Source organism: Streptomyces sp. NBC_00400, assembly GCF_036048035.1.
GTDB lineage: Bacteria > Actinomycetota > Actinomycetes > Streptomycetales > Streptomycetaceae > Streptomyces.
On sequence record NZ_CP107940.1, the window covers coordinates 4,156,681 to 4,214,351 of the forward strand.

General features: G+C 71.2%; 46 protein-coding genes (2 of these 46 only partly in view). 24 read left to right on the plus strand and 22 right to left on the minus strand.

Features of this window, described 5'->3' with window-relative positions:
• The 3 genes from OHS81_RS18070 to OHS81_RS18080 all read left to right on the plus strand — a co-directional run.
• Positions 1-904 carry the 3' portion of an NAD(P)H-quinone oxidoreductase gene (locus tag OHS81_RS18070; RefSeq protein ID WP_328385771.1) on the plus strand. It extends 74 nt beyond the left edge of the window, so the window shows 904 of its 978 coding nt (coding positions 75-978); its start codon lies off the left edge, out of view; it ends in the stop codon at positions 902-904.
• A gap of 155 nt (positions 905-1,059) precedes the next feature.
• Complete coding sequence (locus OHS81_RS18075) at positions 1,060-1,995, plus strand: hypothetical protein (RefSeq protein WP_328385772.1); 936 nt, start codon at positions 1,060-1,062, stop codon at positions 1,993-1,995.
• A gap of 196 nt (positions 1,996-2,191) precedes the next feature.
• A complete protein-coding gene (locus tag OHS81_RS18080; protein WP_328385773.1) occupies positions 2,192-2,749 on the plus strand; it encodes a bacterial proteasome activator family protein in 558 nt (185 codons plus the stop codon).
• A gap of 215 nt (positions 2,750-2,964) precedes the next feature.
• Here the strand turns inward: OHS81_RS18080 and OHS81_RS18085 are convergent, their stop codons facing one another.
• Entirely contained in the window at positions 2,965-4,665 is a 1,701-nt protein-coding gene (locus OHS81_RS18085; protein ID WP_328385774.1) for a protein kinase domain-containing protein, read from the minus strand.
• A gap of 313 nt (positions 4,666-4,978) precedes the next feature.
• Between OHS81_RS18085 and OHS81_RS18090 the strand changes: the two genes are divergently transcribed.
• Entirely contained in the window at positions 4,979-6,598 is a 1,620-nt protein-coding gene (locus OHS81_RS18090; RefSeq protein ID WP_328385775.1) for a protein kinase domain-containing protein, read from the plus strand.
• A gap of 18 nt (positions 6,599-6,616) precedes the next feature.
• On the opposite strand, the gene OHS81_RS18095 is transcribed toward OHS81_RS18090, so the two are convergent.
• From OHS81_RS18095 to OHS81_RS18105, 3 genes are all read right to left on the minus strand, one after another.
• A complete protein-coding gene (locus OHS81_RS18095; protein ID WP_328385776.1) occupies positions 6,617-7,660 on the minus strand; it encodes a phosphotransferase in 1,044 nt (347 codons plus the stop codon).
• A 52-nt stretch (positions 7,661-7,712) separates the two neighbouring features.
• Entirely contained in the window at positions 7,713-8,129 is a 417-nt protein-coding gene (locus OHS81_RS18100) for a pyridoxamine 5'-phosphate oxidase family protein (RefSeq protein ID WP_328385777.1), read from the minus strand.
• 111 nt (positions 8,130-8,240) lie between these two features.
• Entirely contained in the window at positions 8,241-8,900 is a 660-nt protein-coding gene (locus OHS81_RS18105; protein ID WP_129295375.1) for a response regulator, read from the minus strand.
• A gap of 327 nt (positions 8,901-9,227) precedes the next feature.
• On the opposite strand from OHS81_RS18105, the gene pdhA reads away from it, so the two are divergent.
• From pdhA to OHS81_RS18120, 3 genes are read left to right on the plus strand one after another with little or no spacing between them, the layout of a single operon-like run.
• Complete coding sequence (gene pdhA, locus OHS81_RS18110; RefSeq protein ID WP_328385778.1) at positions 9,228-10,445, plus strand: pyruvate dehydrogenase (acetyl-transferring) E1 component subunit alpha; 1,218 nt, start codon at positions 9,228-9,230, stop codon at positions 10,443-10,445.
• A gap of 2 nt (positions 10,446-10,447) precedes the next feature.
• Positions 10,448-11,431: an alpha-ketoacid dehydrogenase subunit beta gene (locus OHS81_RS18115; protein ID WP_328385779.1), complete on the plus strand. Its 984-nt coding sequence runs from the start codon at positions 10,448-10,450 to the stop codon at positions 11,429-11,431.
• A gap of 23 nt (positions 11,432-11,454) precedes the next feature.
• A complete protein-coding gene (locus OHS81_RS18120; RefSeq protein ID WP_328385780.1) occupies positions 11,455-12,921 on the plus strand; it encodes a dihydrolipoamide acetyltransferase family protein in 1,467 nt (488 codons plus the stop codon).
• 191 nt (positions 12,922-13,112) lie between these two features.
• Here the strand turns inward: OHS81_RS18120 and OHS81_RS18125 are convergent, their stop codons facing one another.
• Complete coding sequence (locus OHS81_RS18125) at positions 13,113-13,289, minus strand: hypothetical protein (RefSeq protein WP_164993005.1); 177 nt, start codon at positions 13,287-13,289, stop codon at positions 13,113-13,115.
• A gap of 208 nt (positions 13,290-13,497) precedes the next feature.
• Between OHS81_RS18125 and OHS81_RS18130 the strand changes: the two genes are divergently transcribed.
• From OHS81_RS18130 to OHS81_RS18140, 3 genes are all read left to right on the plus strand, one after another.
• A complete protein-coding gene (locus tag OHS81_RS18130) occupies positions 13,498-14,382 on the plus strand; it encodes a GNAT family N-acetyltransferase (RefSeq protein WP_328385781.1) in 885 nt (294 codons plus the stop codon).
• A 237-nt stretch (positions 14,383-14,619) separates the two neighbouring features.
• Positions 14,620-15,303 (plus strand): GntR family transcriptional regulator, encoded by a 684-nt coding sequence (locus tag OHS81_RS18135; protein ID WP_311623090.1) that lies wholly within the window; start codon positions 14,620-14,622, stop codon positions 15,301-15,303.
• A gap of 98 nt (positions 15,304-15,401) precedes the next feature.
• The gene (locus tag OHS81_RS18140) at positions 15,402-16,655 is read left to right on the plus strand and encodes an MFS transporter (protein ID WP_328391235.1); all 1,254 of its coding nucleotides are present in this window, start codon (positions 15,402-15,404) and stop codon (positions 16,653-16,655) included.
• A 153-nt stretch (positions 16,656-16,808) separates the two neighbouring features.
• Here the strand turns inward: OHS81_RS18140 and OHS81_RS18145 are convergent, their stop codons facing one another.
• A complete protein-coding gene (locus OHS81_RS18145; protein ID WP_328385782.1) occupies positions 16,809-17,633 on the minus strand; it encodes a maleylpyruvate isomerase family mycothiol-dependent enzyme in 825 nt (274 codons plus the stop codon).
• Positions 17,634-17,779: 146 nt separating this feature from the next.
• Positions 17,780-18,310, minus strand: coding sequence for an LURP-one-related/scramblase family protein (locus OHS81_RS18150; protein WP_328385783.1), 531 nt, complete (start codon positions 18,308-18,310; stop codon positions 17,780-17,782).
• Between the two features lie 64 nt (positions 18,311-18,374).
• Here OHS81_RS18150 and OHS81_RS18155 point away from each other — a divergent pair, with 64 nt between their 5' ends.
• Positions 18,375-20,183: an NHL domain-containing thioredoxin family protein gene (locus OHS81_RS18155; RefSeq protein ID WP_328385784.1), complete on the plus strand. Its 1,809-nt coding sequence runs from the start codon at positions 18,375-18,377 to the stop codon at positions 20,181-20,183.
• A gap of 69 nt (positions 20,184-20,252) precedes the next feature.
• Here the strand turns inward: OHS81_RS18155 and OHS81_RS18160 are convergent, their stop codons facing one another.
• From OHS81_RS18160 to OHS81_RS18180, 5 genes are all read right to left on the minus strand, one after another.
• A complete protein-coding gene (locus OHS81_RS18160) occupies positions 20,253-20,906 on the minus strand; it encodes a DUF4232 domain-containing protein (protein ID WP_328385785.1) in 654 nt (217 codons plus the stop codon).
• A 328-nt stretch (positions 20,907-21,234) separates the two neighbouring features.
• Positions 21,235-22,092 (minus strand): DUF4232 domain-containing protein, encoded by an 858-nt coding sequence (locus OHS81_RS18165; protein WP_328385786.1) that lies wholly within the window; start codon positions 22,090-22,092, stop codon positions 21,235-21,237.
• A gap of 325 nt (positions 22,093-22,417) precedes the next feature.
• The gene (locus tag OHS81_RS18170; RefSeq protein WP_328385787.1) at positions 22,418-24,514 is read right to left on the minus strand and encodes an AfsR/SARP family transcriptional regulator; all 2,097 of its coding nucleotides are present in this window, start codon (positions 24,512-24,514) and stop codon (positions 22,418-22,420) included.
• A gap of 1 nt (position 24,515) precedes the next feature.
• Complete coding sequence (locus tag OHS81_RS18175) at positions 24,516-25,811, minus strand: M18 family aminopeptidase (protein WP_328385788.1); 1,296 nt, start codon at positions 25,809-25,811, stop codon at positions 24,516-24,518.
• 338 nt (positions 25,812-26,149) lie between these two features.
• Positions 26,150-27,976 (minus strand): acyl-CoA dehydrogenase, encoded by a 1,827-nt coding sequence (locus OHS81_RS18180; protein WP_328385789.1) that lies wholly within the window; start codon positions 27,974-27,976, stop codon positions 26,150-26,152.
• 164 nt (positions 27,977-28,140) lie between these two features.
• Here OHS81_RS18180 and OHS81_RS18185 point away from each other — a divergent pair, with 164 nt between their 5' ends.
• From OHS81_RS18185 to OHS81_RS18195, 3 genes are all read left to right on the plus strand, one after another.
• Complete coding sequence (locus tag OHS81_RS18185; RefSeq protein WP_328385790.1) at positions 28,141-28,614, plus strand: SseB family protein; 474 nt, start codon at positions 28,141-28,143, stop codon at positions 28,612-28,614.
• 211 nt (positions 28,615-28,825) lie between these two features.
• Positions 28,826-29,779, plus strand: a complete 954-nt coding sequence (locus OHS81_RS18190) for a pirin family protein (RefSeq protein WP_328385791.1) — start codon at positions 28,826-28,828, stop codon at positions 29,777-29,779.
• A gap of 98 nt (positions 29,780-29,877) precedes the next feature.
• A complete protein-coding gene (locus tag OHS81_RS18195) occupies positions 29,878-31,014 on the plus strand; it encodes an AI-2E family transporter (RefSeq protein WP_328385792.1) in 1,137 nt (378 codons plus the stop codon).
• On the opposite strand, the gene OHS81_RS18200 is transcribed toward OHS81_RS18195, so the two are convergent.
• The gene (locus tag OHS81_RS18200) at positions 30,954-33,098 is read right to left on the minus strand and encodes an ATP-binding SpoIIE family protein phosphatase (protein WP_328385793.1); all 2,145 of its coding nucleotides are present in this window, start codon (positions 33,096-33,098) and stop codon (positions 30,954-30,956) included. The genes OHS81_RS18195 and OHS81_RS18200 overlap by 61 nt on opposite strands.
• A 265-nt stretch (positions 33,099-33,363) precedes the next feature.
• Here OHS81_RS18200 and aspS point away from each other — a divergent pair, with 265 nt between their 5' ends.
• Positions 33,364-35,127 carry an aspartate--tRNA ligase gene (aspS, locus tag OHS81_RS18205; protein WP_328385794.1) on the plus strand — a complete coding sequence of 588 codons (1,764 nt, stop codon included), beginning with the start codon at positions 33,364-33,366 and terminating at the stop codon, positions 35,125-35,127.
• 201 nt (positions 35,128-35,328) lie between these two features.
• Positions 35,329-37,053 carry a hypothetical protein gene (locus OHS81_RS18210; RefSeq protein WP_328385795.1) on the plus strand — a complete coding sequence of 575 codons (1,725 nt, stop codon included), beginning with the start codon at positions 35,329-35,331 and terminating at the stop codon, positions 37,051-37,053.
• 174 nt (positions 37,054-37,227) lie between these two features.
• On the opposite strand, the gene metG is transcribed toward OHS81_RS18210, so the two are convergent.
• The 4 genes from metG to OHS81_RS18230 all read right to left on the minus strand — a co-directional run bounded on the left by metG (position 37,228) and on the right by OHS81_RS18230 (position 43,902).
• Entirely contained in the window at positions 37,228-38,946 is a 1,719-nt protein-coding gene (metG, locus tag OHS81_RS18215; protein ID WP_328385796.1) for a methionine--tRNA ligase, read from the minus strand.
• A 127-nt stretch (positions 38,947-39,073) separates the two neighbouring features.
• The gene (locus OHS81_RS18220) at positions 39,074-40,549 is read right to left on the minus strand and encodes an MFS transporter (protein ID WP_443058858.1); all 1,476 of its coding nucleotides are present in this window, start codon (positions 40,547-40,549) and stop codon (positions 39,074-39,076) included.
• A 332-nt stretch (positions 40,550-40,881) separates the two neighbouring features.
• Entirely contained in the window at positions 40,882-41,538 is a 657-nt protein-coding gene (locus tag OHS81_RS18225) for a hypothetical protein (RefSeq protein ID WP_328385798.1), read from the minus strand.
• Positions 41,539-42,177: 639 nt separating this feature from the next.
• Positions 42,178-43,902, minus strand: coding sequence for a vWA domain-containing protein (locus OHS81_RS18230; RefSeq protein ID WP_328385799.1), 1,725 nt, complete (start codon positions 43,900-43,902; stop codon positions 42,178-42,180).
• A 734-nt stretch (positions 43,903-44,636) separates the two neighbouring features.
• Between OHS81_RS18230 and OHS81_RS18235 the strand changes: the two genes are divergently transcribed.
• On the plus strand, positions 44,637-45,971 hold the full coding sequence (locus OHS81_RS18235) for an alpha/beta hydrolase (protein ID WP_328385800.1): 1,335 nt from the start codon (positions 44,637-44,639) through the stop codon (positions 45,969-45,971).
• A gap of 298 nt (positions 45,972-46,269) precedes the next feature.
• Complete coding sequence (locus OHS81_RS18240) at positions 46,270-46,848, plus strand: VanZ family protein (RefSeq protein WP_328385801.1); 579 nt, start codon at positions 46,270-46,272, stop codon at positions 46,846-46,848.
• A 119-nt stretch (positions 46,849-46,967) separates the two neighbouring features.
• On the opposite strand, the gene OHS81_RS18245 is transcribed toward OHS81_RS18240, so the two are convergent.
• Entirely contained in the window at positions 46,968-47,816 is an 849-nt protein-coding gene (locus OHS81_RS18245) for a polysaccharide deacetylase family protein (RefSeq protein ID WP_328385802.1), read from the minus strand.
• 316 nt (positions 47,817-48,132) lie between these two features.
• On the opposite strand from OHS81_RS18245, the gene OHS81_RS18250 reads away from it, so the two are divergent.
• Genes OHS81_RS18250 through OHS81_RS18260 form a run of 3 tightly spaced genes read left to right on the plus strand, consistent with a single transcriptional unit; the run spans position 48,133 to position 50,509 of the window.
• Positions 48,133-48,882 (plus strand): ABC transporter permease, encoded by a 750-nt coding sequence (locus OHS81_RS18250; protein WP_328385803.1) that lies wholly within the window; start codon positions 48,133-48,135, stop codon positions 48,880-48,882.
• Positions 48,879-49,553: an ABC transporter permease gene (locus tag OHS81_RS18255; RefSeq protein WP_328385804.1), complete on the plus strand. Its 675-nt coding sequence runs from the start codon at positions 48,879-48,881 to the stop codon at positions 49,551-49,553. Before OHS81_RS18250 ends, OHS81_RS18255 begins: the two co-directional genes overlap by 4 nt.
• Positions 49,550-50,509, plus strand: a complete 960-nt coding sequence (locus tag OHS81_RS18260; RefSeq protein WP_328385805.1) for an ABC transporter substrate-binding protein — start codon at positions 49,550-49,552, stop codon at positions 50,507-50,509. Before OHS81_RS18255 ends, OHS81_RS18260 begins: the two co-directional genes overlap by 4 nt.
• 60 nt (positions 50,510-50,569) lie before the next feature.
• Here OHS81_RS18260 and OHS81_RS18265 read toward each other — a convergent pair whose 3' ends face one another.
• Positions 50,570-51,727, minus strand: a complete 1,158-nt coding sequence (locus OHS81_RS18265; protein WP_328385806.1) for an ABC transporter ATP-binding protein — start codon at positions 51,725-51,727, stop codon at positions 50,570-50,572.
• A 257-nt stretch (positions 51,728-51,984) separates the two neighbouring features.
• Here OHS81_RS18265 and OHS81_RS18270 point away from each other — a divergent pair, with 257 nt between their 5' ends.
• Complete coding sequence (locus OHS81_RS18270) at positions 51,985-52,926, plus strand: NADP-dependent oxidoreductase (protein ID WP_328385807.1); 942 nt, start codon at positions 51,985-51,987, stop codon at positions 52,924-52,926.
• 7 nt (positions 52,927-52,933) lie between these two features.
• Here the strand turns inward: OHS81_RS18270 and OHS81_RS18275 are convergent, their stop codons facing one another.
• The 3 genes from OHS81_RS18275 to OHS81_RS18285 all read right to left on the minus strand — a co-directional run bounded on the left by OHS81_RS18275 (position 52,934) and on the right by OHS81_RS18285 (position 55,920).
• Complete coding sequence (locus tag OHS81_RS18275; RefSeq protein ID WP_328385808.1) at positions 52,934-53,926, minus strand: hypothetical protein; 993 nt, start codon at positions 53,924-53,926, stop codon at positions 52,934-52,936.
• 190 nt (positions 53,927-54,116) lie between these two features.
• A complete protein-coding gene (locus OHS81_RS18280; RefSeq protein WP_328385809.1) occupies positions 54,117-54,809 on the minus strand; it encodes a hypothetical protein in 693 nt (230 codons plus the stop codon).
• Between the two features lie 91 nt (positions 54,810-54,900).
• Positions 54,901-55,920, minus strand: a complete 1,020-nt coding sequence (locus OHS81_RS18285) for a cation diffusion facilitator family transporter (RefSeq protein WP_328385810.1) — start codon at positions 55,918-55,920, stop codon at positions 54,901-54,903.
• 225 nt (positions 55,921-56,145) lie between these two features.
• Between OHS81_RS18285 and OHS81_RS18290 the strand changes: the two genes are divergently transcribed.
• Positions 56,146-56,415 (plus strand): hypothetical protein, encoded by a 270-nt coding sequence (locus OHS81_RS18290; protein WP_328385811.1) that lies wholly within the window; start codon positions 56,146-56,148, stop codon positions 56,413-56,415.
• Between the two features lie 184 nt (positions 56,416-56,599).
• On the plus strand, positions 56,600-57,671 hold the 5' portion of the coding sequence (gene cbiE / locus OHS81_RS18295; protein WP_328385812.1) for a precorrin-6y C5,15-methyltransferase (decarboxylating) subunit CbiE. The gene runs 251 nt beyond the window's last position; only the first 1,072 of its 1,323 coding nucleotides appear in the window; its start codon is at positions 56,600-56,602; its stop codon lies beyond the right edge, outside the window.

Below are 57,671 nucleotides of genomic sequence, written 5' to 3' on the forward strand. Positions count from 1 at the left end.
CGCCGAGGGCGAGGTCCTGATCGAGGTCGTGGCGAGCGCCGTGAACCGCGCCGACCTGCTCCAGCGCCAGGGCTTCTACGACCCGCCGCCGGGATCCTCCCCGTATCCGGGGCTGGAGTGCGCGGGGCGGATCATCGGGCTCGGTCCCGGTGTGCACGGCTGGGCCGTCGGCGACGAGGTGTGTGCACTGCTGGCGGGCGGTGGATATGCGGAGAAGGTCGCCGTCCCGGGCGGGCAGGTCCTGCCTGTGCCGAACGGCCTGGATCTGGTCTCGGCCGCCGCGCTGCCCGAGGTGGCCTGCACGGTCTGGTCGAACGTCTTCATGATCGCGCATCTCCGGCCCGGCGAGACGCTGCTGGTCCACGGTGGTGCCAGCGGCATCGGCACCATGGCGATCCAGCTCGCCAAGGCGGTCGGTGCGCGGGTCGCGGTCACCGCCGGCGGCCCCGAGAAGCTGGCCCGCTGCGCCGAGTTGGGCGCGGACATTCTCATCGACTACCGCGAGCAGGACTTCGTCCAGGAGATCCGCAAGGCCACCGATGGCACGGGCGCGGACGTCATCCTCGACATCATCGGTGCGAAGTATCTGCAGCGGAACATCAAGGCGCTGGCGGTCAGCGGACGGCTGGCCGTCATCGGGCTGCAGGGCGGGGTGAAGGCGGAGCTGAATCTCGCCGCCCTGATGGCGAAGCGCGCCGCGATCACCGGCGCCGGGCTGCGGGCCCGCCCGCTGAACGAGAAGGCGGCCATCGTCGCCGCCGTCCGGGAGCATGTCTGGCCGCTGATCGGCAACGGACAGGTGCGGCCGATCGTGGACCGTACGCTCCCGATGCCCGACGCCGCCGAGGCGCACCGCATCGTGGAGGACAGTGCGCACGTCGGCAAGGTCGTGCTGACGCTCTGAGCCGACCCGGCCACCCCCTCCCGTCATCCGCGCCGCCTGGGCCTGCCCCTCCCGTACCCCGACGGGTAACCCGCCTGATGTGTCCGAGATGCCGTGAATCTCATCACATGTGACTCTGAGGAAGTCACCCGACGGCTCGGCACGGGAGGGGCACTGTGGTCGCTCCAGGTTTCCGTTCGCGCATTGCCACCGGTCTGTTGGTGGCCGCCGTCGTCCTGCCCGTTCCGATAGGAGTCACCTCGGCGGCGGCTGCGGATCGGCGGGTCACACCGGTCGACCACCCCCCGCACCTCGCCCGTCAGGGCGATCAGCCCGACGACTATGCGCAGGACGAAACCGGACCCGACGACTACGGGTTCGACGAGTACGGACCCGACGACTTTGCGGCCGACCGTCGTCCGTTCGGCGGCCGCGGTGACGGAGCGGGCCGGGGCCACCATGGTCACCCCGGCCGTCCCGGGGCGCCGGCGCGCCTGCCGGAGCTGTCGCCTCGCTTCCCCGGGGTGCCGGACGTCTTCCCGCGCTTCCCGCACCGGCCGTCGCACCGCCCCTTCGGTGGTCCTCGCATGCCCGGACGGTGGCACCACCGCCCGCATCACCCGTTCAGCCCTGCCTTCATCGGGCCGGACGGTCCGTCGTACCCCTTCCCGGGGCCTGACTCCGGCGGCACGGGCTTCCCGGGGGCGGGTCATCACGGGCCGACCGCCGGGGTGAACGCTCCGGACGCCGACCGTGCGCACCGCCGCCCCGCTCCGCGCACCCCGGTGCCGAAGCACCCCAGGCCCGCGGCGTCCGCATCCCATGCGGCAAAGAGCGCACCGGCACGGTCGTCGCCCTCGCATCGCCTCGATGTCGCCGACCGGCTCACTCGGCATCCCTACGAGGCCTTGCCGCCGCTTCCGACCCCTGCCGCCCCGGAGGAGGCGCGCTCGGTACGGGAAAGCGCGGATGGCGAGGCGGCCGCAACGGCGAGTCCTTACGCCATGGAATCCCCGGACGCACCTGTCGAGCGGGTCCTTCCGCTGGGCGCCGGCCTCGCTCTCACGGGCCTGGGGCTGGCCTTCTTCGCCCTTCGGCTGCGCCGGAGCTGATGTCGGCCGTTCTGTTGGCGGGCCTGTCGGCAGTCCTGCCGGCGTCTGGTCGGTGGCTTTGCCGGCGGTTTCACGTGAAACGGTGGGAATCCGTTGTTTCACGTGAAACCGCGGCAGCCGAGTCCGCCCGGAAGGGTGGATCACCTTCTCCCAGGGGCACCACCTCTCATGACCCCTCGTACGAGAGAATGGCGGCATGGATATGCCGATGAATGAACGGTCGCAGGAGAATCCGCACGTCCTGGTGGTCGGCCCGGACGGCATGGCACTCGGCAGCTCCGGTGGCGGGGGCGAAGGCGACGAGCCACGTGAGACCCCCGTGACGGACATGGTTGAACAGCCTGCGAAGGTCATGCGCATCGGCAGCATGATCAAGCAGTTGCTGGAGGAGGTGAAGTCCGCGCCTCTGGACGAGGCGAGCCGGGTCCGGCTCAAGGAGATCCATGCCAGCTCGGTCAAGGAGCTGGAGGACGGGCTGGCGCCCGAGCTGGTCGAGGAGCTGGAGCGGCTGTCGTTGCCGTTCACCGATGAATCGGTGCCGACGGATGCGGAGCTGCGGATCGCGCAGGCTCAGCTGGTGGGCTGGCTGGAGGGCCTTTTCCACGGCATCCAGACCGCACTGTTCGCCCAGCAGATGGCCGCCCGCGCCCAGCTGGAGTCGATGCGCCGTGCGCTGCCGCCCGGAGCCGTTCCGATGGACGGCGAAGAGGGCAAGCCGGGCCAGGGCGGCGCCCGCTCGGGCCCGTACCTCTAGCCCGGCCCGTACCTCTAGCCCGGGCCGTACTTCTCACCCGGCCCGTACGTCTCCTCGCTCGGGCCCGTACCTCTCACGCTGTCCCAGTACCGCCACGCCGGAGCCGTCGCACCACGCGCGGAAGCCGGACAGAAGGGGCCGGCACGCTGTGCGCGTGCCGGCCCCTTTGCTGTCCACGGGCGGCCCTGGCGGGCCGTCGCCGTCTGCGACCGCCGTCAGCCGCTGCGGCCGGTCGAGACGGTCAGCTCGATGGGGTCGGTCCTGCTCGGGAGCCAGTAGCTGTAGGAGGCCGGGGTCTGACTCGTGACGGTGTTCTTGCCCCAGAGCGCGCTGTCCTCGTGCGCGACGATCTTGTACTTCCAGCCGGCGGCCTCGATGCACTTCTTCACCGAGCCCAGATTCTTGAAGCGGAACGAAGGGACGAGAACCTTGCCCTTCTCGCTGTAGCTCTTGCTCGGGTTGGTGCACTCGGACATCAGGATCGTCGCCGACTTGTCCTCCGGCTTGACGTTCTGGGGAGGCGACGCCGTCTCGATGTCGTTGTCGAAGTTCGCCGACGACGGGGTGACGCCACCGCCGTTGTTCTCGCTCGAGCCGGCACTCAGACCGATGCCGATCGCGATCGCGGTGACCACGATCACACCGACTATCGCCGAGACGACGACCACCGCGGTGTTGTTCTTGCGCCGGGCGGGGCCACCGGTCGGCGGCATCGAGGCCGTCACGGGCGGCGGGCTGTACGGCGGCGGCTGGAAGCCACCCGAGTTGAAGGGCGGCGGCCCCGGAACGGGCCCCGGCGCGGGCGTCGGGTAGGCACTGTTCGGCGGCGGGGGCGTCGGGTAGGTGTTGTTCGGAGGCGCGGGCGTCGACGGGCCAAAACCGACCGCCTGCGTCGGCTGATACGGCTGCTGCACGCTGGGCGGGGCCGGGGTCTGCGGGTTGCCGGAGGCGGTGGGGAACACCGCGGAGGAGACCGATGCGCCGCTGGTGCGCGCCCGCGGGCCCTCGCCGATGATCAGTGGCGTGGCACCGGACTGCCCGGAACCGACGATCCGCAGGCACTCGTCCCGCATCGCCTCGGAGGTGGGGAACCGCTCGTTGGGATTCTTCTTCAGTGCGCGGGCCACCAGCGCGTCCACGGCCGGCGGCAGCGAGCTGTTGATGCTCGACGGGACCGGGGGTTCTTCCTGGACGTGGGCGTAGGCGATGGCGAGCGGGGAGTCCGCGTCGAACGGCAGCTGACCGGTCAGCAGCTCGAAGAGCATGATGCCGACGGAGTAGAGGTCGGAGCGGGCGTCCACGGCCCGGCCGAGGGCCTGCTCGGGCGACAGGTACTGCGGAGTGCCGACGACCATGCCGGTCTGGGTCATGGACGTCACGCCGGACTGCATGGCGCGGGCGATGCCGAAGTCCATGACCTTGACCACGCCACGCTTGTTCAGCATGACGTTGCCGGGCTTGATGTCCCGGTGGACCAGGCTCATTTCATGGCTGACCTCGAGCGCGGCCAGCACATCGGCCGTGATCTTCAAGGCTTTTTCCGTCGGCATCGCGCCGTGTTGGGCGATGTCGTTGTCCAGATCGGAGCGCAGCGGCTGGCCCGCGACGTACTCCATGACGATGTACGGCACCATGCCGCCGTCGAGCTCGTCCTCGCCGGAGTCGTAGACCGAGACGATATTGGTGTGCGTGAGTTTCGCCACGGACTGGGCCTCACGCCGGAAGCGCTCACGGAAGGCCTGCTCGCGGCCGAGCTCGGTGTGCAGCGTCTTGATCGCGACCTCGCGGTCCAGCACGCTGTCGTAAGCGAGGTGCACGGAGGCCATGCCACCGGCGCCCAGAAGATCACGAAGCTGGTAACGTCCCCCGCCGACCGCACGGCCCTCGAATTGGCCCTGAGCGCCGTCCTGGCTCATCGTTCCGCTTCCCCCTAGGCGCTATACGTGTATGTATAGCGATCAAAATCTGGAATTCCGCAGCCAAGTCTGCCCCAGGCCTCGGACACGTCAAGCTGTGTGCCCGTTCCGTGACCAGATGTGCAAGATCCCGTCACGGCCAGGAGGCTGTTCCGTGCCTTGTTACCCCAGGTGAGCTTGCGGCAAGTGGCGCGCGGGAGGTTTGATGCCCGGTCCACGACGGACCGGCGAGTGCCGCGGAGCCTGTAGCGTGCTCTAGCGAAGACCGATGACCTTACCGCTCTCATGCGGATTGATTCGACGGCGAGGACCGATGGCACCGACGCAGAGCCCCCAGGGCCCGTCCGATCCTGACGCCACCGGCTCCAATATCCCCGACGCACCGGAGATGTGGGGCAACGGCGGGCTGGTCGGCGATGGCCGCTACCGGCTCACGCGACGGCTCGGCCGCGGCGGAATGGCGGAGGTGTTCGCGGCCGAGGACGTACGTCTCGGCCGGACCGTCGCCGTGAAGCTGCTGCGCGCCGACCTCGCCGAGGACCCGGTCTCCAAGGCCCGCTTCACCCGTGAGGCACAGTCCGTGGCCGGGCTGAACCACCACGCGGTGGTGGCGGTCTACGACTCCGGCGAGGACCTGGTCGGCGGCAATACCGTGCCGTACATCGTGATGGAGCTGGTCGAGGGCCACACCATCCGCGATCTGCTGCTCAACGCCGATGCCCCGCCGGCGGACCAGGCGCTGATCATCGTCTCCGGTGTGCTGGAGGCGCTGGCCTACAGCCACCAGCACGGCATCGTGCACCGTGACATCAAGCCCGCGAACGTGATCATCACGAACACCGGCGCCGTCAAGGTCATGGACTTCGGTATCGCCCGTGCCCTGCACGGCGCCGCGTCCACCATGACCCAGACCGGCATGGTCATGGGCACCCCTCAGTACCTCTCCCCGGAGCAGGCGCTCGGCAAGACCGTCGACACCCGCTCCGACCTCTACGCCACCGGCTGCCTGCTCTACGAACTCCTCACCCTGCGGCCGCCGTTCACCGGCGAGACCCCGCTGTCGGTCGTCTACCAGCACGTTCAGGACATGCCGGTGGCGCCCTCCGAGGTTGCCGAAGCGGTGCCCCCGGAGCTGGACGGCCTGGTCATGCGGTCGCTGGCGAAGGACCCAGACGACCGGTTCCAGTCCGCCGAGGAGATGCGCGGCCTGGTCCAGTACTCGCTGCAGATGCTGCACGAGCAGGGCGGTCACACCGGCACCTGGAGCACCGGCCCGGTCGCGGTGCACGAGGGCGGTCACCACTCGTCTCTGGGGACCGCGGCGACCACCGCGCTGCCGCACTCCGACGCCGGGCAGACCACGGCGCAGCCGATTCTGACACCCGGTATGCGGGCCGACGACGGCGGCTTCGACGGCGGGCCCCGGCCGGCCAAGGGCGGCCGCGGCAAGATCTGGCTGATCGCGGCGCTCGCGGTGATCGCCATCGCCATGGGTGTGGCCTTCGCCATGCAGAACACCGGTGGTCAGGGCAAGAAGCACGACACCCCCACGTCGCAGTCGCCGAAGCCGACGAAGGACGACAAGGCGAGCGAGCAGCCTTCGGAGGAGCCGAGCCTCCCGGAGACCGACCCCGGCGACACGGGTGAGGGCGACAGCACGTACAGCCAGCCGCCGCCCGAGCAGCCGAGCACGCCGGAGACCTCGGACTCGCCCACCCCGGAGCCGTCGACGCCCGAGCCGTCGACGTCCGTGCCGCCCACCGACGACACCGGCGGGACGTCCGACGGCGGTCCCACGGACGGCACCGCTGACGGGGGCGCCGCGGACGGTGGCACCGCCGATGGCGGGGCGAGCGCCGGTGCGGACGGCGGGGCCACCGCCGGCAGCGGGGCGGACGGCGGCCCCGGCACCACGCTCGGTGGGAACGGCTGAACCGGCGCCCTTCCCGGTTCAGCCGGTGAAGGCGTTCCGTACGGCCCGGTATTCGCGGGTCCACCACACGGCCAGTGCGGCCGCCGCCGGAAACTGTGGATCGGTGCGGCGGTCGCCCAGCTGGTAACGCCAGGTGAGCATCCAGAAGTCGTTCAGCCGCTCCCACCACACCCGGTGGACGGCCGCCGCGAGCTCATCGGCGCCGGCGTGGCAGGTGCTGCGATAGGCGCCCGCGTACGCCGCCACCTTCGCCAGGTCCAGCGTGCCGCACGGGCGGACGAAGAAGATCGCGGCGGCGCGCACCGCCTCCTCTGCCCGGGGGTGGACGCCCAGCCGGTCCCAGTCGACGATCGCGGTCGGCTCCGCGTCGCGGTAGAGCACATTCAGCGGATGGAAGTCCCCGTGCACCCAGCCGGCCGGCGGCTCCGCGCCGGGGGCCGGACGGTGGTGCGCCAGCTGCGCCAGCAGGGCCCGGCGCTCCAGCAGACGGTGTTCGGCGAGCTCGTCGAAGCTGGTGCGCGGCCGGGCGCCGCGGGCCAGGGCCAGCAGCTCCTCGATCGTCTCGAAGGTCCGCTCGGGGTCGGCGCCGGCGTCCGCGCAGGGGGGCCGGGGCGGGTGCGGCTCGTCGGCCATGACCTGCTCCAGCGCGGTGTGGACGAGCCCGAGCAGGGCGCCGAGCTGCCAGGACTGGCCACGGCTCAGTGCGGCGCCGCCCAGGTGCAGGCCTTCGACCCAGGGGTGCAGGGCGTAGCAGCGGCCGTCGAGAACGGTGACGGTCCGGCCGTCCTCGTCCGCGACGGGCGGGGCCACCGGCAGGCCGAGCGCGGCGAGCCGGCGGGTGGCGCGGTGCTGGCGGGTGAGGGCCGCGCGGTCGCCGTCGAGATGGTGTTTGAGGAAGTAGCGGCCGCGGGTGGTGGCGAGGAAGTAGCCGTGGTTGAGCAGGCCCTCGGCGACGGGTTCGCACGACAGCGGCGCACCGGCGCCGGCGTAGTGGCGGAGCAGGGAGCCGAGGGTGTCTCTGTCGGGCGTTGCCGCCGTCCGGACTACAGATGAGCGCAGCACGCGCCAGATGTTAGATCAACTGCGCCCGTCGGAGTGGGTGTGCGGGAAAGCCTTACGCGGAGTGCGCATAGCGGAAGACGGGCACATCGGTGAGGCAGTGCATGGTCACGAACTCCGGCTCGATGCGCAGGAAGACCGGGTCGAAGGGGACGCCGTCGGCGAGCAGCGGAGTGCGGCCGAAGAGCTCGCGCACGGCGGGGGTGGGCTCGATGACCCGGGCGGTGCCGGTGAACTGCACCGACCATGTGTCGGGCTCACCGCTGTTGACGTTGTCGGCCTCGTAGGCGACCACACTGCCGTCCAGGGCCTGGTGGTAGCCGTAGCCGCGGTGCAGCCGCAGGACCAGCCGCCCGTCGAGGACGAGGTGACGGGTGACGGCGGTGAAGGGCAGCGCCCGCCGACTGGCCGAGACGCGCCCGTAGGGCGTGCGGCTCAGCAGATCGATGGCACGGTAGTTGTCGGTGGGCATGTCACCACCTTGCCGGGTGGTTCCGGTCGGCACGTAGGGGCCGGCAGCCCCGGCGGACCGGGACGATGGTCCTGAATCGCCATGAGCCGGGCAGGGCGGCGCCCGGCTGTTTCAGTGACGCTCCGCCTGCCGCCGTGCGACGTACGCGGCGGCCTGCGAGCGGCGCTCCATGCCGAGCTTGGACAGCAGGCTGGAGACGTAATTCTTGATCGTCTTCTCGGCGAGATGGAGGCGCTCGCCGATGGCGCGGTTGGTCAGCCCCTCGCCGATCAGGTCGAGAATCCTGCGCTCCTGGTCGGTGAGGCTCGCCAGCCGGTCGTCACCCTTCGCGGTATTGCCGTCGCGCAGCCGCTCCAGCACCCGGGCGGTGGCCACGGGGTCGAGGAGGGACTTCCCGGCCGCCACCTCGCGTACCGCGGAGAGCAGTTCATTGCCCCGGATGGCCTTGAGGACATAACCGGCCGCACCGGCCAGAATCGCATCGAAAAGGGCCTCGTCGTCCGCGAACGAGGTGAGCATCAGGCATTTGATGTCCTCGTCCTGCGAACGGATCTCACGGCAGACCTCGACACCGCTCCCGTCCGGCAGCCGGACATCGAGCACCGCCACGTCCGGACGCGTCGCCGGGATCCTGACCAGGGCATCTGCGGCGGTACCCGCTTCGCCGACCACCTCGATGTCGTCCTCGACCGACAGCATTTCGTGAACGCCACGCCGGACAACTTCATGGTCATCGAGCAGGAATACCGTGATTTTTCCGTCTTCGCGCACCACACCAGTCTCACACATCAACCCTTCCCGTGCTCCAGGTCAGCGATATAACGTGCCGTTGTCCCGGCGGCCTGCAACGCTGTGACCAGGAGTTGTTCCAAGCCTCCGCGGTTTACTTGGAAATCCAAGCAAAATCGCAGGTCAGCGCCGTTTCCACTTCGGCTTTGACAATGGGTAACGTGCAATGAGCAGGCCACCTTCCGGGAGCTTTGTTCCACCCGGAGCCGGCCGCGTTCGCACACACCCCGTGCGCCGTATCGGATACCGGGTGAGCCGCAATACGGCCACCGGCGGACCCCGGGGGCCGGACAGACGGAGGAGCAGCACGTGACCGTGGAAGGCACTGCGCAGCGGAAAAACGCCCGCGGCAGCAGCAAGCGCACCACCGCCAAAAAGGCGACGTCGGCGAAGAAGGCGTCCCCGGCCAAGAACCGGAACTCCGGTCGGCCCGAGCAGGCGGAGCAGGACCAGCTCGTACAGCTGCTGACCCCCGAAGGGAAGCGGGTCGAGCACCCGGATTACTCAATCGATCTCTCCGCCGACGAGCTGCGCGGGCTCTACCGCGACATGGTGCTCACCCGGAAGTTCGACGCCGAGGCGACCACCCTCCAACGCCAGGGCGAACTGGGTCTGTGGGCCTCGCTGCTGGGTCAGGAGGCCGCCCAGATCGGCTCCGGCCGTGCGCTGCGCGACGACGACTATGTCTTCCCGACCTACCGCGAGCACGGTGTGGCGTGGTGCCGTGGCGTCGACCCGACGAACCTGCTGGGCATGTTCCGCGGTGTCAATCACGGCGGCTGGGACCCCAACAGCAACAACTTCCATCTCTACACCATTGTCATCGGTTCGCAGACGCTGCATGCGACCGGCTATGCGATGGGTGTGCAGAAGGACGGCACGGATTCCGCGGTCATCGCGTATTTCGGTGACGGTGCTTCCAGCCAGGGAGATGTCGCGGAATCCTTCACCTTCTCCGCGGTCTACAACGCCCCGGTCGTGTTCTTCTGCCAGAACAACCAATGGGCGATTTCCGAACCCACCGAGAAGCAGACCCGGGTACCGCTCTACCAGCGCGCCCGCGGTTACGGATTCCCCGGTGTACGGGTCGACGGCAATGACGTACTGGCCTGTCTTGCGGTGACCAAGGTGGCGCTGGAGCGCGCGCGTACCGGCCAGGGCCCGATGCTCGTCGAGGCCTTCACCTACCGCATGGGTGCGCACACCACCTCCGACGACCCGACGAAGTACCGGGAGGACGAGGAGCGGGCGGCCTGGGAGGCCAAGGACCCGATCCTGCGGCTGCGGACGTATCTGGAGGCCGAGGGGCTGGTCGACGAGGCGTACCTCGCCTCGATCGACGAGGAGAGCGAGGCCCTGGGCAAGCGGGTCCGCGATGCCGTGCGTGCCATGCCCGACCCGGACACCATGGCGATCTTCGAGAATGTCTATGCCGACGGGCATGCGCTCGTCGATGAGGAGCGCGCGCAGTTCGCCGCGTACCAGGCGTCGTTCGCCGATGCCGATGCCGTCGCGGAGGAGAACTGACCATGACCGTCTTCGAGAAGATCACCATTGCCAAGGCGATCAACGAATCGCTGCGTGCCTCCATGGAGGCGGACCCCAAGGTCCTCGTCATGGGCGAGGACGTCGGCAAGCTCGGCGGTGTCTTCCGGGTCACCGACGGTCTGCAGAAGGACTTCGGTGAGGAGCGGGTGATCGACACCCCGCTCGCCGAGTCCGGCATCGTCGGCACCGCGATCGGTATGGCGCTGCGCGGCTACCGCCCGGTCGTCGAGATCCAGTTCGACGGCTTCGTCTTCCCCGCCTACGACCAGATCGTCACCCAGCTCGCGAAGATGCACGCCCGCGCACTGGGCAAGGTCAAGGTGCCGGTCGTCATCCGCATTCCCTACGCGGGCGGCATCGGTGCGGTCGAGCACCACTCCGAGTCCCCCGAGGCGCTGTTCGCGCACGTCGCGGGGCTCAAGATCGTCTCTCCCTCGAACTCCTCCGACGCCTACTGGATGCTCCAGCAGGCCATCGCAGGTGACGACCCGGTCATCTACTTCGAACCCAAGCGCCGCTACCACGACAAGTCGCGGCTGGACACCGAGTCGATCCCCGACCCCCTGCACAAGGCCCGGGTCGCCCGGACCGGCTCCGACCTCACCCTGGTCGCCTACGGCCCGATGGTGAAGGTCTGCCAGGACGTCGCCAATGTCGCGGCCGAGGAGGGCAAGTCGATCGAGATCGTCGACCTGCGCTCGCTCTCCCCGATCGACTTCGACACCGTGCAGTCGTCGGTGCAGAAGACGGGACGGCTGGTCGTGGTCCACGAGGCCCCGGTCTTCTTCGGTGCGGGTGCGGAGATCGCCGCCCGGATCACCGAGCGGTGCTTCTACCACCTGGAGGCCCCCGTCCTGCGGGTCGGCGGGTTCCATTCCCCGTATCCGCCCTCCCGTCTGGAGGACGAGTACCTTCCGGGACTGGACCGGGTGCTCGACGCCGTCGACCGTGCGTTGGCGTACTGAGGGTTTGAGGAGAGTTCGTAACCATGACTGCAAGTACCGCCCATGCCCAGCGCTTCCGCGAGTTCAAGATGCCCGACGTGGGCGAGGGCCTCACCGAGGCCGAGATCCTCAAGTGGTACGTCCAGCCGGGTGACACCGTCACCGATGGCCAGGTCGTCTGTGAGGTCGAGACCGCCAAGGCCGCCGTGGAACTGCCCATTCCCTACGACGGAGTGGTGCATGAGCTGAACTTCGGCGAGGGCGTCACCGTCGACGTCGGCACCGCCATCATCTCCGTGGACACCGAGCCCGGCGCCGGGCCCGTCGCGGCACCGGCCGCGCAGCAGGCGCCGCAGGCCGCCGCGTCCACCGAGGAGGACGCCGAGCCCCAGGGCCGGCAGGCGGTGCTGGTCGGCTACGGTGCCGCGCCGTCCTCGACCAAGCGCCGGGCGCGCAAGCCCCAGCCAGGGGTTCCGGCCCAGCCGGAGCCCGCGCGTGCCGCGCTCCAGGCGGAGCTGAACGGACGGGCTGCATCCGCACCGGTGGCCGCTCCGGCCGCTCCTGTGACTCCGGCCGCCAACGGCGCGGGTGCGGGGCACGCCGGCCGGCCGCTGGCCAAGCCGCCGGTGCGCAAGCTCGCCAAGGACCTCGGTATCGACCTGGCGGCGATCGTCCCGACCGGCCCGGGCGGTGTCATCACCCGCGAGGACGTCCACGCGGCCGCCACCCCGGCAGCGGCGCCGTCCTCGGCCGAGGCTCCCGGGCCGGTTTCCGCCGCCCCGGCCGAGCCCGGCCTCGTCGATGCCGCCGCCCGCGAGCGGCGGGTGCCGGTCAAGGGCGTACGCAAGGCCACCGCGCAGGCGATGGTCGCCAGCGCCTTCACCGCGCCGCATGTCACGGAGTTCATCACCGTCGATGTGACCCGCACGATGAAGCTGGTCCAGGAGCTCAAGCAGGACCCGGACATGGCGGGGCTGCGGGTCAACCCGCTGCTGCTGGTCGCCAGGGCCTTCCTCGTCGCCATCAAGCGTCACCCGGAGGTCAATGCCGCCTGGGACGAGGCACGTCAGGAGATCGTCTACAAGGACTACGTGAACCTCGGGATCGCGGCGGCCACCCCGCGCGGTCTGATCGTCCCGAACATCAAGGACGCCGGGGTCAAGACGCTCCCCCAACTCGCCGCGGAACTGGGCGATCTGGTTGCCACCGCCCGCGAGGGCAAGACCTCCCCGGCGGCGATGACCGGCGGTACGGTCACCCTCACCAATGTCGGCGTCTTCGGCGTTGACACCGGGACGCCGATCCTCAACCCGGGGGAGTCGGCGATCCTTGCCTTCGGTGCGGTCAAGCTCCAGCCGTGGGTCCACAAGGGCAAGGTGAAGGCGCGTCAGGTCACCACCCTCGCGCTGTCCTTCGACCACCGGCTCATCGACGGCGAGCTGGGCTCCAAGCTGCTCGCGGATGTCGCGGCCGTGCTGGAACGGCCCAAGCGTCTGATCACCTGGGGATGAGCCCGGACGCGGGACCGGGCGGTTCGGAGCGGTGTTTCACGTGAAACGCCGTCTCGGGACCGCCCCGGCCCCGTGGACGAGCATCCGCTCGCCCGCCCCGCGGCCCCGCTCCGGCCGTACGTCAGCGCGTACGCCGGCTACCGGCCGGCCGGAGTCCCACCGGCCCGGTGCCGCGGGCTCCCCCATGCCGGTCAGCCGCGGATGAGTTCCACGGCGCGGCTGAAGTGAGCCACCGGCCCGACCGGGGCGGACTCGTCCGGGTGGGTGGCGCCGCGGGTCAGTGCGACGCCCGCCCACAGGCCGGCGACGATCAATGCCAGCACGACGGTGTTCCGCGTACGGCGGCCGGCGTTCGTCCTGGGCTGCATGGTCAACTCCCCTTGGATGGAGGAGCCTCCCCGGCTCCCTGCCTCTATTCACCCACGGAATCCGTGCCGGACCGTACGCGGCAGGTATGGACTCTTGTCAGACTTGAGGCGGACCCGATATCGCTCTCCGGTACCCCTTTCGGCAGACGCCGGGCCCGTTGCGAGAAAGGGTTTGCGGCCGTCGGCCGGGCTGCCTACGGTCGGCGGAATGAGCAGCGAAATGATCATCCGGCGCTACCAGGCATCCGACCAGGACGTGGTCACCGATCTGTGGTCCCGGGCCGTGCAACGGGCACATCCCTTTCTCGACGGGGAGGACCGGGGCGAACGGGCCCGGATCCTCCGTGAGGCGAACCTCGTCCGGGCGGAGAACTGGGTCGCCGAGCGTGAGGGCAGCGTCGTCGGGCTGCTCGGACTGCTGCCCGGCGGGTCCGGGGGCGGAAGCGGGGCCGGAAGCGGGGACGGTCCCGGTGCCGGGGTCGGCGGGCTCGCTGTGGCCCCGGAAGCCCAAGGGGGCGGTGTCGGGCGGGAGTTGCTGGAGCATGCGGCGTCGCTGCACGGTGCGCTGGCCCTGGAGGTCTTCGAGGGGAACGGCAGCGCCCGGCGCTTCTTCGCGCGTCAGGGCTTCACGGAACGGGGGCGGCGGACGGATGAGGAGACCGGTCATCCGCTGATCGCCCTGGAGCGTGCCGCGCCGCTGAAGTCGGTCGGCTGGCTGCATGTGCGCGACGGGCGGCTGCTGAGCGTACGGACGCGGGGGAATGACACGTTCTATCTCCCCGGTGGCAAGTACGAGCCCGGAGAGACCGCGCGGGAGGCCTTGTCGCGTGAGCTCCGCGAAGAGCTCGGCCTGGTGGTGCCGGTGGAGGATCTTTCGGAGGCGTTTGTCATCCACGACGTGGCGCATGGCAAGAGCGGGCGCCGGCTGCGGATGACCTGCTTCACCGGCGGACCCCAGGACATCGCACCGGCTCCCGGCCGGGAGATTGCCGAGTTCGCCTGGTTCGACCGCCAGGAGGCGCGGGAGCGCTGTGCCCCTGCCCACTCGCAGGTGGTGAACCGGCTGATCGCCCAGGGGCGGATGCCGGGCTGAGGACGCGGTGGCCGGGCCGGCGGCGGTCGGGCCTGGGGCGGCCGGGGCCGGAGGCGGCCGGGGGTGGCGGGGCGCCGCGCCACCCCGCCGCCGCTCCGAGGCGGCCGCGACGCCGCCAGTGCCCCACCGGGACACCTCGCCGCACCCCACCCCACCCCCTCCACCTCACCCCGCCCTTCTTGTCCGCATCGCGGAATGAAGTACCGGACGCATACTTGTTGTATCTATCCTGTGTGCATGCCCTCCGCCTCCACGCCCACCGCCCCCGCCAGAGAGCCCGCCGCCAAGCAGCCGCCCGCCGCCGAGCGGGTCTATGCGCACATCAAGGACGCCGTCCTGGACCGCCGCTATGAGGGCGGGATGCTGCTCACCGAGGGCGAACTGGCCGACGCGGTGGGGGTGTCACGGACGCCGGTGCGTGAGGCGCTGCTGCGGCTGGAGGTCGAGGGGCTGATCAAGCTCTACCCCAAGAAGGGCGCGCTGGTGCTGCCGGTCTCCGCGCAGGAGATCGCCGACGTCGTCGAGACCCGGCTGCTGGTGGAGAAGCACGCCGCGGCCAAGGCGGTGCCCGTGAGCGAGGCGCTGGTCGGCGAGCTGACCGAGCTGCTGGAGACGATGCGGGAGCAGGCCGCGTCCGGCGATCTGGCTGCCGTCTCCGTCACCGACCGCGCCTTCCATGCCGCCATTGTGCGCAGCGCCGGCAATCAGATCCTGGACCGGCTCTACGAGCAGCTGCGCGACCGCCAGTTGCGGATGGGCGTCGCCGTGATGCATGCCCACCCGGACCGGATCGCCAAGAACATCACCGAGCATGCGGAGATCCTTGAGGCCCTGCGCGCAGGGGATGCGGACGCCGCGACCGACGCCGTGCAGCGGCACGTCAGCTGGGTCCGTCACCTCGCGCAGGGGGACGTGCGATGAGCGGTGGTTCCGAAAGTGCCGGCAGCTCCGGCAGCTCCGGTATAGGCGGCGGCTCCGCCCGGCTGCTGCCCGCCGACCCGCCCGGCGGCCGTAAGGCCATGGCCGTCTGGGGCATCGGCGTCGCGGTCTACTTCGTCGCGATCACCTATCGCACCAGCCTCGGCGTGGCGGGCCTGGACGCCGCCGAGCGCTTCCACATCAACGCCTCGGCGTTGTCGACGTTCTCCATCCTTCAGCTGCTGGTGTACGCGGGGATGCAGATCCCCGTCGGTCTGATGGTCGACCGGCTCGGCGCCAAGAAGGTGCTGACCCTCGGCGTGGTGCTCTACACCGTCGGCCAGTTCGGCTTTGCGCTCTCCTCGTCGTACGCCATGGCGCTCGGCTCCCGTGCGCTGCTCGGCTGCGGGGATGCGATGACCTTTATCAGTGTGCTGCGGCTGGGCTCGCGGTGGTTTCCGGCCCGCCGTGGCCCGATGATCGCGCAGATCGCCGCGCTCGTGGGGATGGCGGGCAATCTGATCTCCACCCTCATCCTCGCCCGCTTCCTGCACAGCTTCGGCTGGACCCCGACCTTCGCCGCCAGCGCCGTCGGCGGCATCGTCGTGCTGATCGTGCTGCTGCTGTTCCTCTCGGACCACCCCAAGGGCTTCGAGCCGCCGCCCCCATCCGCCGAGCACACCGGCACGGGGTTCGTGCGCCGGCAGATCATGGACGCGTGGCGGGAGCCCGGCACCCGGCTGGGTATGTGGGTGCACTTCACCACCCAGTTCCCGGCCATGGTGTTCCTGCTGCTCTGGGGGCTGCCGTTCCTCGTGGAGGCGCAGGGCCTGTCGCGTGGCACCGCGGGTGAACTGCTCACCCTCGTGGTGCTCTCCAATATGGCGGTGGGCCTGGTCTACGGCCAGGTCATCGCCCGCCATCACGCCGCCCGCATGCCACTGGCACTGGGCACCGCCGGCGCCACGGCTCTGATGTGGGCGACGGTCCTGTGCTGGCCGGCCGATCATGCGCCGATGGGGCTGCTGATCGTGCTCTGTGCGGTGATGGGCGCCTGTGGCCCCGCCTCGATGATCGGCTTCGACTTCGCGCGGCCCGCCAACCCGCCGGAGCGTCAGGGCACCGCCTCCGGCATCGTCAACATGGGTGGCTTCACGGCCTCGATGACGACGCTGCTCGCCATCGGCGTCCTGCTGGACGCGACCGGCGACAACTACCGGATCGCCTTTGCCTCGATCTTCGTCCTGGAAGCGACCGGGGTCTCCCAGATCCTGCGGCTGCGGCGGCGCGCGGCACGGCGCGAGCGCGAACGGCTGGTGGTCAGCCGGGTGGAAGCGGTCCACGTGCCCGCATGAGGCCTGCAGGCCGATCGGTCGGCGGCCGGGTCCGTTTCACGTGAAACGGACAGGGCTGTTTCACGTGAAACGGCTCACTCCGGGGCCAACTGCTCGTGGCCGGCCGACGGTCAGGGCATCGAGTGAGGTGCCCCCCCCACCGGACCCGCCTCACTATGGCGTGATGGCGAAGTTGCCCAGGATTGCCTGGGCCAGCTCCTCATCGCCGTCGATCTTGATCTGTTCGGCGACGGCTGCCGGGCGGACCCGGCCGCAGGCCAGCTGGTGGAAGGTGTCCCAGTCCAGGGCGAGTGTCACGGTCGGGCCGAGCGAGACACTGCCATCGATCGTGGCATTGCCCTCGGCGTCGAGGCGGACCGTGCGCAGGAATTCCAGCGGCCCGCTGACATCGAAGACCACCGCCGAAGCGGCGGGCGCCTGGGCCCTCTTGGCCACGATGCCGGGCAGTGCCTTCACCAGCAGATCGCGGGTCACATACGCGCCGGGGGAGTCGAGATTGCCGGGCTTCTTGAGGGTCCGGCGCAGGTCCTGCTCATGGACCCAGACGTCGAACGCCCGCTGCTGCAGCACGAATTCCAGCGTACGGTCCTCACCGAGCGGGCTGCGCACCACGGCGTCCGGCTGCCGGGACTCGTTGCGCAGCTGCCGTGAGCGGCGGATGACGGTGTATTCGAGCTCGCTCAGCATCTCCGGCGCGGTGTGGTGCCGGCGGACGTCGACCTGCACCTCCATGCGTCGCGCCGACTCGCTGCGTACGTGGTAGAGGTCGCGCGGCAGCGTATGGATCGGCCGCGGGTCACCCAGCATTTCGCATTCCAGGCCGATGACATGGGAGACCACATCGCGAACGGACCATCCTGGGAGGCCCGTCGCCCCGTTCCACTCGCCCTCGACGAGCGGAGTGACCAGCTCGGTTATCGCTTCTATGGAGTGAGTCCAGGCATCGATGGAGGATTGAAGGCTGGGATGGACGGTCACGGGACCCCTCGGACGGTTCGTACGCGGGCTGCTGTCTGTGCAGTTAAGTTACGCTGCGCACGGGCACCCCGGCAGTGCTTTCGGGTGACCATCGTAGGCCGATGTTGCCGGGCCGCAGAGGGCCGTACGGCCGGGAAGCCCGCTCCTCAGTCGTCTCCGTGCTCCCGCTCCGCCAGCCGGATCACGCACACCGCGACGGCGATCAGCAGCGGCGGATCCGCGTCGTCCCGTACGACATTGACCGCATAGGTGTCGCGCACGGTCAGCCAGCGCCGCGAGATCTCCGCCAGCAGTTCGCCGTCGTACTCGATCGCGAACTCCCGGTCCAGGATCTTTCCGCTGACATCCAGCTCGGTGCCGTCCACCAGCGCGACGCGGTAATGGTTGCGCAGCAGCGAGAGCCGCTTGCGCTTGATTGTGGCCAGCGGCTGGTCATCCCGCTCGATGGTCATGGTGTCGCGCAGGCTGAGCATCTTCTTGCGGATGGTGATCAGCACCCGCCGCTCGGTGTCCTTCAGCTCGAAGGTCTCCCGCAGCCGCAGCGCCTTCCCGTCCACGAGGAAGGCGTGCCGCCCGTGCTCGTCGTCGATCCAGTAGTCGTCGCCGAGGCCGAAGATGCGGTCGCGCACCAGGTACTTGCCCGAATGCCGGGGTGGCCCCCCGGGGGATTGCTGCATGGCTGACGTGTTCCCGCCGGGACCTGCGGAATGCGCACGCACCGGAGTGACGTTGAATGTGCACATGGCTTCACGTGCACGCGTCCGCGCCCCCGAGCTGATCGGCAAGGGCGGCTGGCTGAATACCGGTAACAAGGATCTGACCCTCTCTGACCTGCGGGGACGCATTGTCGTTCTGGATTTCTGGACTTTTTGCTGTGTGAATTGTCTGCATGTCCTGGACGAGCTGCGGGAGCTGGAGGAGCGGCACCGCGACACCGTCGTGATCATCGGTGTGCACTCCCCGAAGTTTGTGCACGAGGCCGAGCACCAGGCGGTCGTGGATGCCGTGGAGCGCTATGGCGTCGAGCACCCGGTCCTCGACGACCCGGAGCTCGCCACGTGGAAGCAGTACGCGGTACGGGCCTGGCCGACGCTCGTGGTGATCGACCCCGAGGGGTATGTCGTCGCCCAGCACGCCGGCGAGGGCCATGCGCACGCCATCGAGAAGCTTGTCGAGGAGCTGGAGGCCGAGCACGCGGCGAAGGGCACCCTGCGCCGCGGTGACGGCCCCTACGTACCGCCGGAGCCGGTCGCCACCGATCTGCGCTTCCCCGGCAAGGCGGTCCGGCTGCCCGCGGGCAGCTTCCTCGTCTCGGACACCACTCGGCACCAGCTGGTGGAGCTGGCCGCGGACGGCGAGCGGGTGCTGCGCCGGATCGGCACCGGCGAGCGCGGTCTGACGCCGGACTCCTTCAACGAACCGCAGGGTCTGGCGCTGCTGCCCGATGGCCGGGTGGCCGTCGCGGACACCGTGAATCACGCCATCCGCGTCTTCGACCCGGCCTCCGGTGCGCTGGAGACCGTGGCCGGTACCGGCAAGCAGTGGTGGCAGGGCTCGCCGACCTCCGGGCCGGCGCGCGAAGTGGATCTCTCCTCACCGTGGGACATCGCCTGGTGGCAGGACCGGCTGTGGATCGCGATGGCCGGAGTGCATCAGCTGTGGACCTGGGACCCGGCCGCCGGCACGGTCGAGGTCGCGGCCGGTACGACCCATGAGGGCCTGGTCGACGGCCCGGCCGCCCAGGCGTGGTTCGCCCAGCCGTCCGGCCTCGCCGCGGCCGGCGACCGGCTGTGGATCGCCGACTCGGAGACCAGCGCGGTCCGCTGGGTGGAGCCCTCCGCACCAGGTGACGGCTATGTCATCCGTACGGCCGTCGGCACCGGCCTCTTCGACTTCGGGCACCGCGACGGCGCCGCGGACCAGGCGCTGCTCCAGCACCCGCTGGGCGTGACCGCCCTGCCCGACGGCTCGGTCGCCATCGCGGACACCTACAACCACGCACTGCGCCGCTTCGATCCGGCGACCGGCGAGGTGACGACACTGGCGACGGATCTGCGCGAGCCGTCCGCCGCGGTGCTCGTCGACGACGACATCGTGGTGGTGGAGTCGGCGCGGCACCGGCTGACCCGGCTGCGGCTGCCCGAGGAGGCCATCCGCGTCGCATCGGTGGCGCACCGCACCCAGCGCGCGGCCACCGAGGTCGCCCCGGGCGCGCTGCGGCTGGAGGTGGTCTTCCAGGCCCCGGCCGGTCAGAAGCTCGACACCCGTTACGGCCCGTCGACGCGGCTGCTGGTCAGCGCGACGCCGCCGGAACTCCTCGCCGACGGTGCCGGCGCGGGCACCGATCTCGCACGGGATCTGGTGCTCGCGGACGGGGTGACCGAAGGCGTGCTGCATGTCTCGGCGATGGCCGCGTCCTGCGACGACGCCCCGGACATCGAGTACCCCGCCTGCCATGTGCACCAGCAGGACTGGGGCGTCCCGGTCGAGATCACCGAGGGCGGGGTGGCCCGGCTGGGGCTCGTCCTGGCCGGGCTGGACGCCGGGTAGGAGCGGGATCCCGGGCCCGTCGGCCGGGCCCGGGACGGGGTCAGGTCGCTGGGCCGGTGCGTCGGCGGATCAGTTCCCGACCCCGCCCGCCAGCTGTGCCCCGTGAAGGCTGGAGCTCCAGTTGGTGACCTTGCTCTTGCCGACGGAGACGTGGAGCCGCTTCTCCGCGAAGTTGACGGTGACCGGACCGTGCGTGACCGAGCTCGCCGAGATGCCCATGAAGTCGATGGTCACCGACTTCTGCTCGGCGCCCTTGGCGGCTGCGGTGTTCGTCGGGATGACCGCGTAGGCGTAACCATGGGCGGGCACGGTGATGCGGGTGCCGTCGAAGTGACCGGGCGTGCCCTGCAGCAGGGGCAGCGGGGACTTGGCGTTGTTGAAGCGCAGCAGCGGAGCGTTGTAGAGCTTGCAGTCGCGGCTGGTGGAGTTCTTGAACTTCACCGCCACATGGCTCTTCGGGCCGGTCTGCTGCGAGAACGTGACCTTGTACGTGCTGGGGTAGCAGTCGGGCACCCGCCGGGACGCCGTCCCCGCTGCGCCGGCCGCGGCCGCGCTCCCGCCGATGATCCTGCGCTTCTTGCTCTTGGAAGACGAGGAGGAGGAGGACTTCTTCGACTTCTTCGAGGAGTGGCTGTTGCAGCCGGTCAGGGCGAGGGAGCCAGCCAGTCCGAGGGCCAGTGCGGCGTACGCGGCGGAACGGCTGCGGGAGCGGCGTGCGGTCATGGGTGGTTCCCCCAGTGGAGTGCTGCAATCAGCGAGGCGCGTCTGGCATGGCACGGCCACGATATCCATTGCCGGCGGATGCGCCAGGGTGGGTTCGCCGGGGCCGTGGCCGATGTGGCAGCAAAGCGGGGCAGATGGTTCGTAGGCAGCGGGGATCCGCCCGTGGCACGGGGTGAAGAGCAGCCCCGGGGCGGCGCGGGGCCGCCCCGGGGCAGGCACCGGAGACCGGTCCGGGCAGGAGAAAGGGCGCCCGCTGGGGGAGTGCGGGCGCCCTGGTTCAGGGGATCTTCGCCGGCCGCGTCGCGCGGCCCGGGTCAGCGGACCCGGTTCACCAGGCGGCTGCCTCGTTCGCGTCCGACTGCCAGTACGTCACCCAGGCGCTGTCGTCGAGGTGCACCGAGCCGCCGGGGAGCGCCACCGCCGCCGAGCCGCCGATGCTGCCCTTGCCGTCGCGGCCGGGGAGGCTGACCGACAGCGAGGTCACGGTGCGGCCGTTGCGGCCGGAGCCGTCGGCGGACGAGGTCAGCACGCCGGCGTAGCCGGACTCGCCGGGGGCGAGGGTGACCACGGACTGCGGCCTGCTGGCCGGCAGTTCGTCGAGCGGGGACTGCGCCTGGTCGAACCGCAGGTAGGGGGCGTAGTAGAGGTCGCAGACGGCACCGGAGGTGTTGGTGGCCTTCAGCAGAAGATGGTTGACCGGCCGGGTCAGCCGCTGGGCGACGATGCGGATCTTCGCGGCGTCGCACGCGGTGTGCCGGACGGCGGAGGCGTTGGCGGACGTGGCCGCGCGGCGCGAGCCCGTCCCGGTGGCCTTCGTCCCCGCATCCGTTCCGGAGCCGCTGCCGACCCGCTCCGCGTAAGTCTGCTCCGTCCGGCCGCCGTCGCTCCGGCCGCCGTCGGTCCGGCCGCCGTCGGTCCGGGTGCCGCCCTGCCCGGCCTCCTCGCCCTGCGCCGCCAGGTTCCGGTCGACCTGGGGCGACGGGTTGAACGGCTTGGCCGCGCTCGTCTTGAGCGGGTTGTCCTGGCCGCCGCAGGCGGTGAGGGTGAGCGCGGCGGCGGCGGTCAGCCCGGCCGCGGCGATCCGCAGCGTACGGCGGCGGACGGTACGGGACCCACGAGAGGCAACAGTGACGGTCCGGGCGCCGGTCTCGGTAGCGGCTTCGGATCGGGCGTGGCTGCGCGACATGTCCGGTCTCCCCCGGTCGGTGGTCCGCACCGCCCCGGCGGTACGTCCTGCGGTCCGGCCGACTCTGTCCTGCGGCCTGAACACCAGGTTGCCGCCCACCGCTGCCGTGCCACTAACGTGCGCCTAACGTTTCCGGGGCTGGGCCGGGCCGGGCCGTTCCGGCCGTCCGTGCCGGGCCCCGACCGTCCCGGCCGGCCGTGTCCCCCCGACCGGCCGGCCGCGCCCTACCGGCCGCCCGCGCCGTTCCGGCCGCCCGGGCTGCCAAGGCCGTCCCCGCCGTCCCGACCGTGCGGCCGTCCCCGGGGCGGGGAGCGACGGCCGCAGTTCAGCCGCGCCTGTCGCTCCCCTTGCTCCCGTCACCCGTTCCGCGCGTGCCCCCCTCGCCGCCCTCACCGCGGTCGTCCCGCGCGAACAGCTGCGTCAGCGTGCTGATCGTGTAGACATCGGTGGCCTCTTCGTCCACCAGATGCATCTCCGCGAGCCGGTCCAGACCGTCCTGGGTGCGCTCCGGGTCGTACCCGGCGAGTGCCGCCGCCAACGAGGCGTTGAGGTGGCCGTCCGCGCTGGTCGCCAGTGCGCTGAGCAGCCGTGCGTCGTCCGCCGACAGCCGGGCGACGGACATCCGCAGCGCCGCCGCGATGCCGGTGTCCTCCGCCGACAGCAGCGCCAGCCGCCGCCGTTCGTCGCGCAGCGCCGCCGCCAGCCGGGCCAGCCGCCAGCGCGGCCGGGCGGTCAGCTGGGCGGCCGCGGCCCGCAGCGCCAGCGGCAGACCGTCGCACAGATCGACCAGTTCCCGCGCGGCGGCCGGGTCCTCGGCGACGCGCTCCGGGCCGAGCATGGCGCCGAGCAGCGCAGCGCCCTCCTCGTGGCCGAGCGTCTGGAGGCCGACCGGCCGGGCGCAGTCGGTGGCGACCAGACCGTCGAGACGGCTGCGGCTCGTGACGACCGTGGCGCAGTGCGGGCCACCGGGCAGCAGCGGCCGTACCTGCGCCGAGCTGCTGGCGTTGTCGAGGACGACCAGCAGCCGGCGCTCCGCGACCAGCGACCTGAACAGCGCCGATGCGGCCTGCGCCGAGCCGGGCACCCGCTCCGGCGGAGTGCCGAGCGCCAGCAGGAAGTCGCGCAGAATCTCGGCCGGGGGCGCTTCGTCGCCTTCGCCGAAGCCGCGCAGATCGGCGAAGAGCTGCCCGTCGGGGAAGGCCCCGGCGTGCAGATGCGACCACTGCACGGCGCAGGCGGTCTTGCCGACACCGGCCGGTCCCGCCACGACCGCGAGCGGGCTCTCGCCTGTCGTACGGTCCGTCAGCACCGCGGTGAGCGCGGCGAGCTGGTCCTCCCGGCCCAGGAAGCGGGCGGGCGGACGGGGCAGCAGTCGCGGTGCCGCGCCGCCCCGCGCGGAGCCGGAGCCGTCACGCCCGCCGGACTGCGTCCGGCCGGTATCCGGCGCCTGGGGACCACAGTCCGCCGCATTCCGGCCGGCGACTCCCTGGGCGGGCGGCTGTCCCTCACCGCCAACGGGCGGAACCCCGCCGCCCGTTGGGGAGCGGTCTGCTGCCGGAGCACCGGGGCGGCCGCCTCCGGAAGCGTCTTGGGAACCAGCCCCTCCGGACGGTGCCCCGCCCGAAGCGGAGCCCGCGCCAGGTGCCCCGGGCTTCCCCGCGCCCTGCCGGTTCCCGCCGGCCGCCTCCGCGCGCAGAATCTCCTCGTACGCGTGGCGCAGCCGCTCGCCGGGGTCGACACCCAGCTCCTCGTTGAGCAGCCGTCGGGTGCGGTGGAACCACTCCAGCGCATCGGACTGCCGCCCCGTATGGAACAGCGCCCGCATCAGCCCGGCGATCAGGCCCTCCCGCAAGGGGTGGTTGACGGCGGCGGAGTAGAGGATGGCGGCGGCCTGTTCGTGCTCGCCGAGGGCGCCGTGCGCCCGCCCCAGCGCTTCCACGGCCGTCAGCCGGCGCTCCTCCAGCGCATGCGCGGCGGCCGCGAACGGCGGGCTGGTGACCGTGCCGGTCAGCGCGGGCCCGCGCCACAGCCCCAGCGCCTCCCGCAGCAGCGGTACGGCGTCGCCCGGCGCCGCCTCGGGGCGTGCCAGTGCCACCAGTTCACCGAAGCGGTGGGCGTCGATCAACTCCTCCGGCAGGCGCAGCAGATAGGCGGAGCCATGGGTGGTCAGCTCGATGCCGTACGCCTCCGCGCCGCCCTCGGCGAGCGTGGCGCGCAGCCGCGAGACATGCCCCTGGACGACGGTGCGGGAGTGTTCGGGGGGCTCGTCCTCCCACAGGGAGTCGATCAACTGCTCCAGCGGGACGGTGGTGTTGGGCTGCAGCAACAGCAGCGCAAGCACACTGCGCCGTTTGGCGGGCCCGAGCGACAGCTCCGTGGAGCCGGTCGTCACGGCGATCGGACCGAGCAGTGAGAATTCCAACTCAGCCCTCCAGGAAGGCCGTCAGGGCGTTCGCCAGCAGATACGGGTCCTCGGAGCCGCACAGCTCACGCGCCGAGTGCATGGACAGGATCGCCACTCCGATGTCGACCGTGGCGATGCCGTGCCGGGCCGCGGTGATCGGCCCGATGGTGGTGCCGCACGGCATCGAGTTGTTGGACACAAAGCTCTGCCACGGCACACCGGCCCGCTCGCAGGCCGCCGCGAAAACGGCCCGTCCGCTGCCGTCCGTCGCATAGCGCTGGTTGACGTTGACCTTGAGGATCGGCCCGCCGTTGGGCATCGGGTGGTGCCCGGGCTCATGCCGTTCGCTGTAGTTGGGGTGGACGGCGTGCCCGGTGTCGGACGACAGGCAGACGGTGCCGGCGAAGGCCCGCGCCCGGTCCTCGTACGAGCCGCCGCGGGCGAACACCGAGCGCTCCAGGACCGTGCCGAGCAGCGGTCCGTCCGCGCCGGTGTCGGACTGGCTGCCGTTCTCCTCGTGATCGAAGGCGGCCAGCACCGGAATGCTGGTCAGCGCGCTGCCGGCAGCCGCCGCCGCGGTGAGGGCGGCCGTACCGGCGTGTACCGACAGCAGGTTGTCCATCCGCGGCCCGGCCACCAGCTCGCGGTCGCGGCCCAGGTAGGCGGGCGCCTCGATGCTGTGCACCATCAGGTCCCAGCCCTTGATGTCGTCGGCCGGTATGCCGGTCTCCTCGGCGACGAACGTGATCAGATCGCCCTCGGCGACCTCGCCCAGGCCCCAGATCGGCGTCATATGGCGTTGCTTGTCGAGCTTCAGTCCGTCGGCGTTCACCGAGCGGTCGAGGTGCACGGCCAGCTGGGGCACTCTCAGCAGCGCCCGGTCGACATGCACGAGCCGGTGGCTGCCGTCAGCGAGTGTCACCCGGCCGCTCAGCCCGAGGTCGCGGTCGAGCCAGGTGTTGAGCAGTGTGCCGCCGTAGATCTCGACGGCGATCTGCCGCCAGCCGCGTGAGCCGGTGTCCGGAATCGGTTTGACGCGCAAATTGGGAGAGTCTGTGTGAGCGCCGACAATTCGGTACGAAGTCGAGGCGCTTGCGCCCTCGGGCACATACCAGGCGATGATCGCGCCGCCGCGCAGCACGAACTTCCCGCCGGTTCCGCCGTCCCATTCGTCGACCTCGGCGACCTGCCGGAACCCGGCCTTTTCCAGCCGCTCCGCCGCATTCGCCACTGCGTGGTAGGGCGACGGACTGGCGGCGAGGAAGGACATCAGGTCGTCGGTGTGGCCGCGATCGAAGCGGGCGGAGTTGGTCATGGAATCAGCATAAGGAGCCGGACCCCGCATTTCCCCGTGCGCATGCAGGGTGACTCCGCTCCCTTCCGGCCAGGATTTCAGTATGCAGGACCGGAAGTCTCCGGAGCGGGAGATTCCGGGCTCCGGGTTCGTGGCCCGGCGTACGTCGCGTACTGTCCGCGCGTACGCCGCGCAGTGCCCGCGTATCCGCAGCGGCCGCGGCGGCCGGCCCCGCTGCCTGCCGGACATGACGAAGCCCGCCTCTCCGGGGGAAGAGAGGCGGGCGCCATCAGTCTGGACGGCCCGTCTGAGAGTTTCCTAAGAGACGCGCCGCTGCAGCAGGGCCGCGCAAGGCGCTCCTAGAACGCGGCCTCGTCGAGCTCCATCAGCGACTGGTCGACGGACTCGGCCAGAGAGCGCTGGACGCCGACGCCCGGCAGGACGTTGTGCGCGAAGAACTTCGCCGCGGCGATCTTGCCGGTGTAGAAGGGCTTGTCCTTCGCCGAGGCGCCGGCCAGCTTCCCGGCGGCCACGGCCGCACCCTTGAGCAGGAGGTAGCCGATGACGACATCGCCGGAGGCCATCAGCACGCGGGTGGTGTTCAGGCCGACCTTGTAGATGGACTTGACGTCCTTCTCGGTCGCCGCGAGGTCGGTCAGCATGGCGCCGACGATCGCCTCCAGGTCGGCGGCCGCCTTGGCCAGCTCGCCGCGGGCCTGCTCCAGCTCCTCGCCGCCGGTGTTGTCCGCGAGGAACTTCTTGATCTCGTCGGAGAGGGCGGTGAGCGCCTGGCCCTGGTCGCGGACGATCTTCCGGAAGAAGAAGTCCTGGCCCTGGATCGCGGTGGTGCCCTCGTAGAGGGTGTCGATCTTGGCGTCACGGATGTACTGCTCGATCGGGTACTCCTGCAGGTACCCGGAGCCGCCGAAGGTCTGCAGCGACTGCGCCAGCTGCTCGTAGGACTTCTCCGAGCCGTAGCCCTTGACGATCGGCAGCAGCAGGTCGTTGAGGCGGATCGCGGCGCTCGCGTCCTCGCCCGCGGCCTCCTTGACGATGATCTCGTCCTGGACCGTGGCGGTGTGGAGCACCAGGGCGCGCATGCCCTCGGCGTACGCCTTCTGCGTCATCAGCGAGCGGCGCACATCGGGGTGGTGCGTGATCGTGACGCGCGGCGCGGTCTTGTCGGTGAAGGCGGCCAGGTCCGGGCCCTGCACGCGCTCCTTGGCGTACTCCAGCGCGTTGAGGTAGCCGGTGGAGAGGGTGGCGATGGCCTTCGTGCCGACCATCATCCGGGCGAACTCGATGATCTTGAACATCTGGCGGATGCCGTCGTGCTTCTCGCCGAGCAGCCAGCCCTTGGCCGGGTGGTTGGCGCCGAAGGTCATCTCGCAGGTGTTGGAGGCCTTCAGGCCCATCTTGTGCTCGACGTTGGTGGCGTAGGCGCCGTTGCGCTCGCCCAGCTCGCCGGTCTCCCAGTCGAAGTCGTACTTCGGCACGATGAACAGCGACAGGCCCTTGGTGCCCGGACCGGCACCCTCGGGGCGGGCGAGGACGAAGTGCACGATGTTCTCGGACATGTCGTGCTCACCGGAGGTGATGAAGCGCTTGACGCCCTCGATGTGCCAGGTGCCGTCCTCCTGCTGCACGGCCTTGGTGCGGCCGGCGCCGACGTCCGAACCGGCGTCCGGCTCGGTGAGCACCATGGTGGAGCCCCACTGCTTGTCCACCATCAGCTGGGCTATGCGGTGCTGCTCCTCGGTGCCCTCCTCGAAGAGCACACCGGCGAAGGCGGGGCCGGACGCGTACATCCACACGGCCGGGTTGGCGCCCAGGATCGTCTCGGCGAAGCCCCAGAGGAGGGAGCGCGGCGCGGTGGTGCCGCCGAGCTCCTCCGGGATGCCCAGACGCCACCACTCGGCGTCCATGAAGGCCTGGTAGCTCTTCTTGAACGTGTCCGGAACCGGCGCGGTGTTGGTGTCCGGGTCGAAGACCGGCGGGTTGCGGTCGGCGTCGGTGAACGACTCGGCCAGCTCGTTCTCGGACAGCCGGGCGATCTCGGACAGCACGCTCTTGGCGGTGTCGACATCCATCTCCGCGAACGGTCCGGTGCCGTACACGCTGTCACGGCCGAGCACCTCGAAGAGGTTGAACTCGATGTCGCGGAGATTCGACTTGTAGTGCCCCATGGATACGGCTCCGTAAGGGTTCGGGAGGGAGGACCTCAAACGCAAATACCAGCAAGTAGCAAGTGCCTACGATGATGCTACCCACCGGTAATAAGAATCAACCCCTACCGCCCATCTGTGACGAGCGTCCCCCGGCGAATCGCCGACTCAGTACGCTGTGGCGCATGTACGGCTACGACCAGAACGCGGGTGCCGGGCAGCAGCAATACGGAGCGCCGCCCCCGCCGCAGCAATCGCCCCCCGGGGGCTACGGCGAGGCGCCGCTGTATCCCGAGCCGTCCCCGCCCTCTCTCGCCGATGCGGTGCGTGCCTTCACCACCGGCTCGATGTCGGCCGAGGACTTCCAGGGCATCTTCTCCACGTCCAAGATCTACTGCCCGCGCGGTGACAACCCCGGCTTCCTGGCGCTGCACAACACCCAGCAGCCGGTGATCCCGATGTTCACCTCCCTCAAGGAGCTGCGGCGGTACGCGGGCAAGGAGTCGAAGTACTTCGTGATCACCGGCGCCGAGGTGCTGGACCTGCTGCCGACCGGCTACGGGTTCGTCCTCGACATGGAGGGTGACCACCGGATGGTCTTCGACGCGAAGGCCGTGGAGCAGATGGTCGACTTCGCGATGCGGCGCATGTACGGCTGACCGCCCCTGCTGTACAGCGGGCCGAGGGCCGCCACTGCGGCGGCATCGAGGGCCGGTCCCGGGTCGGGGCCGGCCTGATTCGTGTCCGGGGCCGGGGTCGAGATCGTCCGGAGTGACCCCTTTGACCTGCGGAAATATGGACGGGAATACAGCACGCCTTGCGGGTTGTTCACCATTCAACTAAGTTGGGGGAACGACCGAGGAGGCCGTCATGCCCGCTGTGACCGTAGAGAACCCGCTGACCCTGCCGCGTGTGGCGGCGCCCGTCGCGGCGCACGCCCGTCCCGTGCTGGCCGTTGCCACCGCTCCGAGCGGCTTCGAGGGCGAGGGCTTCCCGGTGCGCCGGGCGTTCGCCGGCATCGACTACAAGCACCTCGACCCGTTCATCATGATGGACCAGATGGGCGAGGTGGAGTACGCGCCCGGAGAGGCCAAGGGCACGCCCTGGCACCCGCACCGCGGCTTCGAGACGGTGACGTATCTGCTCGACGGCACCTTCGTGCACCGTGACTCACACGGTGGCGGCGGCGTCATCAACGACGGCGACACCCAGTGGATGACGGCCGGTTCGGGTCTGCTGCACATCGAGGCGCCGCCGGAGTCGCTGGTCATGTCGGGCGGTCTCTTCCACGGCCTCCAGCTGTGGGTGAACCTGCCGAAGAGCGACAAGATGATGGCCCCTCGCTACCAGGACATCGGCGGTGGCCAGGTCAAGCTGCTGGCCTCCGGCGACGGCGGAGCGCTGCTGCGGCTGATCGCCGGTGATCTCGACGGCCACGACGGTCCGGGCATCACGCATACGCCGATCACGATGATGCATGTGACGGTGAACCCGGGCGCGGAGCTGACCCTCCCCTGGCGCAAGGACTTCAACGCCCTCGCCTACGCCCTGGCCGGACGCGGCTCGGCCGGTGCGGAGGGGCGCCCGTTCCGTATGGGGCAGTCGGTCGTGTTCGGTGCCGGGGACTCGGTCACGATCCGGGCGGACGAGTCCCAGGAGTCGCGCAGTCCGAACTTCGAGGTGGTGCTGCTCGGTGGGCTGCCGATCCGCGAGCCGATGATGCATTACGGGCCGTTCGTGATGAACACCCACGCCGAACTGGCGCAGGCCTTCGAGGACTTCCAGGCCGGCCGGCTCGGGACGATCCCCGCCGACGGGCACTGACGCCCGGTCGGCAGCAGGGGCGGCGTTTCACGTGAAACGCCGCCCCTGACACGTTTCGGGGGCCGGGTCCGGGCCTGTGGCCGTGGTGGACTGGCGGGGTGCAAAACGACTCGGAGGAAAACGGGCCCGGCGCCGGACGTGAACGGCCACGGTCCGCACCGCCGTTGCTGCCGGTCCAGGCCCGCCGTGCCGCGGCCTGGTGTCTGGTAGGGCTGCTGCTCGCGGCCGTGGTGGCCCTCGTGGTGTGGCTGTGCGTCGAACTGAGCGCGGCGGTGACGCCCGTACTGCTGGCGCTGCTCGGCAGCGGGCTGCTCGGACCGCTCTACCGGCGGCTGGTGGCGATGAAGCTCAACCGCTCACTGGCCGCCGGACTGACCTGTGCGGTCCTTGTGGTGGTGGTCGGCGGCGCCGGATACATCGTCATCAACGCGCTGGTCGACACCGGTGACCAGATCATCTCCTCGCTCAGGCAGGCCGCCAAGGACCTCTCCCAGCACTTCGGAGCGGCCGGTACCTCGCTCGACGATCTCGCCTCCCGGTCCAAGGGGCTGGTGACCAAGTTCGGCGGCACCGCGGCCTCGGGGCTGCTGACCGGTGTCAGCGCGGTCGGCCAGTTCCTCGCCGCCGCGGTCCTGGCCCTGCTGCTGACCTTCTTCTTCCTGCGGGACGCGGACAAGGCCGTCCGCACGTTGAACCACTGGGCGCCCGGCGGCTCCGCACCACAGCTGGAGCGGATGGCCCGGCGCGGCTTCCAGTCCATCGAAGGCTTTATGCGGGGCACCACCTTCATCGCCCTGATCGACGCCATCTGCATCACCGTCGGACTGCTGATCCTCCGGGTGCCGGGCGCCGTCGGGCTGGGCGCGCTGGTCTTCGTCGGCGCCTATATCCCCTACCTCGGCGCCTTCATCTCCGGCGCCGTGGCGATCCTGGTGGCGCTGGCCGACCGCGGCTTTGTGATCGCACTCTGGGCGCTCGGCGTCGTCCTGGCCGTGCAGGTGCTGGAGGGGCACGTACTGCAGCCGATGATCCAGAGCCGGACGGTCAAGATGCATCCGGCGACGGTGCTGCTGGCGATCACCGCGGGCGCCAGCGTCGCCGGGATCCTCGGCATGCTGCTGTCCGTACCGCTGACCGCCGCCGTCACCGGCATCCTCCACGAGCTGCGGGAGTACTACGCCGCGGGCCCGGACTCCGGTGACGCCGGACCCGCCGCGTCCCCCGCGTCCTCGTAGAGCTCGAACCACGTCGACTTGCCGTCCCCGCGCGGGTCCACCCCCCAGGAGCCGGCCAGCAGTTCCAGCAGCATCAGACCGCGCCCCGACGACGCCAGTTCGCCGGGGCAGCGGCGGTGCGGCAGCTCATCGCTGCTGTCGGCGACATCGACACGGATGCGCCGGGCGCCCCGTTCACCGGTGATCTCGGCGACCAGCAGCGCCTCTCCGTCGGTGTGCAGCAGGACGTTGGTGACCATCTCGGAGACCATCAGCACCGCCGAGTCCACCTGGTCCGGGTCGGCCCAGTCGTGCAGCACGTCACGGACCTGACGGCGCGCCTCGGCTATCCGCTCCGGCTCGGCCTGCGCGACGGAGAGCACGGTGCGCCGTATGGGCTGCGGCGCGAACAGGCCGCCGGTCCCGACCCCGCAGCCGGCGGCCTCGCGGCACAGCAGGAGAACGGCGATGTCGTCCTCGCGGCGGTCCGCCAGTGGCCCGGTGGTGTGGTGCGAGGACGGGCCGTGCACGGCCTGGACCAGGGCGTCGGCCAGCCGCTCCAGGCTCTCGCCGTCCCCGCCGGGCTGATGCGCCTCGATGATGTCGCGCAGCCGCGACCAGCCGGTCTCCAGATCGTGGCCGCCGGTCTCGATCAGCCCGTCGGTGCACACCATCATGGTCTCGCCGGGCTCCAGGACGAGCCGGGTGGTCGGGTAGTCGGCGTCCGGGACGATGCCCAGCGGCAGCCCGCCCGCAGTGGGCCGGACCAGCACCGTGCCGTCGCTCATCCGGATCGCCGGGTCGGGGTGGCCGGCCCGTGCGATGTCCAGCAGCCCCGTCGCCGGGTCCACCTCGATGTAGAGGCAGGTCGCAAAGCGCTGGTCCTCGCCGTGGCCGCGGAGCGCGGTCTCGTTGATGCCGGCCAGGAACCGGGAGGCACGGGAGAGCACCGCATCGGGGTGGTGCCCCTCGGAGGCATAGGCCCGCAGCGCGATCCGCAACTGCCCCATCAGGCCCGCCGCCCGCACGTCGTGCCCCTGGACATCCCCGATGACCAGCGCGATCCGGCCGGACGGCAGCGGGATCATGTCGTACCAGTCGCCGCCGACCGCCAGCCCGCCGCCGGTCGGGACATAGCGGGCCGCGACCGTCATCCCCGGGATGTCCGGCTGCACCGTGGGCATCATGCTGCGCTGCAGCCCCAGTGCCAGCTCCTGCTGCTCCTCCTGCATACCGGCCCTGGCCAGCGCCTGTGCCAGCATCCGGGCGACGGTGGTCAGCACCGAGCGCTCATCGGGCGTGAACGCCACCGGCTGGGCGAACGCCGCCATCCAGGCGCCGATCGTCCGGCCCGCGTTCACCAGCGGCAGGAACGCCCAGGACGTCCGGCGGAAGCGGGCGGCCAGCGGCCAGGTGCCGGGGTAACGGCGGCTGTACTCCTCGGGCGTGGGCAGATAGATGGCCCGGCCGGTACGGATGACCTCGGCGGCCGGATAGTCGGTCTCCAGCGTCATGGCGACGAACGGCCGCTCGTCGTCGCCGTGGTGGCCGATGACCGACAGCCGGTCGCCCTCGATGCCGAAGACCGCCAGCCCGTCCGGCATGAACCCGGGCATGGACAGTCCGGCCGCGACCCGCAGCACCTCGGCGGTGGACCGCGCCTCGGCCAGCCCCCGGCCCGCGTCCAGCAGGAACGCCTCGCGCGAGCGGCGCCAGTCGCCGGTGATCGGGGTGTGCGCGGCGGAGGTCCCGGGCTGCGGCTCGGGCACCTCCTGAAGGGTGCCGACCAGCTCGAAGCCGCCGTCGACGATGCGGGGGCGGGAGCGGGAGCGGACGATGCGCTGCACCCGTCCGCGCTCGTCCACGATGCGCAGCCGGGCCTCGGCGAGCGTCTTCTCGGCGAGCGCGAGCTGCACGATCCCGTTGATCTCGGCGAAGTCGACGGGATGAAAACGGGAGCGCACCGCGGCCTCGGTCAGCTCCGCCGGGGCGGCGGGCAGCCCGAGCAGCCGGGCCGCTTCGGAGTCGAGGGTCACCCGTCCCGCTGCGTTGTCCCAGCGCCACAGGCCGGTCGCGATGGCGGCCAGGAGATCCTCGGTGCGCATTGCCTCACTTTATGTGTGTTTAGCGGGACCGGACCAGCGATCCGGACGTGACCATCGTCCCAGTGGGGGCGCCCCGCTCCTCTGATGCGTATATGTCAACGAAGGCGTGCGGGCCGGGACGGTAACCTGGAGCGGTTATGCCAATCCTGGGGTGGCCTTTCGGGTGATCCACGGGGAGAGCGACCGGGCACCCGCGCCCGTACTCCTTTTCCTCTCCCTCTCCCGACAACTCCTCACCTCGACCTCGCGACGACTTGGATGAGCGATGCATCGGTACCGGTCCCATAACTGCGGCGAGCTCCGAGCCGCGGACGTCGACACCGACGTCCGCCTCAGTGGCTGGCTGCACAATCGACGTGACCTGGGCGGCATCCTCTTCATCGATCTGCGCGACCACTACGGTCTCGTTCAGCTCGTCGCCCGCCCCGGCACCCCCGCCAACGAGGCCCTTGGCTCCCTGACCAAGGAGACCGTCGTCCGGATCGACGGCAAGGTCAGCGCGCGCGGCGCCGACAACGTCAACCCCGACCTGCCGACGGGTGAGATCGAGATCGAGGTCTCCGACGTCGAGGTGCTCGGCGCCGCCGACCAGATCCCCTTCACGATCAACGCGGACGACGGCGTCAACGAGGAGCGGCGCCTCGAGTACCGCTTCCTCGACCTGCGCCGCGAGCGGATGCACCGCAACATCATGCTGCGCACCGCCGTCATCTCCGCCATCCGCCACAAGATGGTGACCCTCGGCTTCAACGAGATGGCGACCCCGATCCTGTCCGCGACCTCCCCCGAGGGCGCCCGTGACTTCCTGGTCCCCTCGCGTCTGCACGCCGGCAAGTTCTATGCGCTGCCGCAGGCCCCGCAGCAGTTCAAGCAGCTGCTGATGATCGCCGGCTTCGACCGCTACTTCCAGATCGCGCCCTGCTTCCGCGACGAGGACGCCCGCGCGGACCGCTCGCCGGGCGAGTTCTACCAGCTCGACATCGAGATGAGCTTCGTCGAGCAGGAAGACGTCTTCGGGCCCGTCGAGAAGCTGATGACCGAGCTGTTCACCGAGTTCGGCAACGGCCGTACGGTCACCTCCCCCTTCCCGCGCATCCCGTTCCGCGAGGCGATGCTCAAGTACGGCTCCGACAAGCCGGACCTGCGCGCCGAGCTGGAGCTGGTCGATGTCTCGGACGTCTTCGCCGGCTCCGGCTTCAAGGCCTTCGCCGACAAGCACGTCCGCGCCCTGGCCGTGCCGGACACCGCTGACCAGTCGCGCAAGTTCTTCGACCAGCTGGGTGACTTCGCCGTCCAGCAGGGCGCCAAGGGCCTGGCCTGGGTCCGGGTCGGCGAGGAGAATGCGCTGACCGGTCCGATCGCCAAGTTCCTCACCGAGGACGACATCAAGGCGCTGGTCGCCGCCCTGGACCTCAAGGCCGGCCACGCCGTCTTCTTCGGTGCCGGCGAGTTCGACGAGGTCTCCAAGATCATGGGTGCGGTCCGCGTCGAGGCCGCCAAGCGCGTCGGCCGCTTCGTCGAGGGCGAGTTCCGCTTCTGCTGGATCGTCGACTTCCCGATGTTCGAGAAGGACGAGGACACCGGCAAGATCGAGTTCTCGCACAACCCCTTCTCCATGCCGCAGGGCGGCCTGGAGGCGCTGGAGACCAAGGACCCGCTGGACATCCTGGCCTGGCAGTACGACATCGTCTGCAACGGCACCGAGCTGTCCTCCGGCGCCATCCGGAACCACGAGCCCGAGGTCATGTACAAGGCCTTCGCGATCGCCGGCTACGACAAGGAGACGGTCGAGGCGGAGTTCGGCGGCATGCTCCGTGCCTTCAAGTTCGGCGCCCCGCCGCACGGTGGCATCGCCCCCGGCGTCGACCGCATCGTCATGCTGCTGGCCGACGAGCCCAACATCCGCGAGACCATCGCCTTCCCGCTCAACGGCAACGCCCAGGACCTGCTGATGGGCGCCCCGAGCGAGGTCGACGAGGCGCGCCTCAAGGAGCTGCACCTCTCCCTGCGCAAGCCGCAGGCGAAGTAGGCGGCAGCGCCCGGGGCGAGAAGCCCCGAACAGGCTGAGGGGCGGCGTTTCACGTGAAACGCCGCCCCGGCCCGTGTGCAGGCCCGTGGGGCGTAGGCGGCCGGGAGCGGCACATCCCCGGGACGGCTCCGGACCCGGCCGAGTGCCCCGACCGCCCCATCCGTGTGGCAGGGCCCCGGCAGGGCACGCACTGTGGTGCTCATGCAGCAAGCAAGTCTCCTCACCGCCAGGTCCGCCCTGGGGCCGCCGGCTCGGGTGACCCGCCCCGTCCCGGCCGGCGATCTGCGGTGGCTCACCGCCGTGGCCGTCGTCTTCACCGCCTGCCTGCTCGCCTCCGCAGTCGCCGCCCCCGGCCTGGGGTGGGACGAGACGGTGTACGTCAGCCAGGTCGACCCCCATGCGCCGGCCGCGTTCTTCAGCGCCCCGCGCGCCCGCGGTGTCACCTTCCTGCTCGCCCCGGTGGCGGCCCTGACGGCCTCGGCGACCGTGCTGCACTGCTACCTGGCGGTGCTCTCCGGCGCCGCGCTCCTGCTCACCCTGTGCATCTGGCGCCGGGTGCTGCCCGCCCCCGTACCGGCCCTGGGCGGCGCACTGTTCGCCGGGCTGTGGGTCACGCTCTTCTACGGCGGGCAGGCGATGCCCAACCTGTGGGTCGGCTACGCCGCGCTCGCCGCCACCGGCTGCTTCCTGCGGGCCGTACGGCAGCCGCCCCGCCAACTGGCCCCGCGCCGCGACTGGCGTGCCGCGGCCGGCCTCGCCGCCGCGGTCGCCGTGACCGCGCTGATGCGTCCCACCGACGCCATCTGGCTGGCCGTGCCGCTCTGCGCCGCCGCGCTGTGCGTCCCGACCTGGCGACGCCCCGCCGTGCTGCTCGCGCTGCCGGCCGGCCTGGCCCTGGGGTGTGCCCCCTGGGTCGTGGAGGCGTATCTGTCCTACGGCGGGCTTTTGGCACGGCTGCACAGGGCCGGGCAGATTCAGGGCGGTCTCGGCTGGCATCTGACCTTCGACGACCACGCACGGGCACTCCAGGGCAAGACACTGTGCCGCCCCTGCCATCTGAGCTGGGAACATCCGGTGACGGCGGTGTGGTGGCTGGTGCTGCCCCTGGCGGTCGCCGGAGCGGTGTGGGCGGCGCTGCGCGCCCGCGAGCCCCGTGGCGGGCTGCACGGGTACGGGCCTGCGGACCGCAGCGGGGCCCGGCACCCCCTCGGGCTGGCGCCCATCCGGCCCGGCAGCCTCGGCCCGGACCCGGCGGACGATTCGGCGCCCGGCGGCGGGCGGCACGGCCGCGGCCCCGCCTGGCCGCTGGTGCGCCTGAGCGACCCCCGCGGTCCGCTGCACCGGTACGGCCCGGCTCCCGTCGTCCTCCCGGCCCTGGCCGGCCTCTGCCTGGCCGCCCCCTACCTCCTGACGGTGGACTACGCCGCCCCCCGCTTCCTGCTGCCCGCCTATGCCCTGCTGATGATGCCGGCCGCCTGGTTCCTGTACTGGCTGACCCTCCTGCCGCGCCGCCGGCACGCCTGGGCGGTGGCCGTCCTCGTCCTTGTGCTGCTGGGCCACGAGGTCATCCAACTGACGGTCTGGCACACGATGGTGCGGAGCACCGCACGGGCACAGGCCGGTGTCGAGCGGGTCGCCACGGCGCTGCGGGCGGCCGGTGTACGGCCGCCGTGCGTGGTGAGCGGCGAGGAGGCGGTACGGGTGGCGTACCGGGCGGGCTGTGCGTCCCGCCAGCCCCACGGCCATGACGCCAGCATCACCCCCGCGGGCCTGGCCGAGCTGGGTGCGCGCCGTCCGGTCGCCGTCGTGGTGGCAGGCGGTCAGCGGCCGCCGGCTTACGCCCGTGGCTGGCGGCGGGTCACCCTGCCGCCGGTGCCGGGCTTCGGACGCCTGGCCGCTTATGTGTCCTCGCCGCGCAAGCGCTGAGCGACGTCCTGCCCGGGGACCGGAAAGTGTCCGGACGCAGCGCGCCCGTCCGGCCCAGGGGGCGGACGGGCGTGACTGCGGTGCTGAGAGGTCCGGGCGCGAACACACCCGCGCCCCCACCGAATTGCCGCCCCGGGGCGCCGGCCGGAACCGACGCGCACGGGCGGTCCTGGCTTACTGCTCCGCGCCGCCGAAGCGCTCGCGGTAGGACTCCAGGTCCTCCTCGGTGATCTTCGCGAAGAGCACCGGCGGCACCGTGAAGGGCGTCCCGGCGGGTACCGAGGCCAACGCCTTCGCGTCCTTGGGCGAGACCCACACCGCGGTGTCGTTCTCCAGGGCGAAGGCCCCCCGCATCGCCTTGGCCGAGGACGGGATGAACGGCTCGGAGACGATCGCGTAGAGGTGGATGAGGTTCATCGCCGTACGCAGCGTCAGCGCCGCCGCGTCCTTGTCGGTCTTGATCTCCAGCCACGGGGCCTTCTCCTCCAGGTAGGAGTTGCCCGCGCTCCACAGGGCGCGCAGCGAGGCCGCGGCCTTACGGAACTGCAGGGCCTCCATGTGGCCCTCGTACTCCGTCAGCAGCCCGGCGATTTCCTCCCCGAGCTTCTGCTCCGCGGCCCCGGCCTCGGCGCCCGCGGGCACCTCGTCACCGAACCGCTTGCGCGAGAACGACAGCACCCGGTTGACGAAGTTGCCGAGGGTGTCCGCCAGGTCCTTGTTGACCGACGCCGAGAACAGCTCCCAGGTGAAGGAGGTGTCGTCCGACTCCGGGGCGTTGGCGATCAGGAAGTAGCGCCAGTAGTCGGCGGGCAGCAGCTCCAGCGCCGCGTCCGTGAAGATGCCGCGCCGCTGGGAGGTGGAGAACTTCCCGCCGTAGTAGTTGAGCCAGTTGAAGGCCTTGAGGAAGTCGACCTTCTTCCACGGCTCGCGGGTGCCCAGCTGCGTCGCCGGGAACATCACGGAGTGGAACGGCACATTGTCCTTGGCCATGAACTCCGTGTACCGGACGTCATCGGCCTCGTACCACCACGACTTCCAGTCGCGGCTCCCGTCGGAGACGGCGTCCGCCCACTCCTTCGTCGACCCGATGTACTCGATCGGGGCGTCGAACCAGACGTAGAAGACCTTGCCCTCGGCCGCCAGCTCCGGCCACACATCGGCCGGCACCGGAACGCCCCAGTCCAGGTCACGGGTGATCGCCCGGTCCTGGAGGCCTTCGGTCAGCCACTTGTGCGCGATGGACGAGGCCAGCGTCGGCCAGTCCTTGCTGCCGTTGCCGTCCAGCCAGCCCTCGACCTCGTGCTGCAGCTTCGACTGGAGCAGGAAGAGGTGCTTGGTCTCGCGCACCTCCAGCTCACCGCTGCCGCTGATCGCCGACCGGGCGTCGATCAGGTCGGTCGGGTCGAGCACCCGGGTGCAGTTCTCGCACTGGTCGCCGCGCGCCTTGTCGTAGCCGCAGTGCGGACACGTGCCGACGATGTAGCGGTCGGGCAGGAAGCGGTCGTCGGCGATCGAGAAGACCTGGCGGATCGCCCGCTCCTCGATGAAGCCGTTCTCGTGGAGCTTGCGCGCGAAGTGCTGCGTCAGCTCCACGTTCTCCCGCGACGAGCTCCGGCCGAAGTAGTCGAATTCGAGGCCGAAGCCCTCGTAGATCGCCTTCTGCTTGTCGTGCTGTTCCGCACAGAACGCGTCGACCGACCGGCCCGCGTCCTTCGCCGCCAGCTCGGCGGGGGTCCCGTGCTCGTCCGTCGCGCAGATGTAGAGCACGTCGTGCCCGCGCTGGCGCATATACCGCGCATACACATCGGCCGGGAGCATGGACCCCACCATGTTGCCCAGGTGCTTGATCCCGTTGATATACGGAAGGGCGCTGGTGATGAGGTGTCGAGCCATTGCCGGCTGCTCCCAAGTCGCTACGGTGAGTGAGGATTTGCTTTACGGAACGTCAATATCGTACTGGACGGGGTGGGGGTGCCCGTGCGGCCTTTTCCGGGGCGAGGGGCCCGCCCGTTCCGCCTTCTCACGCCGCCGCGTCCGCCGACTCCGCGCTGTCCGCCGCCGGGACCTGGCCCTGCCTCGCGGGCCGGCCGTTGACCAGCAGCCCGGCGACCAGCGCAGCCAGCAGCATGATCGCCGAACCCGCACCGATGGCCACGGTGAACCCGTGCACCACTCCGCTCTTGACGATCCCGTCCCGCACCGCCGGGGTGAGCCCGAGTGCCCCGCTGCTGCGGGCCGCGTTCGCCAGGTGATCCGCGATATACGCCGCACTCGTCGAGGTCGCGATCGTGTTCAGCAGCGCCGTGCCGATCGAACCGCCCACCTGCTGCGCCGTGTTGACCGTCGCGGACGTGACGCCGGAGTCGTGCGCAGCGACCCCGGACGTGGCCGTCGCCATCACCGGCATGAAGGTCAGGCCCATGCCGAGGCCGACCAGCAGCATGGCCGGGAGCACATGGGAGACATACGCGGGCTCGGCCGTCAGGAACGTCAGGGTGAAGAGCCCCGCGGAGGCGAGGAGGGCGCCCGGGACCATCAGGAACCGGGGCGGGATCCGGTGCAGCAGCCTCGCCGAGATCTGCGTCGACCCGACGACGATCGCCACCACCATCGGCAGGAAGGCCACCCCGGTCCTTACCGGTGAATATCCGAGCACGGTCTGGAGGTAATAGGTCATGAAAAGGAACATTCCGAACAGCCCGATGACCGCCAGTGCCATGGTCAGGAAGGCGCCGCCACGATTCCGGTTGCGGACGATGTGCAACGGCAGCAGGGGGTGGCGCGCCCTCGTCTGCCACCACGCGAAAGCGCCCAGCAGCGCCACACCCCCCACCAGCAGCCCGAGGACCAGCCCGTCCCCCCAGCCCCGCGGCTCCGCTTCACTGCACCCGTACACGATCGCGACCAGACCGCCGCAGCCCAGCACCACGCCCGGCGCGTCCAGCCAGACGCGCCCCCGCTCGGGCCGGTCGCGCAGGAACACGGCGGCCCCGATGAAGGCGACCACGGCGATCGGGACGTTCACATACAGGCACCAGCGCCAGTTCAGATACTGGGTCAGCAGCCCGCCGGCGATCAGCCCGATGGCCGCGCCCCCGCCGGCAATGGCGCCGTAGATCCCGAAGGCCTTGCTGCGTTCCTTCCCGATGGTGAAGGTGGTGGTCAGCAACGACAGCGCGGAGGGGGCCAGCAGCGCCGCGAAGGCGCCCTGCAGCGCCCGCGCCCCGAAGAGCAGCCCGGACCCGGTGGCCGCGCCGCCCAGCCCGGACGCGATCGCGAAGCCGACCAGTCCGATCATGAAGGTCTTCTTCCGCCCCACCATGTCGGCGATCCGCCCGCCGAGCAGCAGCAGCCCGCCGAACGCGAGCGTGTACGCGGTGATCACCCACTGGCGGTTCGCGTCCGACATCCCCAGGTCCCGCTGGGCCGAGGGCAGAGCGATGTTCACGATGCTCGCGTCCAGCACCACCATCAACTGCGCAATCGCGATCACCACCAGCGCCCACCAGCGCCGTGGATCGGGCTCGGCCGCGGTGGCCCAGGAAGGAATGCTGGGCCTGCGCGGCGCCGGAGGCGGCTCGCCGCCCCCCTCTCGGCTCGCCTCACCCATCACGACCCACCTCGCTCGCTGGTACGGCAGCCCCGGCACGCCCCGCCGGCCGACACCTGAGCGGCAGGGAGAAAGCAGGGCATTTCCCCCATTCAGCGTAGGCAGTGGGGCGGGGCGGCGCCTGCTGTGCTGGGCGGGGCGGGACGAGGGGCGGCCGGACGGCTCGCCTTCGGCGCGCCGTGGCGTACTCGGGCGCCTCTTCCGGGGGCCTGCGGGCCTCAGTCCATGGGTTTCCGGACCTCGGTGCGGATCTTGGCCGTTTCGTCGGCGAGGGCCTGGAGGTCGACGGACTGCGGGTCCCGCGCCGGATCGGCGCCGTCGGCCGTGGCGACACTCACGTTCGTACGGGAATCGGCCCAGATGCAATACGGCAGGGTGATCTTCTGTCCTGCCTCCCGGCGCACATCCACACCGCAGGTCAGCGGGTCTCCGCCGCCGCTCGGGGTGACTTTCCGGTCCGACACCGCGACGTCCGTGTTTTCGCCGCTCGTCATTCCCTGCAAGGTGTGATCGACGGCTGTCGCAGGGTCGTCGATGGTGCCGTAAATACCCATCATCACCAGCGACGTGGTGCCGTTCGAGTACTGCCCGCCCGCGGTCTTCAGCCCGTGCCCGCCGGCCCCCTCGTGCGGCACCGACGCATCGGCCTGCTGGGAGACGTCCTTGACGAGCTTGTACTTCCCGCCGGCCAGCGTCTGCGGAACCGTGATCCGGTACTTGGGGCCTTGGTCGTCGCCGGAGCCGCCACCGGAGCCCTGGCCGCCGTGCAGTGCTGCGGAGGAGACCACCCCCAGGAGCGCCAGGCCGCCGACCGTCGCGCCGGCGATCGCCCATTTCTTCCCGGCGCTTTTCCTGGGCGGGAAGGGCGGCGGCATCCCCGGCCCGCCGTACCCGAACGGGGCCTGCTGCGGGGCGCCGTAGGGGGCTTGTTGTCCGTAGGGCCCTGGCTGTCCATACGGTCCTGGCTGTCCGTAAGGACCCGGCGCCGGGGCCGCGGGTATCCAGCCTCCCGGAGCCGGCTGCTGGGAGCCGGCGGGCTGCTGGGGGCCGCCCGGCTGATGGCCGCCCGGCTGCCCGGGTGGCGGCGCGCCGGGCGGGAAGCCGTGCCCGGGCCCATTCCCGAACCCCGGCTGAGGCTGCTGCGGCGTATTCATTTATTCCCCCTCGTTCCGGATTGACGGACTCGTTCCGCATATTCGGGCTTGTTCACCATTCACGGATGAACCTTTTGCCCGTGTCGAATTCCGTCCGTCATATTCGTCATAGGCGGGTGTCGTGGCGCGGCACCCGGGAGTATTCGTGGTCGGTTATTTCGAGGAACACTCTGTCATACGGGATCGGTAACGCCATGGGCGGTGTCCGGCGGATAAGCGTCCCTGAGGTTCTTTTTCTTTCTCCCGTGGGCGGCCCCGTACAGCCGGGCACGAAAGGGGACGGCCGCGGCGGGCCCGGGGCCCGGCCGCGGCCGGTGAGGTGTCGTCAGAGGAGCGGAAGCGCGGTCCGCTGAAGAGCGGTCAGCTGTCCTTGATGATGCCCGCGGTGCGGGCCTCGGCGAGCCACTCGGGGAACTCGACCATCAGCTGCTGGTAGAGCTCGTCGTGGGAGAGGCTGCGCGGGTCGCGGCCGGCGTGGAAGAAGCCGGCATTGTCGACGACGCGCTTCTCCGGAACGGCCAGGTCGTCGAGCTTGCGGAGGAAGTCGAAGCCCTTGGCGTCCGGGTCCCCGAAGCCGATGAACTGCCAGAAGATGGGGAGTCCGGCCGCCTCGCAGAGCGCCTTTTCGGCGGCCGGCTTGGAGGTCGGGGCACCGTCGGTCTGGAAGATGACGAAGGCCGGGGCGGTGGAGCCGGACTTCTTGTAGTGCTCGACGACGGCGTTGATGGCCCAGTGGTAGTTCGTACGGCCCATGTGGCCGAGGCCGGCGTGCAGTTCCGCGATGCGGCCCTCGTAGTGGGTGAGGTCGATGTCGGCGGTGCCGTCGATGTCGGTGGAGAAGAAGACGACGGGGACGGTGGCGTCGTCGTCGAAGTGGGCGGAGAGGCCGAGGGCCTGCTCGGCGAGGTTCTGGACCGTGCCGTCCTTGTAGTAGTTGCGCATCGAGCCGGAGCGGTCGAGGACCAGGTAGACGGCGGCGCGCTGGGTGGCGAGGCCGTGCTTGTCCAGGGTGGCGGCCGCGGACTTGTAGAGGCTGAGGAGCGCGGGGGCCGTGGTGGGCAGGGAGCCCGCGCCCTCGGGCCGGTCCTCCGCCTGCGGCTTCGCCTCGGTCGCCGGCTCGGCTGCTGCGGCCTTCACGTCGGCGACCTTCGCCTCGGCGGTCTCTGCCGCGGCTGCCTTCGCCTCGACGGCCTTGTCTTCGGCGGCCTTGTCCTCGGCTGCCTTCACGTCGGCGGCCTTGTCCTCGGCCTCCTCGGCTTCGGGCGCCAGGTCGGTCGGCAGGGCGGCCTCGGGGGTGGCGTTCGGCTGGTCGGCGGCCTTGGCCTCGGTGTCGGCCCCCGGCTCGGTGTCGGCCTTCGCCTCAGCCTTCTCTTCGGGCTTCGCTTCCGGCTCGGGCGTGGCCTCCGGCTCGGGCGCAACCTCCGGTGCTGCCGCCGCCTCTGCCGCGGGCTGCTCGGTCTCGTTCTCGGTCTCGTTCTCGGCCTCGGCAACTGCAGTCTCGGCAACTGCCTTGTCCGCAGGCTCCGCGACGGCCGCCACCGCAGCCTCGACCTTCGGCTCGGCCGCCACCGCAGCCTCGACCTTCGGCTCGGCCTCCACCGCAGCCTCGGCCTCCGCCACGGGCTCCGGCTTGTCGAAGGCCTGGCTCACCAGGTCGGAGACGGGGCCGGAAGCGGCCGGGGTGGCAGCCGGGGCCGCTTCCGCGGTGGCCGGCTCGGTCGTCGCGGGTGCACCGGCGTCGGCGTGGGCGTCGGCGTGGGCGTCGGCGTCGGCGTCGGCACCAGCCTCGTCCTCCCGCACCGCGGCGGTCTCCGCCGGCCGGTCTCCCCGGTCCGCCCGGCCGCCCTGTGCCGGCAGCGTCGCGGTCGTCGGAGCCGGCGACGGGTCCGTGTCGGGACTCTCCGTGGGGGCGGTCCGTGCGGCCGGGACCCCGGCCTCCGGGGTGGCGGCCGGGGCGGACTCCTCGCGAGCCTCCGGGATGGTCGCGGACTCCGGCTTGTCGGCGCCGCTCGGGGCCGCGCCGGTTTCTTCACGGGTCGCCTTGGAGCGACCGAAAGCGTTGCGCAGCAGACTCCGAATGCCCATCGGCGAACCTCTCTTGCGTGTGGTGGGTGCGGCGTATGTCCGTGAAGCGCGGACATGTCCCTGACCAGGACGGATACGTAAGGGTAGCCGCCGACACCGGCCTCATCGTGGGACCCCGCGCCTTGTGCGGTGGGCCATCCGGGGGTGTTGCGGAGGCCGGCGGTTTCAGCCGGCGCGGCCCGGGCGCGTTCGCCCTGCGTACGCGGTGGTCCGGTCGTCCGCACCCGCTCCTCGGCCGTCCACAAAACCTCCCCGCAGTCCGTACGAGCCGTCCTGCCGGGACGTACCCACCGCCCCGGCGGCCGCGCACCGACTGCCCCGGCGGCCCGTACCCACCGGCCCGACGTGTCCGTACGCGCTGCCCGACGGTACGCACCGCCCGCCCGGACCGGCGCACCGGCTCCCGCCCTGTCACTCAGGGCGCCTTGGCCGTGCGGAGAGGTTCGTCGATGGGTAGGAGGCCTGCGTCGCAATGGGCCGTAGGGGAAGGCGCGTTGGTGCGGCCCCGGCCACGACTCCGGCCGCGGCACCGGCACGGCACCGGCTCCGGGCCCGCCCACATCACGCCGCGGAAACGATGTGGCAAGAGCTGGGTAAGAAGTGAGTCGCTCACGTATCCGATGGGCAGGTGTGCCCGTCTTCTCCGGTGACCATTGTCCAGAGCCGCCCGTTGTGCCTTAGGCGGCCGGTAAGAAGGCAAGAACCCTTTCCAGGGTGACGGGAGATGTGGGCGCATGGGGCTGACCAGTCAGTCGCTCGAATACACGGTGATCGTGCTGGCGGTGGCCTGTGTCGCCGCCACGGTGTGGCTCTGGCCTCGGCTGTCGCGGCGCGGGGTGGGCCCCGTCGTGGGCAGACTGGGCGCCATCATGGTCACCCAGGTGTCGATCGTGTGTGCACTCGCCCTCGCCGTGAACACGAACTTCGAGTTCTACGGCAACTGGGACGAGCTGCTGGGCAACAACGACAAGGCCCCGGTGTCCGTGAGCCAAGGGGGCGGGCAGTACGCCTCGGTCGGCAATATGAAGGGCGGGCTGGTCCAGCCGGCCGGCCCGCAGGGCCTCGACCGGGTGACCGGACTGCCCAAGGGTCCCGAGGACAAGGTGGGCAAGGTCGAGTCCGTACGGATCGTCGGCCGTCGTAGCCGGGCCATAAACCCCGGCTTCGTCTACCTGCCGCCGCAGTACTTCCAGCAGCAGTTCCGCCGTCAGCGGTTCCCTGTCATGGTCGTCATCAGCGGTTACCCCGGCGGGATCATGAACCTCGCGCAGCATCTCCAGGTGCCGCAGAACGCCGGCCGGCTGATCGCGCAGGGCAAGATGCAGCCGACGGTGATCGTGATGGTCCGGCCGACGATCGCGCCGCCGCGGGACACCGAGTGCGTGGACGTGCCGGGCGGGCCGCAGGCCGAGACGTTCTTCACCAAGGATCTGCCGGACGCCATGAAGTCGGCCTACCGGGTGGGCCACGACCCCAGTGCCTGGGGTGCGTTCGGGTACTCGTCCGGTGGCAGCTGCTCGCTGCAGCTGGCGATGCGCAACCCGAATGCCTACACCTCGGCGGTCTCGCTCTCGGGTGACTACGCGATCAAGGACGACCTGACCACCGGCAGCCTCTTCGGCCCCGGCCCCGAGGGCGCCAAGCGGGAGCGTGAGCACGATCTGCTGTGGCGGCTGAAGAACCTGCCCGCACCGCAGATCTCCGCGCTGGTCGCCAGCAGCCGTAAGGGCGAGGCGGATTACGGCGAGACGATGAAGTTCATCCATGCCGCGAAGTCTCCGATGTCGGTCGACTCGATCATCCTGCCGCAGGGCAGCCACCAGTTCGCGACCTGGCGGCGCGAGGTCGTGCCGGCCCTGGAGTGGCAGAGCCAGCAGCTGACGTTCCCGCAGGACACCCAGGCTGCCTCCCCGTCGCGGAAGCCGGGGGCGGGCGCACCGGGTAAGGGCGGCGCTGCGGGGAAGAGCGGCGCTCCGGGCGCCGACCAGCAGGCCGGGCCGTCCAAGTCGCCGACGGCGTCCGATGACAAGGGACGCCGGCGGGTGGAGGCGGAGCGCCCCCGGGGGTGAGCCGCAGAGGAACTGAGCGCAGGGGCGTCGGAGCTGTCCGGCGCCCCTGTTGCGTGTGGCGTTCCTGTTGCGTGTGGCGTTGCTCCGGGGTGTGGATCAATCCCCTGCTCCTGTGGAGCCCCTGTTACGTGTGCTGAGGCTGTGGCGCATGTGCGGGATTCGGCGGCGGGTGTGCCCGCGGGGTGATGTGTGTGCAGCGTGGGGCGGCCGTCCGTCCCGGCCACATGATTCGCCGGGCCCCGGGTAACTGGATGTCCCATCGGCGCACTGCGCACCTCGCACCCCCGGGAGTGACCTCATGGCGCGTACGCAACAGGGCGACGAGGCGGTGTGGTCCCCCGTGGCCGCACGGGCCCCGCTGGCCGTCCGGATCCTTCTGCTGGTGCTGGCCTTCGCCGCGATGGTGGCCTTCGCGGTGGCGCTGGCCCGGGTCACCCTGACCCCGTCGGCGGCCTCGGTGCCGCTGACCCACCCCAACCTCCGCCCCGGCGACTCGATCCGGAGCTACCTGGCGCAACCGCACCTGGCCGATACGGTCAAGCAGCTCGGTGGCAACGTCCTGTTGGGGGTGCCGTTCGGGGTGCTGCTGCCGGTGCTGCTGCCCCAGGCGCGCGGGCTGCTCCGGGTCGGTGTGGCGACGGCGCTGGTGATGCTGCTGGTGGAGCTGGTGCAGGGGGCGCTGATCACCGGCCGGGCGTTCGACATCGACGATGTGATCCTCAACTGTGCCGGCGCGCTGATCGGTTACCTGCTGCTGGGGCTCCGGCTGGGCCGCGCGGTGCATCCGCGGCGCCGGCACTGGTGGCACCGGATCGGCGGGAAGGCGTCGGCGGTGGGGCCGCAGCCGCCCAAGGCCTCCAGGGCACCCGCTCCGTAGGCCGGTCCCTCCCGCTCCGTAGACCGGTCCCTCCCGCTCCGTAGGGCCCGTCCGGCCTCGCTCCAGGGTTCCTCCGGCCCGTCCCGTAGCGTCATGGAGCTTCCGACCCGTGCCGGGTACTACGGGCGGTAGACCATCCCCGGCTCCGGCTTCGCCGGGGACAGCAGCTGGGAGACGGTGACGACCGTGTAGCCGCGCTTCTTCAGCTCCTTGAGGATGCCGGGGACGGCCGGCACGGTCCCCTTGTAGATGTCGTGCAGCAGGATGATGCCGTCGCGCTCGGTCTGGTCGAGCACCCGCTTGGTGATCAGGGCCGAGTCGTTGGTCTGGTAGTCCTTGGCGGTCACGCTCCACAGGACCTGCGCCAGGCCGAGTCGCTTGCTGATCTCGGATACCTTTCCGTCGGTCCTGCCCTGCGGCGGGCGCATCAGCTTCGGCGTCTTGCCGGTGATCTTGCGGACCGCGTCCTGGACGCGGGACAGCTCACGGGTGGCCTCTTCGGGCTCGATGTCGGTCAGGATCTGGTGCGACCAGGTGTGGTTGGCCAGCTCATGGCCCTCGGCGTCGATCCGTTTCACCTCGGCGGGTCGCTTGTCGACGTGGTTCTGGCCGAGCATGAAGAAGGTCGCGTGCACCTTCTCCTGCTTGAGGATGTCCAGCAGGCGGTTGGTGTGCTCGCTGGGGCCCGCGTCGAAGGTGAGCGCGACGCACTTCGCCGTGCGGCAGTCCACGTCGTCGCCGCTGCCGTCCTTGCCGTCCGCCTTCTTGCCGTCCGCGTTCTTGGCGTCCCCGGCCGCGGCGAGCCGGGCGTCCTTCGCCTTGACGTCGGCGGCCGCTGCGTCGGCGCGGGCGTCGGCCGGGGCGGTGACGTCGTAGGTGGCGCAGCCGCTGAGGGCCAGGGTCAGGGTGGTGGCCGCCAGCAGCCCGGCTATGGATGTACGGCGGGCCGTGGACATCTGCTTCGGCATGCGGGCCTCTCTTCGGGCGGGTGCGGGCAACAGCGGGCCCATGACCTGCGTTTTTGCGCATGGCAAAGCCGACGCGTACGGCGGCATCACCGCCTCGCGCCGCACTTCGGTCACAGGGGTCGGACAGACCGAGAAGGACTATACATAGGCGGTACACGCCGTGTGTATACATAAGGTGTCCAGGTGGTGGGCTGCGCAGGTGAGGCGGGGGAAGGAAGCGGGCGGGAGCCGAGGCCGTCGGGGCGGCCGCCCGCGCCCACCCCGATCGGACGCGTCCGCCGCGACACCCCGCCCCCCGCCGGGGTGGACTCGTACCGTGACCGCGCCCTCGCCGGACGACTGTCTGGCCCGTAACGACTGGATCTGCGGCGCCTACCTGAGCACCCGTCGGCAGATCCTGCTCGACGCGGTCGTCCAGCACCTCCAGCTGACGGTGATCTCGGTGGCGCTCGGGCTGGTGATCGCGGTCCCGCTGGCGCTGCTGGCCCGCCGCAGGCGCTGGACGGCCGGGCCGGTGCTCGGCATCACCACGGTCCTCTACACCATCCCGTCGCTGGCGATGTTCTCGCTGCTGCTGCCGGTCTACGGACTGTCCGCCACCCTCGTCGTGGTCGGCCTCGCCCTGTACTCCCTCACCCTGCTCGTACGGAACATCCTGGCGGGGCTGGACGGTGTCCCCGCGGAGGCCAAGGAAGCGGCCCGCGGCATGGGGTACGGGCCGACGCGCCAACTGCTGGCCATCGAGCTGCCGCTGGCCGTACCGGCCGCGATGGCCGGGCTGCGGATCGCCACCGTCTCGGCGGTCGCGCTCACCACTGTCGGGGCGATCGTCGGGTACGGCGGGCTGGGGAACCTCATCTACGCCGGTATGAACTCCTTCTTCAAGGCGCAGGTGCTCACCGCGTCCGTGCTGTGCGTGATCATTGCGATCGTCTTCGATCTGCTGCTGCTCGGCGCGGAGCGGCTGCTCACCCCGTGGCGCCGGGCCGGACACCGGGCGCGGAGGCGGACCCGGGCCGGCGAGGGAGTGAAGCGGCTGGTCACCGCCGCCGGGCGGCGGACATGAACACCCTCTCCGCGGTCTGGACCTGGCTGACCACCGCCGCCAACTGGTCCGGTGAGAACGGCGTCTGGCACCGCCTCGCACAGCACCTCGTGCTCACCTTCGCCTGCCTGGTCATCAGCGCCCTGATCGCGCTGCCGGTCGCGCTGACCCTCGGCCACCTCGGCCGGGGCGGTGCACTGGCCGTCAACCTCGCCAATATCGGCCGCGCGGTGCCGACCTTCGCCGTACTCGTCCTGCTTCTGCTGACTCCCCTCGGACGGCACGGGCAGTGGCCGACGATCATTGCGCTGGTGCTGTTCGCCATCCCGCCGCTGCTGACCAATGCGTATGTCGGGATGCGCGAGGTGGACCGGGACGTGGTGCGGGCCGCGCGGGGCATGGGGATGACCGGGACGCAGCTGGTGTGGCGGGTCGAGGTGCCGCTCGCCTTCCCGCTCGTCCTGACCGGCATCCGGATCGCCGCGGTCCAGCTGGTGGCCACCGCCACGCTCGCCGCGCTGGTGGGCGGCGGTGGCCTCGGCCGGATCATCACCGCGGGGTTCAACCTGGCCAGTACCCCTCAGGTGGTCGCCGGCGCGGTCCTGGTCGCGGTGTTCGCGCTGCTGATGGAGGCCGCTTTCGAGCTGGCCCAGCGGTGCGCGCCGGACTGGGTACGGGGGAGGACACGGTGAGGGCGGCCGGTGCGGGGCTTGCGGCCCTCACCGCCCTCACCGCCCTCGGGCTCTCGGCCTGCGCCGGCGGCCCCTCCCTGGAGAACCGTTCCGCGATCACCGCCTCCCCCGGCGACAGCCACGATCTGGCCATCGGCTCGGCGGGCTTCACGGAGAGCGAGCTGCTTGCCCAGATGTACGCCGCCCTGCTCCAGCACGCCGGCTACCGCACCCATGTCCTGACGGTCGGCAACCGTGAGCTGTACGAACCGGCCCTGGAGGCCGGGCAGATCGATGTCGTCCCCGAGTACGCCGCAACCTTCGCGGACTGGCTCAACGCCAAGAACAAGGGCTCCGAGGCGGCCCCGGTCGCCTCGCCTGACCTCGGCACGACCATGGCCGCGCTGCGCCACCTCACCGGCCCCCGCGGTCTGACCGTGCTCCCGGCCGGCCGGGCCGTCGACCAGAACGCCTTCGCGGTGAGCGCCGCCTACGCCCGCACACACCACCTCAAGACCCTCGGTGACCTGGGCCGCGCCAAGCTGCCGGTGCGTCTGGCGGCGGGCGATGAGTGTGTCCAGCGGCCGTTCTGCGCACCGGGGCTGAAGAAGAAGTACGGGATCAACATCACCGCCATCGACCCGAAGGGCGTCGGCACCACGCCCGCCAAGCAGGCCGTCCAGAACGGCCAGGACCAGATGGTGCTCACCACCGGCACCGATGCCACCCTCGACCAGTTCGGCCTGGTGCTGCTCGCCGACGACAAGAAGCTCCAGAACGCCGACTACGTCGTCCCCGTCGTCAACCGTGCCCGCGTGGGCAGCGCACGGGCGGCCGCCGCGCTCAACCAGCTGAACAAGGTCCTGACCACCGCCGATCTGGCCCGCCTCAATGAGGAGGTGGACAGCTGGCGGCGGCTGCCGGCGGATGTGGCCCGCAACTACCTCCGGGCCAAAGGGCTGTTGCCCAGGGGGTGACGTCCGCCGGTGCGGGTGGCGGGCTGTTTCACGTGAAACACCCGGCTCCACCCCGCCCGCTCACTCCGTGGGTACGGAATCCACCTCGGCCCGCTCGCGCGGCACCCCTCGCTCGTCGGAGCCGATGGTGCGGCGCAGCGCCTCATGGAGCTTGGTCGGGGTGAGGACGCCCAGGAAACGGTGGCCGTCCAGGACCGCGATCCAGCCGGCGTCATGCTTCAGCATCTCGCTGAAGGCTGCCTTGAGCGTGCCGGTCACCGGCACCCAGGCCTCCATCCGGCGGGCATGACCGGCGACCGTGCCCGCCACCCCGGCCAGCTCCTCCGTGCCCGCCCAGCCGTGCAGTGCGCCCTCCTCGTCAAGCACCACCGCCCAGCGGGCGCCCTCGGCCCGCAGCCGTCTTCCGGCGTCCGCGGCGGGTTCGCCGAGCCGCACGAGCGGAGGGCGTTCGAGGTCGCCGCGGTCGATCCCGGTGACCGAGAGCTGCTTCAACGCGCGGTCGGTGCCGACGAATTCGGCGACATAGGGGGTGGCGGGGGCGCCGAGGACGCTCGCGGGGGTGTCGTACTGCTCGATCCGGCCCTCCCCGTAGACCGCGATCCGGTCGCCGAGCCGGATGGCCTCCTCGATGTCGTGGGTGACCAGCAGCACCGTCTTGTGCAGGGTGGCCTGCAGCCGCAGAAATTCCTTCTGCAGCCGGTCGCGGACGACCGGGTCGACCGCACCGAACGGCTCGTCCATCAACAGCACCGGCGGGTCGGCGGCGAGTGCACGGGCCACCCCGACCCGCTGACGCTGGCCACCGGAGAGCTGGTCGGGATAGCGCGAGCCGTAGACCGCCGGGTCCAGGCCCACCAGGTCCAGGAGTTCGGCGGCCCGCTCGCGGGCCCTGGCCTTCTTCCAGCCGGTCAGAAAGGGCACGGTAGCGGTGTTGTCGAGGACGGTGCGATGGGGGAAGAGACCGGTCTGCTGGATGACATAGCCGATCCGGCGGCGCAGGGCGACCGGGTCGACACCGGCGACGTCCGCACCGTCGACAGAGATCCGGCCGTGGGTGGGGTCGATGAGCCGGTTGACCATCATCATGGTCGTCGTCTTGCCGCAGCCGGACGGTCCGACCAGCGTCACCAACTCCCCCTCGCCGACCTCGAAGGAGAGGTCGTCGACGGCGGTGGTCCCGTCGGGGTAGCGCTTGGTGACGGACTCGAACCGGATCATTGCGCCATTGAATCCCGCGGCGTGCGAACGGACCTGCCACACGGGCAATCGGGTGGACGCCGGCGCCGGGGACGTGCGGGCCGGACCGACGGCCCGTACGGCCGCGTCCCGTCGAACGGAGGGCCGGACAGCCCCGGTGCGCGGGGCCGTACGAGTTGCTTCCGCCGCACCGCCTCTCCTCCTGCCGCGTCCGGCCCCACCGGCGTGCTTACGATCCCCTTCGGCCACCGTTCGGAAGGGTGGAAGGGAACGCCACGATGAGAGCCGTAGCAGTCAGCGCATTCGGTGAAAAGCCGCAGCTCATGGATCTGCCACAGCCCGAACCAGGGCCCGGTGAGGTTCTGGTGCGGCTGTCCGCCGCCGGACTCAACCCCGTCGACTGGAAGCTCGCCGACGGCATGTTCGGCGATGCCGTGCCGGCGGCCTTCCCCCTCGTCCTGGGGTCGGACGGGGCGGGCGAGGTACTTGCGATCGGGAACGGCGTACGGCGATTCACCGTCGGCGACGCGGTGTTCGGCCAGTTCCAGCGGCCGGAGCAGGGCGGCGGTTCCTACTGCGAACTCGCCGTCGCCGACGAGAGCCGCCTCGCGCACGCCGCCCGGAGCGTCACCTACGCCACGTCCGCCGCGCTGCCGACGGCCGGCATGACCGCGTACAACCTGGTCGAGGAGACCCGGGTCACCGAGGGCACCCGGGTGCTGATCGTCGGTGCGACCGGCGGCGTCGGCACCTTCGTCACCCAGCTCGCGGCCGGCCGCGGTGCCGAGGTGATCGCCACCGCGCGCCCGGCCAAGGCGGAGCTGATGCGGACGCTGGGCGCCGCGGAGACCGTCGACCACACCGCGGGCCCGCTCGCCGACCAGGTCCTCGCGGCCCATCCGGACGGCGTCGACGTGCTGATCGACATGGTCGGCGGGCCCGCCGAATTCCGCGAGCTGACCCGGACCGTGCGCGACGGCGGCACGGCCGTCTCGCTCCTCGGCTCGGCCGACGCCGATGAGCTGACCGACAACAACCTGCGCGGCTTCAACTTCGCCAACCGCCCCTCCCCGCAGTTGCTGGAGATCCTCGCCGGTCAGGTCGACGCGGGCCGTCTGACGGTCCTCGTGGGACGCGAGGTCTCGTTGGAGGAGGCGCCGGAGGCCTTGGAAGCCAGCCGCAGCGGCCGGGCACAGGGCAAGACGGTCCTGGCGCTCTGAGCGGAGTTCAGGGGCCGGCGGCCCGGACGCTGCGGGCGAACCGGCGCGCCCGCAGCGTCCGGGCCGCCGGCGGTCCCGCCGCGGCCAGCGCTGCGGTCAGCGTGCCGGCGCCGACGACCAGCCAGACGCCGGTGAGCAACGGACCGGTGAGCGCATCGGCGTAGGCGTCCGCGGCGGGCCGGGAGATCACGGCGGGCAGCGCGTCCAGGGCCCGGCCGCGGACCAGCGCGAGCGCGGCGGCCAGCAGGCCGGCGGCCGCCGCGCAGCCCAGTCCCGTACAGATCAGCGCCCGCCGCCGCTGCCGCGCCAGCAGCAGCCCGCCGGTCAGGCAGAGCGCCGCGGCGGGCGGCAACAGCAGCGCCCCGGTTTGCACGACCCGGTAGACGGCCCGGATCCGCGGCACGTCCGGTGCCTTCAGCAGCACGATCTCCACCCCGGCCCGCGGCACCCGGCGGAGGAGGTCGAGCCCCAAGCCGTTGTGCGACAGCTGACGTTTGACCCGTTCCACGACCGGTGTGAGATCAAGGGTGACCGCGGAGCGGCCGGAGGCGGTCAGACTGCCGTCCAGGCTTCGGTGGGCGGTCCGGTGCACCCCGTTCCACACCGCGGGGAAACCGCGTCCGGTGACGACCTGTCGCACCTGCTTGTCCACGAACTGGCGCAGGCCGCGGGTGAAGTGCTTGCGCAGCGCGGGACGCTCGGCGCGTGGTACGGCGTCCAGCAGCCCGTCGAGCCGGACATGCGCCATCACCCCGTCCGTCACATCGTCGACGACCGCGTTCTGCACGGCGGGGTTCCCGGCCAGTGGTGCCACCGCCGCCACATAGCTGTCGGTCTCGGTCAGCTCGGCCCGCGCCCAGGTCGCCGCCAGACTCAGCGGCAGCAGCAACGCCCCCCACAGCAGCAGCACTCCGCCGGCCACCGCCCGCCCGCGCCGCCATGGCGACCGCACCCGCTCCGTCACCCGCGCGCCGGGGCGTAGGGGAGCGTTCGCTGACATCGCGTCTGGTCCTTCCTGCCCGGCGGGCCCATGGACCGGCCGGGCGCGGGACGTCCCCCGCAGCGCGCTCTACGGCCTGCTTCCAGGCAAGTGCGAACCCCCGCCGCCCGCGAGCGGGGCCGGTGCCAACGGGTGACCCGGCGGGCGGCCCCCGGCCCGGCCCCGGGTGACCCGGCGCGCGGCCGTGGGCTCAGTGTGGCGCCGCGCCGCGCCGTCGCCGTACCGCCCGCACCACTCCAGGACCGAGCAGCGCGGCGGCCGCCGCAGCCGCCGCCCACCACCCCCAGCCGCCGCCGGCCCCGGCGTCCGCCTGGGTCTCCGGCAAGTCGTCCAGGTCGCCCGAGCAGGCCGTGGGGGCGAAGGATCCCGCCACGTAGACACAGACCGTCGCGGCGGCACGCAGGGTGCCGGGGGCGGCGCTGCCGGTGCGGTCGGCCCGGTCGCCGAGCACGGCCGTGGCGGTGAACACCTGGATGTCGTGTGCGGGCAGGTCGGAGCGCCAGATCACCTTCTGCCGGCCCACGTCGCGCCCTTCGACGGTGGCGCCGGGCGCGGTGGCGGAGGTCGTGGTGGCCGGCATCTCCTGCTCGATGCGGGCCCGGTGGACGACGGTGGGGCCCATGTTGTGCACGGTGATGCGGTAGTCGAGCCGTTTGCCGGCCTCGGCGTCGTCCCGGCCGTCGGTCACCGCCACCGTGACCGAGACGGCGGGGGGCGCCGGGGCGTACCCGGCGGCGGGCAGCGCGTGCGGGACGTCCGCGGCGGCGGGCAGTGCCGGTGCGACGTACCCGGCGGTGGGCGGTGCCTGCGGGGCGTACGCGGCGGCGGACGGTCCGGGGAGCGTGGCGGCGCACAGCAGCGCGCAGACAACGGCGGTTCTCATGTCGTCATCCGAGCATCGCGGCCCCCGTCACCGGCGGCAGGCGGCCTCCTCCCGGGCCGGGTTCACCCGAGTGAGGGGCGGTGGCCGCCGCTCAGCGCCGGTGCGGCCCCGACCGGTGGACCGGACCATGGGAGTCCTCGCAATGGCCGGCCTCCTCCTCTGCGCCGGCGCCGGGCCGCGGGCCCAGCGTCAGCACGTCATCGGGCGAGCCCTGTTCGCCGACGTGGTCGACCTGGAGGGTGGCGTGACGGATGCCGTACTCGCCGCTCAGCAGCTCCTGCAGACCGCGGCGGACCTTGTGGCAGTCGCCGCCCGGCGCCACCAGGATGTGCGCCGAGAGCGCCGGCTGCCCGGAGGTGATCTGCCAGATGTGCAGATCGTGCACCTCGACGACCTCGTCCGTGGCGACCAGACGCTCGCCCAGCGCGTCCGGGTCGACACCGGCCGGTGCGGCCTCCATGAAGATCCGCCCGGATTCGCGCACCAGCCCCGTACCGGCCCGCAGCATCAGCGCGACGACCACCAGCGAGGCGATCGCATCCGCCCGCTCGAAGCCCGTCGTCAGCACGATCAGACCGGCGAGAGCGGTGGCGACGAAGCCGAACAGGTCGGTGAGGATGTGCTGGTAGGCGCCCTCGACGTTCAGGCTGGAGCGGTTGGCGCGGGACAGCAGCCAGGTGCAGATCAGGTTCACCACGATCCCGGACAACGCGGTGACCAGCACCAGCCCGCCGGTCACCGCGGGCGGCGAGATCAGCCGCTGCACCGCCTCGTACGCCAGCCAGACCGACAGCAGCAGCAAGGTGATGCCGTTGGCCTGTGCGGAGAGGATTTCGGCGCGCTTGAGGCCGTAGGTGTACCCGCCGCGCGCGGGCCGCGCCGCCAGCCGCATCGCGACCAGGGCCAGCACGATCGAGACCGCGTCGGTGAGCATATGGGCGGCGTCCGAGATCAGTGCCAGGGACTGCGCCACGACACCGATGACGACCTCGACCGCCATGTAGGCGGTGAGCAGCAGGAGGGCGCTGCGCAGCCAGCGCCGGTCGGCGTCCGGTGCGACCCCGTGGGCGTGGCTGTGGCTGTGCCCGTGGCTGTGGGCGTGCTCGGTCATGGGCGCGCTCCTTCCTGGCTCCCTGCTGCGAAGCAAACCGCACTTCAGCAAAAGATCCAAAGGCTGCATCGGTGACCGTTGTCATTACCGTCGGACGGCCTATCGTGCCTGGTCAGAGCGTTGCGGACGAGAAGGGGCGCGGAGGCGGGAAACGGAATTCGGATTCCGCTCCCGGCTGGCGTGGGAAGCCGCCGGGGCCTGTGTGCCCGGGTAGCATCCGGCGCTATGAGCGCTACGGGCGAGGCCGTGCGGCCCGCACCCGGCAAGGGCCAGATCCTGGCGGTACTCGGCCTGCTGGCCGCCGTCGCAATCCTGTACGGGTACCACGACGGCCTCCCCTTCTGGCTGGGTGCCCTGACCGGCGTGGTCGCCGTGCTCGGCTACCTGGTCTGCTTCGACTCCCCGTGCGGCATCTGGCAGTGGCTGCCGGCCGGGGTGGGTTTCTGCGCGGCGTTCCTGTTCGCGTGGCAGTTCCTGCTCGTGGTGCTGGGGTGAGCGGACGGGGCCGTTGCGCGGGTTGACCGGTGGCAGGGGGCCGTCGCGCGGGTTGACGGGGGGCAGCGGGACCGCGTGAGGCGACCGGTCAGTAAAGTTCGGCTCCCGTCCCCCGGACCGGTAGCCCTTCGTCGCCGACGGGTTCCCCGGATCCGGCCCCTCCCGACCTCTGAGGTACTCGGCAGTGAGCCCCGCACCACCCGCCCCGGCCGCTCCTGAACCCGTGTCCGTCGTCGGCATCGGGGCCGATGGCTGGGACGGACTGCCCGCCGCCTCCCGGCAGGCCCTGCAAAGCGCCGAGGTGCTGATCGGCGGCCCCCGCCAGCTCGCGCTGCTGCCCGGCGAGTGCGCCGGTGAGCGCGTCCCGTGGCCCTCCCCCCTGCGCCCCGCCGTCCCCGGACTGCTCGCCGCGCACGCCGGGCGCCGGGTGTGCGTGCTGGCCAGCGGCGATCCGATGTTCTACGGGATCGGGCGGACCCTGACCGAGGTGCTGGCGGAGCAGGAGACGCCGTCCACGGCCGCCCCGCAAAAGCCCCGGCTCCGGATCTTCCCCCACCCCTCCTCCGTCTCCTACGCCTGCGCCCGCCTCGGCTGGCCGCTGGAGGACACCGAGGTCATCACGCTCGTCGGGCGGGCCGCCGGGAATCTGGCCCGCGCGCTGTACGACGGCCACCGCCTGCTGGTGCTGTCCGCCGGCGCCGGCACCCCCGCCGAGGTCGCCGCCCTGCTGCGCGCCCACGGCTTCGGCCCGACCCGTATGCGGGTGCTGGAGCAACTGGGCGGCCCCCGCGAACGGACCGCCGAGGGCACCGCCGACGGCTGGGACGTCCCGCCCGCCGACCCCCTCAACGTCATCGCCCTCGACTGCCGCCGCGCGCCCGGCACCCCGCCGCTGTCCACCGTCCCCGGCCTCCCCGACGCCGCCTACGAGCACGACGGCCAGCTCACCAAGCGCCATGTCCGCGCCGCCACCCTCGCCGCGCTGGCGCCCGCCCCCGGCGAACTCCTGTGGGACATCGGCGGCGGCTCGGGCTCCATCGCCATCGAGTGGCTGCGCGCGCACCGCACCTGCCGCGCCATCGGCGTCGAGCGGGACGCCGTACGGGCCGAGCGGATCGGCCGCAACGCCCGCTCGCTCGGCGTACCGGCGCTGCGTGTCGTCCACGGTTCCGCGCCCGCCGCGCTGGACGGACTGCCGACCCCGGATGCGGTGTTCATCGGCGGCGGACTGACTGCCCCCGGCCTGCTGGCCGCGT

Excerpts from the sequence above, each read along its gene's own strand:
- OHS81_RS18080 (WP_328385773.1), top strand. The coding sequence starts at position 2,192 with ATGGATATGCCGATGAATGAACGGTCGCAGGAGAATCCGCACGTCCTG.
- OHS81_RS18235 (WP_328385800.1), top strand. The coding sequence starts at position 44,637 with ATGGGGCTGACCAGTCAGTCGCTCGAATACACGGTGATCGTGCTGGCG.
- OHS81_RS18255 (WP_328385804.1), top strand. The coding sequence starts at position 48,879 with ATGAACACCCTCTCCGCGGTCTGGACCTGGCTGACCACCGCCGCCAAC.
- OHS81_RS18175 (WP_328385788.1), bottom strand. The coding sequence starts at position 25,811 with ATGACCAACTCCGCCCGCTTCGATCGCGGCCACACCGACGACCTGATG.
- metG (WP_328385796.1), bottom strand. The coding sequence starts at position 38,946 with ATGGCTCGACACCTCATCACCAGCGCCCTTCCGTATATCAACGGGATC.
- OHS81_RS18120 (WP_328385780.1), top strand. The coding sequence starts at position 11,455 with ATGACTGCAAGTACCGCCCATGCCCAGCGCTTCCGCGAGTTCAAGATG.
- OHS81_RS18090 (WP_328385775.1), top strand. The coding sequence starts at position 4,979 with ATGGCACCGACGCAGAGCCCCCAGGGCCCGTCCGATCCTGACGCCACC.
- OHS81_RS18130 (WP_328385781.1), top strand. The coding sequence starts at position 13,498 with ATGAGCAGCGAAATGATCATCCGGCGCTACCAGGCATCCGACCAGGAC.
- OHS81_RS18290 (WP_328385811.1), top strand. The coding sequence starts at position 56,146 with ATGAGCGCTACGGGCGAGGCCGTGCGGCCCGCACCCGGCAAGGGCCAG.
- OHS81_RS18115 (WP_328385779.1), top strand. The coding sequence starts at position 10,448 with ATGACCGTCTTCGAGAAGATCACCATTGCCAAGGCGATCAACGAATCG.
- OHS81_RS18285 (WP_328385810.1), bottom strand. The coding sequence starts at position 55,920 with ATGACCGAGCACGCCCACAGCCACGGGCACAGCCACAGCCACGCCCAC.
- OHS81_RS18265 (WP_328385806.1), bottom strand. The coding sequence starts at position 51,727 with ATGATCCGGTTCGAGTCCGTCACCAAGCGCTACCCCGACGGGACCACC.
- OHS81_RS18165 (WP_328385786.1), bottom strand. The coding sequence starts at position 22,092 with ATGTCGCGCAGCCACGCCCGATCCGAAGCCGCTACCGAGACCGGCGCC.
- OHS81_RS18185 (WP_328385790.1), top strand. The coding sequence starts at position 28,141 with ATGTACGGCTACGACCAGAACGCGGGTGCCGGGCAGCAGCAATACGGA.
- OHS81_RS18210 (WP_328385795.1), top strand. The coding sequence starts at position 35,329 with ATGCAGCAAGCAAGTCTCCTCACCGCCAGGTCCGCCCTGGGGCCGCCG.
- OHS81_RS18225 (WP_328385798.1), bottom strand. The coding sequence starts at position 41,538 with ATGCCGCCGCCCTTCCCGCCCAGGAAAAGCGCCGGGAAGAAATGGGCG.
- OHS81_RS18240 (WP_328385801.1), top strand. The coding sequence starts at position 46,270 with ATGGCGCGTACGCAACAGGGCGACGAGGCGGTGTGGTCCCCCGTGGCC.
- OHS81_RS18180 (WP_328385789.1), bottom strand. The coding sequence starts at position 27,976 with ATGGGGCACTACAAGTCGAATCTCCGCGACATCGAGTTCAACCTCTTC.
- OHS81_RS18280 (WP_328385809.1), bottom strand. The coding sequence starts at position 54,809 with ATGAGAACCGCCGTTGTCTGCGCGCTGCTGTGCGCCGCCACGCTCCCC.
- OHS81_RS18140 (WP_328391235.1), top strand. The coding sequence starts at position 15,402 with ATGGCCGTCTGGGGCATCGGCGTCGCGGTCTACTTCGTCGCGATCACC.
- OHS81_RS18230 (WP_328385799.1), bottom strand. The coding sequence starts at position 43,902 with ATGGGCATTCGGAGTCTGCTGCGCAACGCTTTCGGTCGCTCCAAGGCG.
- OHS81_RS18135 (WP_311623090.1), top strand. The coding sequence starts at position 14,620 with ATGCCCTCCGCCTCCACGCCCACCGCCCCCGCCAGAGAGCCCGCCGCC.
- OHS81_RS18125 (WP_164993005.1), bottom strand. The coding sequence starts at position 13,289 with ATGCAGCCCAGGACGAACGCCGGCCGCCGTACGCGGAACACCGTCGTG.
- OHS81_RS18275 (WP_328385808.1), bottom strand. The coding sequence starts at position 53,926 with ATGTCAGCGAACGCTCCCCTACGCCCCGGCGCGCGGGTGACGGAGCGG.
- OHS81_RS18160 (WP_328385785.1), bottom strand. The coding sequence starts at position 20,906 with ATGACCGCACGCCGCTCCCGCAGCCGTTCCGCCGCGTACGCCGCACTG.
- OHS81_RS18085 (WP_328385774.1), bottom strand. The coding sequence starts at position 4,665 with ATGAGCCAGGACGGCGCTCAGGGCCAATTCGAGGGCCGTGCGGTCGGC.
- OHS81_RS18200 (WP_328385793.1), bottom strand. The coding sequence starts at position 33,098 with ATGCGCACCGAGGATCTCCTGGCCGCCATCGCGACCGGCCTGTGGCGC.
- OHS81_RS18150 (WP_328385783.1), bottom strand. The coding sequence starts at position 18,310 with ATGCAGCAATCCCCCGGGGGGCCACCCCGGCATTCGGGCAAGTACCTG.
- OHS81_RS18270 (WP_328385807.1), top strand. The coding sequence starts at position 51,985 with ATGAGAGCCGTAGCAGTCAGCGCATTCGGTGAAAAGCCGCAGCTCATG.
- OHS81_RS18190 (WP_328385791.1), top strand. The coding sequence starts at position 28,826 with ATGCCCGCTGTGACCGTAGAGAACCCGCTGACCCTGCCGCGTGTGGCG.
- OHS81_RS18245 (WP_328385802.1), bottom strand. The coding sequence starts at position 47,816 with ATGCCGAAGCAGATGTCCACGGCCCGCCGTACATCCATAGCCGGGCTG.
- OHS81_RS18155 (WP_328385784.1), top strand. The coding sequence starts at position 18,375 with ATGGCTTCACGTGCACGCGTCCGCGCCCCCGAGCTGATCGGCAAGGGC.
- aspS (WP_328385794.1), top strand. The coding sequence starts at position 33,364 with ATGCATCGGTACCGGTCCCATAACTGCGGCGAGCTCCGAGCCGCGGAC.
- OHS81_RS18100 (WP_328385777.1), bottom strand. The coding sequence starts at position 8,129 with ATGCCCACCGACAACTACCGTGCCATCGATCTGCTGAGCCGCACGCCC.